Raw genomic sequence first — 56,056 nt, forward strand, 5'->3', positions numbered from 1 at the left:
GGGAAGTGTGTTCACATGGGTCAGTTCTCAGTGACAATTTATGGGGCTACCGGGTCAGTTCTCAGTGACAATCAACACCCCTTGCGGTCCCGGCGTTCGCATTCCTCGATCGAGGTCGCGACATGGATCTCTACGAAGGCGCCGAAGTTCTCCACATCCTCACGCACTGCGCGACGGGTGGTGGCATAGGGCGCGATCGGCGCGCAGATGGCGATGCCGCCATTCTTGGTGATCTCTGACGCGACATAGCCGATGCGGCGGATGTTCAAATCGCGGTGTTCTTTGGAGAAGCCCAACTCAGAGGAAAGGTTTTTCCGCACGATATCGCCATCCAGCAGCGTCACAGGGCGACCGCCCATCTCCATCAGCTTGACCATCAGCGCGTTGGCGATGGTGGATTTGCCTGAGCCGGAGAACCCGGTGAAGAAGACGGTGAAACCCTGTTTCGAGCGCGGCGGGGAGGTGCGGCGCAGCTCCTTCACGACCTCGGGGAAGGAGAACCACTCAGGGATCTCCAGACCTTCACGCAGGCGGCGACGCAACTCAGTGCCCGAGATGTTCAGGATGGTAACGCTGTCTTTGTCCTCGATCTCATCCATGGCCTCATATTGAGCGCGTTCCTGCACCCAGACCATATGTTTGAAATCGACCATTTCGATGCCCATTTCCTCCTGATGCGCGCGGAACAGGTCCTGCGCGTCATAGGGGCCATAGAAATCCTCACCGGCGGAGTTCTTGCCGGGGCCAGCGTGGTCGCGGCCGACGATGAAATGGGTGCAGCCGTGGTTCTTGCGGATCAGCCCGTGCCAGACGGCCTCACGCGGGCCAGCCATGCGCATGGCGAGGTTCAAGAGCGACATGGAGGTGGTGGCGGCAGGGTATTTGTCGAGCACCGCCTCGTAGCAGCGCACGCGGGTGAAGTGATCCACGTCGCCGGGTTTGGTCATGCCTACGACCGGGTGGATCAGCAGGTTGGCCTGCGCCTCACGGGCGGCACGGAAGGTGAGTTCCTGGTGCGCACGGTGCAGCGGGTTGCGGGTTTGGAAAGCCACAACCCGGCGCCAGCCCAGCTTGCGGAAATAGGCGCGCAATTCGTTGGGCGTGTCGCGGCGGGCGCGGAAATCATAGTGCACCGGCTGCTGGATGCCGGTCACCGGACCGCCAAGATAGACGTTGCCCGCTTGGTTGTGCAGATAGTTCACCGCCGGATGCGCGTCGTCATCCGCGCCAAAGACCTTCTCGGCCTCGCGTGCCTTGTTCGGGGTCCAACGGTCGGTGATGGTCATGGTCGCAAGGATCACGCCCTCTTGGTCGCGCAGGGCAATGTCCTGACCCAGTTCCAGCTTTTCGGCGAAGGCTTCGCTGACGTCGAGGTTGATCGGCATGGGCCAGAGGCTGCCATCGGCCAGCCGCATGTTCTCGACCACGCCGTCATAATCTTCCTCGGACAGGAAACCTTTGAGCGGATTGAAACCGCCGTTCATCAAAAGCTCCAGATCGCAGATCTGACGCGGGGTGAGATCAAGGCTCACCAGATTGCCGGCTTCGATCTTCAGTTTCTGCGAAGACTCGTAAGAGACATAGAGTTCGGGGATCGGCGCGAGGTTGCTGGGCATCATAACTATCACTTTTTCTAAACTTGGCAGGTGGCTTTGAATGGGGCCGCCATAGCTGCAATGCGCGTGATATGTCTATAGAATTAGTGCTCTGAGCCTGAAACTTCCTACCTGTTGCCCATTCAAATTCCCGAAGGCTGGGGTGACGGGGTCACAATTTTTCCACCTCACGCCAGCGCCCAAATCGCGCTCCCGCAACTGGACTATCCAATAGATTTAGTCCTCTGACGCCCTGCAGGGCGCGCGCTCACATGCGTTGGAATGGGCAATCCCTCTTACCCATCGGGATTTGACCCTGCTGCCTTCCCGCCTCAAAGCCACACGGGCCGTCCCCATCCGACATTCCGCTTCTACCGCAAAACAGCGCGCACCCCATACGCCAGGTGCCCAAAATTTCACAGTTCGGCTGTCAACTGCCCAATCATACAGCACCCTTTCTGCGGTGCAGAAACTTCCTCGGGGTCAGGGCTTGCTGGCTCGGCCCTCTGAACTGAGGCTGTAGAGGCTCCGTTACGGGGCGTCGCGAACGGAGCTGTCCGGTAAGGGGGCCATCCGCGCGTAACTATAATAAACGCTGTGTGGAAATGCATTTGGCCTTTGGCATGCTTGCGTCTCCGCTCTTCCGCACACCAAACGGGGATACCGAAATGAGACTTTCCACCAAACGCACACTTACTGCGACCGCTGCCCTATTGATCGCAGGTTCAGCCGCCAGCGCGGAATGCGAGGGCCCGATCAAGGTTGGCGTGCTGCACTCTCTGTCCGGCACGATGGCCATTTCCGAGACGACGTTGAAAGACACGATGGAGCTTTTGATCACGCAACAAAACGCTGCGGGCGGTCTGTTGGATTGCGAAATCGAAGCCGTTGTAGTGGATCCCGCCTCGGACTGGCCTTTGTTCGCCGAAAAGGCGCGTGAGCTTCTGACCGTGTCCGAGGTGGATGTCATCTTCGGCTCTTGGACATCTGTTTCGCGCAAATCTGCATTGCCTGTTCTGGAAGAGTTGAACGGTCTGATGTTCTACCCGGTTCAGTATGAGGGCGAAGAAAGCTCGCGCAACGTGTTCTATACGGGCGCGGCCCCGAATCAGCAGGCGATCCCTGCGACCGATTATTTCCTGGAGGAACTGGGCGTCGAGAAATTTGCTCTGCTCGGCACAGACTATGTCTATCCCAGAACCACCAACAATATCCTTGAACAGTACCTTTTGGACAAGGGCATCCCCAAGGAAAACATCTTCGTCAACTATACACCTTTCGGGCATTCGGACTGGTCCACCATTGTGGCGGATGTGGTCGAACTGGGGGCGGATGGCTCTCAGGTGGGCGTGATCTCGACCATCAACGGCGACGCGAATATCGGCTTTTACAAGGAGTTGGCAGCTGCCGGTATCTCGGCTGACGACATCCCGGTCGTGGCATTTTCGGTCGGGGAAGAAGAGCTTTCGGGTCTCGATACCGCTGATCTTGTCGGCCACCTCGCTGCGTGGAACTACTTTCAATCCGCAGAATCCGATGCGAACGACGAATGGGTCGCCGCTTGGAAAGAGGCGATGGGCGAAGACCGCGTGACCAATGACCCGATGGAAGCCCATTATATTGGTTTCAACATGTGGGTGAATGCGGTCACCGAGGCGGGCACCACGGATGTGGATGCGGTTCGTGCGGCGATGTATGGGCAGGAATTCCCGAACCTCACCGGCGGGACGGCTGTCATGCTGCCCAATCACCACCTCGCCAAGCCTGTCTTGATTGGTGAAATCACCTCTGACGGCCAGTTCGACATCATCAGCCAGACCGAAGAGGTGCCCGGCGATGCATGGACGGACTTCCTGCCTGAATCGGCTGTTCTGGTCTCCGATTGGAAAGAACTTGAGTGCGGCATGTATAATACCGAAACCAAGACCTGCGTTCAGTTGACCTCGAACTACTAACGCCAAGCGTCGGGCGCGTCCTCAACCGCGCCCGACACTCTTTCTGAACACACTTTCCGTCCGAAAGCCCCATATCTCATGGTTCGAATACTGCTCAGCCTGATGTGCTTGCTGACATCCGTCAGTCTTGCATCCGCTCAGGAACTTCAGTCTGTCTTGCAGACCCACGCCGAAAAGGTGGCCAAGCCATCGCGCAATTCGGTCGGCGTTTTGTTGGACGATCTGGTGGCATCGGGCCTGCCGCAGGTTCCTGTTTTTCTTGAGCAATGGGCCGAGCGGAGCGTCTGGCAAGACGATGCAACGGGCCTGTTCTACTTTGCGAAGGAAGCCGGCGATACACTCACGCTGCGCGACGTTGATACGGGCGAAGAGACGACGGCTTCTTCAGGCAGTTTCAGCCAGCTGCGCCCCAATGGCGGTGTGCGGCGTGTCATCGGGACGGCATTGGTGCAGTTCCAACTGTCTGATCCCGACCCCGAACGCCGCAGCGCCGCCCTTGAAAGCATCGCGCGACGCAGCGATGCCAGCCAGCTTGACCCGCTCTTGGCCTCGCTTGAAGGGGAGAATGACCCCATCCTGCGCGCCCGCAAAGAGCAACTGAGCAATTTCTTGACCGCGCGCTTCGGAGCGGCCCCCGAGGCGCGCATTCGTGCGATCGAAAGCCTGTCTTCCGACACCTCTCTCGAAGCCCGCGCGGTGCTGAGCCAAATTCTATCTGTAACGACAGGCGTTGCGGCAGAGCAGCCCGAGGGTAACATCGCCCGCAATCTTGACCCCATGGTGGCCCCTTCGGCGAGCTATGAGACGCTGGTCGAAGCCGATCTTGCCCCTGCAATCGTGCCGCCCAGTGATATTCGCGCTGCCCTTGAAGCCAATATCGTCGATGGCCGCGTCGGCGACATCCCTCTGGCGCAATTGGACGACCCGGACAAGCGGATGGATGCGTATCGCGCGCTTGCCGAGGCGGGGGCCGTCCCGCCATTGGTAACGCCGGATGATATCGACACCGCCCTGCGGAATGCCGTCTTCTATGAACGCTACGAAGAGGATGACAGGGCGATCACCGACGCTGCCCGCACCACGCTCGACGCGGTTGAGACGCGGGTCGGCTGGGCGCAGACCTTTGATTTGACGTTGGACGGTTTGTCGCTGGCCTCAATTTATTTTCTCGCAGCGATTGGGTTGGCGATCACCTTTGGGCAGATGGGGGTCATCAACATGGCCCATGGCGAGTTTATCATGATGGGCGCCTATACCGGCTATGTCGTGCAGCTCATCGTCCCTGACTACACGGTCTCGCTGCTCATCGCGCTGCCGCTAGCCTTTGCCGTTACCTTTGGGGCGGGTGTCGCAATGGAGCGGTTGGTGATCCGGCATCTCTATCACCGCCCGCTTGAAACCTTGTTGGCGACCTTCGGCATCTCGATCGCCTTGCAGCAAATCGCCAAGAATATTTTTGGCACGCAGGCCCGCCCGCTGACATCGCCTGAGTGGCTTCGGGGCGCGCTCGTGATCTCAGATGTGGTTCAAATCAGTTACATCCGCATCGCCATATTCGTGCTGGCGCTGATCTTTCTGTTTTTGCTGCTGTATATCCTCAAGCGCACGCGCCTTGGCTTGGAGGTGCGCGCGGTGACGCAAAACCCCGGCATGGCGGCCTCAATGGGCATCAACCCCGATCGCATCAACATGATGACCTTCGGGCTGGGGTCCGGCATCGCCGGGGTCGCGGGCGTCGGCATCGGCCTTTATGCGCAGGTCACCTCTGAGATGGGCGCGAACTATATCGTGCAAAGCTTCATGACCGTCGTAGTGGGCGGTGTTGGATCGGTATTCGGCACGCTGGCCGGAGCAGGGCTGATTGGCTTCCTGCAAAAGGGGATCGAGTGGCTGAACCCGTCCAACACGCTGGCGGCACAGACCTACATGATCCTTTTCATCATCCTGTTCATTCAATTCCGGCCCAAGGGCATCGTCGCCCCCAAAGGCCGGGCAGCGGCGGATTGAGCCATGACCCAGACGCACAGCCAACGACGGTCTTTCATCGGGCGCAATCCTTCGGTCCTCTACTTCCTTGCCGCGCTCGGCCTCTTTACAGTCCTTGTGACGGTAATGTCCGAAGCCGCCGGTACCGGTCTTGTCTCAACCTCCTTCGTCAAGACATTGGGCAAAGCCCTGTGTCTTTGCCTCGTGGCCATCGCGATGGATGTGGTTTGGGGGTATTGCGGCATCCTTAGCCTCGGACATTTCGCCTTTTTCGGGATCGGCGGCTACGCCATCGGGATGTGGCTCATGTATGCGCGCACCGAAATCATCGTGGCCGACAGCCTCGCCGGTCAGGTCATCCCGCCAACCCCGCAAGAGATTTCAGACGCCATCGGAAACCAGATTTTCGGGGTCGTCGGCTCATCGGAATTCCCGTTAATCTGGGCCTTCGCGGACAACCTTTTTATCCAATTGGCCTTCGTCGTGCTGATCCCCGGCGCCTTTGCGCTGGTCTTTGGCTGGCTTGCATTCCGCAGCCGCGTTAATGGGGTTTACCTGTCGATCCTGACCCAAGCCATGACCCTGGCGCTCGCGCTCTACCTGTTTCAGAACGACAGCGGTTTGCGTGGCAACAACGGTCTGTCGGGCCTGCAAAACATCCCCGGCTTCGCGGAAAGCGGCCAAGACGTGGTCTCCATCGTCTTTTTCCTCGCCTCTGCCTTGGCGCTTGCTCTGGGCTATCTGTTTTTCGCGTGGATCACCGACAGCAAGCTGGGCAATGTCATCCAAGCCATCCGTGACGATGAATCGCGCGTTCGTTTTCTGGGCTACCATGTAGAGAGCTATAAACTCTTCGTCTTCACCATCACCGCCATCGTCGCAGGCATCGCCGGTGCGCTTTATTACCCGCAAGCGGGCATCATCAACCCTGCTGAAATCGCCCCCATCGCGTCGATCTATCTCGCGGTATGGGTCGCCATCGGCGGGCGTGGCCGGCTTTACGGGGCGGTGATCGGTGCGGCAGTGGTCTCGCTTTTGTCCAGTTGGTTTACGGGCGGTGGCGCACCCAGCATCAATCTGGGGGTCTATACGATCCACTGGGTCGATTGGTGGCTGGTGCTGCTCGGTCTGAGCTTTGTACTTATCACGCTGTTTGCGCCCAAGGGCATCGGCGGCCTCTTTGATAAACTGGTGCGCAAGCCATGAGTTCTCTTTTGGAAATGTCCGGAATTTCGAAATCTTTTGACGGGTTTCAGGCGATCAAGAACCTTAGTCTACAGATCGGTGAACCGGAATTGCGCGCGGTGATCGGCCCCAATGGCGCGGGCAAGACGACCTTTATGGACATCATCACCGGCAAGACAAAGCCGGATGAGGGCTATATTCTGTTTGGTGATGACAGCCGCTCACTTATTGGCATGTCGGAAAGCCAGATCGCGATGCTTGGGATTGGGCGCAAGTTTCAAAAGCCGACCGTGTTTGAGGCGCAAACCGTGCGCGAAAACCTTGCCATGGCGCTAAAGAACCCGCGTGGCACATTCTCGGTGCTGTTCCACCGCAAGACCTCGGAAGGGGCGGCGCGGCTTGAAAAGATCGCCGATGAGATCAACCTGACCGCCCATCTCTCCCGCCCCGCCGGAGAGTTAAGCCACGGGCAAAAGCAGTGGCTGGAGATCGGGATGCTGCTTGCGCAATCACCCCGCTTGCTGCTGGTGGATGAGCCCGCCGCAGGCATGACGGCGCATGAACGCGAACACACTACAGACATCCTGAAAAAAGCCGCCGAGACCCGCGCCGTTATCGTGGTGGAGCACGACATGGAGTTCGTGCGGCGGCTGAATTGCAAGGTGACCGTTTTGCACGAAGGATCGGTGCTGGCCGAAGGGTCGCTGGATCATGTCACCAGCAACCAGACTGTTATTGACGTTTATTTGGGGCGCAGCGATGCTGGAGATTGAGAACTTAAACCTGAAATACGGGCAATCTCAGATACTTCATGAGGTCACGTTGAACGCGCCCGTGGGGCAGGTGACCTGTGTGACGGGCACCAATGGGGTCGGCAAAACCAGCTTGCTGAAAGCCATCGCCGGGCGGCATCCTTTTTCGGGCGGGCGGATCAGCCTTGATGGTGAAGAATTGCAACCGGGCCGTGCGGCCCTGTCAGCCAAAGCGGGCGTCGGATATGTGCCACAGGGGCGCGAGATATTTCCGCTCATGACCGTTCAAGAGAACCTTGAAACGGGCTTTGCCTGTCTTCCCAAATCCGAGCACAAGATCCCGGATGACATTTTTGAGCTTTTCCCGGTCCTTGCTGAGATGAAGGCCCGGCGCGGGGGGGACTTGTCTGGTGGGCAACAACAGCAGCTTTCCATCGCCCGGGCGCTTATTGCCCGCCCCAAGGTGCTGCTGTTGGACGAACCGACCGAAGGAATTCAGCCCAATATCATCCAGATGATTGGCCACACCATTCGCCTTCTGCGGGATCGGGGGGAATTGGCCATCGTGTTGGTGGAGCAGAATTTCGAATTTGCCTACCTCAATGCCGATCATTTCCACGTCATGCAGCGCGGACAAATCACCCAATCGATCCCAAAATCCGAAGCCCAACGCGCGCAACTCTTGGACGCGCTTGCGCTATAAGTGATTGCTGTTGCCCGTCTTGCGCGCAGGCCCGGCTTGCCCACAAGGCACAAAACCCTTCTATTATTGTGGCGCGGCGGGGCAGCAAAGTCTTGACTTCCCGACCGTCAAACGGTGTACCTGCGCGAAACCTGAAATAGCCCTAGGAAGGGACCATCATGCACGCCTATCGCAGCCATACCTGTGCCGATCTGAGCCTTGAGAACAAGGGTGACACTGTGCGCCTGTCCGGCTGGGTGCACCGGGTGCGCGATCACGGCGGTGTGCTGTTTCTGGACCTGCGCGACCATTACGGGATCACTCAGGTCATCTGCGACCCTGACAGCCCGGCCTTCGCCGAGATGGAAAAGGTCCGCGCGGAATGGTGCGTGCGCATTGATGGCACCGTAAAGGCGCGGGACGAAAGCCTTGTGAACCCCAAGCTGCCCACGGGCGAGATTGAGGTCTATGCGCGCGACATCGAAGTGCTGGGTTCCGCCGCTGAACTGCCGCTTCAGGTCTTCGGCGAGCAGGAATACCCCGAAGAGACGCGCCTGCGCTATCGTTACCTCGACCTGCGTCGCGAGAAGATGCAAAAGAACATGGCGCTGCGCTCCGACGTTGTGACGTCCATCCGCAAGCGCATGTGGGATCAGAACTTCCGCGAGTTCCAGACGCCGATCATCACCGCGTCTTCCCCCGAAGGCGCGCGCGACTTCCTCGTGCCGTCGCGCCTGCACCCCGGCAAGTTCTACGCCCTGCCGCAGGCGCCGCAGCAGTTCAAACAGCTTTTGATGGTCTCGGGCTTTGATAAGTATTTCCAGATCGCGCCCTGCTTCCGCGATGAAGACCCGCGCGCCGACCGCTCGCCCACCGATTTCTACCAGCTCGACATGGAGATGTCCTTTGTCACCCAGCAGGACGTTTTCGACACGATCCAGCCGGTGATCGCAGGCATCTTCCAAGAGTTCGGCGGCGGTAAGAAGGTCGACGAGACCTGGGAACAGATTTCCTACAAGGATGCCGCGCTGTGGTATGGCTCGGACAAGCCTGACCTGCGCAACCCTATCAAGATGCAGGTCGTGTCCGACCATTTCCGCGATTCCGGTTTTGCGATCTTCGCCAAGCTGCTGGAGCAGGATGGCACCGAAATCCGCGCGATCCCCGCACCCAAGGGCGGCAGCCGCAAGTTCTGCGACCGCATGAACGCCTTTGCTCAAAAAGAAGGTCTGCCCGGCATGGGGTATATCTTCTGGCGCGATCAGGGCAACGGCATGGAAGCGGCTGGTCCACTGGCCAAAAACATTGGTCCCGAGCGCACCGAGGCGATCCGCCAGCAGTTGGATCTGGGCGTCGGCGACGCGGCCTTCTTCCTCGGTGGCAAGCCGAAGTCATTTGAAGCAGTCGCAGGCCGCGCGCGGAACGTGATCGGCGAGGAGTTGAACCTCACCGACAAGGACCGTTTCGCCTTTGCATGGATTGTGGATTTCCCGATCTACGAGCGTGACGAAGAGACCGGCAAGATCGACTTTGAGCACAACCCCTTTTCCATGCCGCAGGGCGGGATGGAGGCGCTGCAGGGCGATCCACTCAAGGTGTTGGGCTATCAATATGACCTCGCTTGCAACGGCTACGAACTGGTCTCGGGCGCGATCCGAAACCACAAGCCGGAGATCATGTTCAAGGCGTTTGAGATCGCAGGCTATGGCGAAGACGAGGTGCGCAAGCGCTTTGGCGGCATGGTTAATGCCTTCCAATACGGCGCCCCGCCCCACGGCGGCTGTGCCGCCGGTATCGACCGGATCGTCATGCTGCTGGCCGAAGAGCAGAACATCCGCGAAGTCATTCTCTTCCCGATGAACCAGCGTGCCGAAGACCTGATGATGAACGCGCCTTCTGAACCCACCAGCGATCAGCTGATGGAACTGGGCTTGCGGGTCATCCCGCAGGAGTGATCCTGTCTGAATGAAGTGTCATCCCCGGCTCAGTCGGGGGTGATATTGCCCGGTAGGATGCCCAGCACCAGAACCGGGCAGCCGCCGCTGCGCCCGGCGGCGATGCGGCTGATGAGCTTATGGGTGCCGGTTGTGCTGGCTCCGAATTTCGCGCTCACGGTCTTGTCGGTCTCATTCCCGAATTTGTCCAAGCAATTGCCGAGCGATTTGAAAAACCCGTTCGACAGTTCGCGCGTCACGATGACGCCGACATCGATCACCCCCGCTTCGAAAAAGCTACGAAAGGCATAGAGGTCACGGTCGTAGGTCTGGTCTTTGCTGTTCCACTCATAATCGAAAGCAACGCGGCTGCGCCAAAAGTCGACCATATGGTTGTGGATGAAGTCTTCGCGGATGATGCGGTCGACCTCGGGGGCATTGTCGCCCTTGCCCGCGGTGAGCTGCACCAACAGATCGGCTTTGATGCGCACTTCCTCGTGGAAATTCTCGGCCGCCGCATATTGCGCGAAACGGGTGGTGGCCGACATGCGGTTGCCCCCCGGCGCGCGAATTTCATTGCGGCTGATCGTGAACTGCCGCAGCACGCGGATGATCGCGGCCAGTTCCTCGGGCGCGCGCTGTTGCAGCACGGCGGCGGCGCTGCGGTAGCTGGTGACGGAGTAGCGATCGCGCAGATCGACGGGCAGCAGGTCTTCGACGAGCCTTTCATCGTCGAACACCGCGTCGTCGATGCGCCGCGCCAGATTACTCAGCCGCGACACTGGAATTGTAGCTGTAGGTCTTCCAATCGGGCTTGTAATCCGCCTCGGCCTGATTGCCCCAAACGGTCCAGCCCTCGCGGACACCGCGCCCGAACAGTTCGAGGTAGGGGCCCCAAGAGCAGCTTTCGATCAGGTCATATTGCTCATCCGGTTTGCGCGAATGCTCCCGCTTGCGGGTCTGCATCATGTTTACCTGACGCCGCCCGGCATCCAAGGTGCGCACGTTCTTGCCGCGCACGCCGAACAGCAAAATTTCGGTCACATTGCGGAAATAGAACCCCACGCCGCGCCCGTCACTGCCACCGTCTTTGCGGATTTTGTGCCAAATGATGTTGGATTTATACTCAAATCCCCAGGCCTTGAGCACCTGCAACCCTTCGGGCAGCAGCGCATTTGGCACCCACATGTAGCAATGCGCGCGGTCTTCGAGGTGATCGGCCACGGGCAGGGCGCAGATGTCATCAACCGTCATCGTGGGATAACGGGCCAAGCGCTTATGCTCTGGCGCGACCTTGCCAGTACGATTGGTGAAGCGCCACGGCGGGTCCGCCATGACGCAGCCAAACCGGTCTTTGCCCAGAAAGTCGCGTAGGTCTTGTGATGGATTATCGCTCATATCCAATATATTGCGTTTCCTCGGGCTTTCTTGCAACCGCTACCTGCCCAGAGGGGCTGGATATCCACAAGAACGTTAAGAGAACACGTTTATCAGGTAAGAGCGTGTCCGGTCAATCCTCAAGACTGTCTTCGCGCTTTTCCTCGATGAGCTTGGCTTCCTTTTCCTTACGCTTCAGGAACTTGTCGCCGAAGGCGTCGTTATGTTCCTCGCCAATGACCTTCTTGGCGCGGGTGAAAAGCTCGTCTTCTTCCTCGTCCATATGATGTTCATAGTCATGCTTGAGTTGCTTGAAACGAGTCAGCCAAGCAGAAGACGACATATCGGTTTCGCGCAGTTCTTCCATAAGATCGTCAAGCTGCTGGTGTTCGTGAACCGAATGGCGCGCGTGATCTTGGCCCCATGTTTCGGACATCAGCGTGGAATAAAAGGTCTCTTCCTCGGCGGCGGCGTGGGACTTCACGTCATGGTAAAAACGGTCCCAAGCCTTGCGGCGCTCGGCGCTGTCGCCTTCGGTGTCGGCAATGGTATTGAGCAGGGCGCGGTGTTCATCATGATCTTCTTTGATCGCGTCATAGATGGAGGGCATGGGAAAAATCCTTTGGTGTTACCTGTGGGTAACGCCGAAGCCACCGGCAGGTTCCCGCCCTAGAAGACCGCGCCCTTCGCCGCTTGGCTGGCGACCTGTTGGAACAGCCCGCCTGTTTGGGCGTGAAATGCCGCCAAAGTAACGACCACCAGCCCCAGAACATTCGCGCCCACGACAATCCAATCGACCGGTTTTGCGGGTTTGGCGCTGTCCTTGGCATGGTGCTGGGTCATTTCACCCTCCGGGGGTCGCGTGCGTTTAGCATAATGCTGCAGGCTGAATGTGGCATGAATGTGTAGCTTGGAGGCCAAGACTGGGGTCTGGTGGGATTATTTCAAGTTTATTCATCTTGGCGGCCTGTAAAGCGCGGTGCATAACTTTGCTATGAACAGCAGATTAGACCCGCGCCCTGTCGGGCCCACGATAGAGAATTGGGCCGAGCCCCAACGGCCCGCCGGTGAGGTGCTCTCCGGGCGCCATGTCGTGTTGGAGCCGCTTTCGGCAGAGAAACACGCCGCGCTGCTCTACCCCGCCTATGTGGGGGAGGACCACGTTTGGGATTATCTGCCCTATGGGCCATTCTCTTCGGCGGCGCAGTATCACCGCTGGGTGCGCGATAGTGCAGCGCAGGTCGATCCGTATTTCATGGCGGTGAAAGACCGCGCGCGGGATCAATGGGTGGGCGTGGCAAGCTTTCTGCGGATCAAGCCCGAGGCAGGCAGTATCGAGGTGGGCCACATCAACTTCAGCCCCGCCCTACAGCGCACCCCCGCGGCGACCGAGGCGATATTCTTGATGATGCAATGGGCCTTTGAGGCGGGCTACCGAAGGTTCGAGTGGAAGTGCGACGCGCTCAACCGTCCGTCCCGCCGCGCCGCGCAGCGGCTGGGACTAAGCTATGAGGGTGTCTTTCGGCAAGCGACCATCGTTAAGGGGCGCAACCGCGACACGGCTTGGTTCGCCGCGATCGACACGGAATGGCCCGCGCTGAAAGAGGCGTTTGAAGCTTGGCTGTCCCCCAGTAATTTTGACGGGCAGGGGCAACAGAAGGAACGGCTCGGCGATCTGACCCGCCTTGTTCGTGTAACGAGCGATCCGATGCTTTAAGTGGCCTGCCTGCCGGATGGGTTAAATCGCAATTTTTTCGGTCAATCGGATCTGGATCATCCCGGCTATGGTCGCGGCCTCTGGCCCCGCGGGTTGGCCTAGGGCGCGTTTGTGGGCCAAAGCCCTTGCCGCCTCTTCCAGCCTAAGGTCATTCGCGGAGCGGGCAACGCCGCAGAGAAACTGCGCCACATAATCAAGCGTGGGCTCATCCGGTTCGCCGCCGAGCACGCCAGCGATATGGGCAATGTCATCTTGAAAGCCGATTCGGTCCGGGGAGACATCTTCATCCGGGAGGGCGCGCAGGCCCACGGGACGACGCTCTTCTGGGAGGGTTTTCAGAATGGCCTGCTGAAAGGATGACAGCGATGTAATCGGCTTCGCGATAAACCCATCGACCCCGGCCGCGCGGGCATCAGGCTCCATATGGCTGTCGCCAGAGATGGCGATGATCGTTTCCACCCGCGGCGTGCTTTGTGTGAGTTCGGCGATCAGGTCCAGACCGCTGCCGTCGGGCAGGCCAAGGTCGACCAACGCCACAGCGGGGCGATAGACCTGTAGGTGGCGCCGGGCAGAGCGCAAACTATCTGCCCGCCTGATCCGCGCGCCAGAGCGTAGACAGAGCAGGCGCATCGCCTCGCAAGCGAAACGGCTGTCTTCCACCACTAAAACGGTGAGACCCAGCAGCGGTCGCTCCGCCGTGGGGGTGGGGGTGGTTCTTTCGAAAGGGTCGGTGTCGTCCATGATCGCCTCCAACAACATCTGCTACGCTATCGTTACGCCGCGTTGGCTAACGACGCGTTAACGTGACGCATTGTTGTTCAGCGGACAGGCGGGCATAAAGCTGGGCAAATCACGAGGAGCACCCAAGATGATCGGACGTCTTAACCATGTGGCCATCGCCGTGCCGGATCTCGATGCGGCGGCGGATCAGTATCGCCACGCGCTTGGCGCTAAGGTCGGCGCGCCGCAGGCCGAACCGGATCACGGGGTGACCGTGATCTTTATCGAACTGCCCAACACCAAGATCGAATTGCTGCACCCGCTGGGTGACGACAGCCCGATCAACGGCTTTCTGGAAAAGAACCCGGCGGGTGGCATCCACCACATCTGCTATGAGGTCGATGACATCATCGCGGCGCGCGACCATCTGAAATCCACCGGCGCGCGCGTGCTGGGCTCGGGCGAGCCCAAAATCGGCGCCCATGGCAAGCCGGTGCTGTTCCTGCATCCCAAGGATTTCAACGGCGCGCTCGTCGAGCTTGAGGAGGTCTGAGCATGGGGATCGTTTCGGGCATTGTGCTGTTCGCCGTCATTTGGTCGATGACCTTTATGGTTGCTCTGCCGATTCGGGTGCAAACTCAAGGGGACGCAGGCGAGGTCGTGCCCGGCACCCATGCGGGCGCGCCGGCGCAGCATCATCTGGGGCGCAAGGCGCTGTGGACCACGCTGGTGGCCGCAATCATCTGGGCGATCTGCGCCACGGTCATCCTGTCGGGCTGGATCAGCGTGGCGGATATCGAAGGCTGGCTGCATCCGAATGCGGCACCAACGCATGGTACAGGTGGGTAAAGGTCGCCGCTCCTAGGATCGGGATCAGCAGGTTCAGCAGCGGCACCGACAGAGGCACCGCCATCAGCACCCCGGCCATCCAGATCGTGCCCGCATGACGGCGGCGCAGGCGCTTGGCCTCGTCCCGGCCATGGCGGCGCAGCGCGGCGAGGGTGAAATATTCGCGCCCCAGCAAGAACCCGTTCAGCCCCCAAAAAATGAACAGCGCCGCCGGGGCGAAGAGCAGGTAGAGCACCAGCGCCAGCAGGTTTGCCCCCACCAGCACGCCCATGAAGTTGACAGTATCGCGGATCGCATCGCCGATGCCGACACGGTGCGCCGGGGGCAGATGGGGGTAGTGCACCTCTTCCACCGCATCGGCGACCTCATCGAGAAACATCGAGGTGATCGCCGAGGCGACAGGCACCATTAGGAAGACCGAAAGGACCATCAGCAGGATCAGCGCGCTCCAACTCAGCAGATCGTCGAGCCAGTTGACCTCACCCAGCACCGGCAGCCATGCGTCTTCGGGCGTGACCCAATCCACCAGATAGGCAAAGCCCGCCGTGGCCACAATCAGCAGTGCCAGCGACAGGCCGACGCCGAGCAGGACCACCTTGCGAAAGCGCGCATCGCCCAGTTGACCAAGTGCGCGGGTAAAGGACCGCAGTATCGCGCTTACAGCCATGTGGTGATCTCGTCGATGTCAGGGCGCGGGCGTTCTGGTGGGGCGGCTGTTTCGGTGCCGATATGGATGATCCCCGCGATACGCTCATGCGGGGCGAGGGCAAAGCCTTCCTCCATGAAGCCGCGGTCATGGGAAGGCCAACCGCTGAGCCAGTTTGCACCCCAGCCCGCGGCGAGGGCGGCGTTGAGCAGCGCAAGGCAGACGGCCCCTGCGGAATAGGTCTGCTCTAGTGGTGGGATCTTGGGCGAGGGCTTTTGCACTTCGATCACCGCCACGGCGAGGTTGCCTTGATCGAATTGGCCACGCCCCTTGGCGGTGTCCTCTGGCCCGAGGCCAAGGGCCGCGCCGCGTTTCTCAGCCACTTCAGCCAATCGCGCCATCGCCGCGCGGTCGATGATGACAAAGCGCCACGGCTCCAGCTTCCCATGATCCGGCGTGCGCGCGGCGGCGGTCAGAAGCGGGCGCAGCGCCTCGGCATTGGGCACCGGAAGGCCGAGCGTCTTGGCCGGGCGCGAGCGCCGGTTTTGCAAAAAGGCGAGGGCGGAAGGGTCAGCTACGGGCATTGCGGTCTCTTACAGGTCCAGTTGCCGCGCCATATCGTCAATCGACTGGCGCAGGAAGGCATCAAAGGCAGGCGAAGGTTGGCGGGCGTGCAGGGCGCGGGCCATTGGATCGGGGGCATCGATTTTGCTACCGCTGAGCGCGGCGATCGTGGCATGACCGCAGAAGGGGACATAGGCCTCGGAATAGCCGCCCTCATGCACCAGCACCAACTTGCCATCGGAGACCCTATCGGCAGTATCGCGGATGCGTTTGGTCATTTCGGCAAAGGTGGCGGCGGTCGCCTGCATTCGCGCCAGCGGATCGACGATTGCCGCGTCATAGCCGCAGGCGACGATAATCATGTCGGGGGCGAAGGCGTCAATCACGGGGATCACCACGCGGTCCATCGCGTGTAAGTAGGCGGTGTGGCCCGAGCCCGCGTGCATCGGCAGGTTGATGTTATAGCCTTCGCCAGCACCCCGCCCGCGATCTGCGAGGCCGCCGGTGTCGATCGGGTAATTCCCCTCTTGGTGCAGAGAGATCGTCAGCACGTCATCGCGGTCATAATAGATCGCCTCGGTCCCATTGCCGTGGTGCACGTCCCAATCCAGCACGACGACACGCTTTGCCAAGCCCTTGGCCTGTGCGGCCTCGATGGCGATGGCGACATTGGCCAGCAGGCAGAACCCATTGGGCAGATCGGGCAGGCAGTGATGCCCCGGTGGGCGGCTGAGGGCATAGGCATTGTCGAGATCGCCGCGTGCCACGGCGTCGACCGCGGCGATGGCCAGCCCGGCAGACAACGCGGCCAGCTCATAGCCGCCACGGGCGAAGGGGACCGCATGGCCCAATTCCCCACCCCCCGCGTCAGAGAGCCGCTTGAATTCATCGAGGTAGCTTGCGGGATGCACCCGTGCCAGCGCTTCGCGGCTGGCCGGGACGGCGCTGCGGGTATCGAGTTCGTCGAAGAGCCCCGTTACCTCCATGAGGTTTTTCATGCGGCGCTTGGTCTCGGGGTTTTCCGGCAGGCCGCCGGCGGCGAGGGGCTGCACCAGCCCGCCGACCGGCATGGTAAAGGCATAGTTCCCGCCTGCGTGCCAGAAGCAGCGTTCGTCCCAAAAGAAACCTGTGGTCATGGTCGTGTCCCCTTCATCCTTGCGGGGAAGGTGGCGCAGGGCAGCGGGATTGTCCATGGCGGGAAGGGTCCACACGGGCGGTGGTGCGTGGGGTGGGTGCGGGATTCGGTATTTGTAAAAGGATGAAGGGGGAAGGGGGGGCTCTTTGAGCGGCGTTGCGGTCAGTTTGCCTCGGCCAGTAGGGCAGCGACATCGAGGGGGGAGTTGACCATTTTTAGGTCGCCTTGTGCATCGCGGGGCCAGTCGGCTTGGGGCCGGTCCCGGTACAACTCGACACCGTTGTTGTCGGGATCGCGCAGGTAGACTGCTTCGCTGACACCGTGATCGGCGGCGCCGTCCAATGTGATGCCATCTTCAAGCACCCGGCGCAGGGCGCGCGCCAATTGCTGCCGGTCGGGGTAGAGAAAAGCGCTGTGATAGAGGCCGGTATGGCCCGGCGGCGGCGGGGTGGCGCCCGCGCTTTCCCATGTGTTCAGCCCGATGTGGTGATGATAGCCGCCTGCGCCCAGAAAAGCCGCCTGATTGCCGTAGCGTTGGGTCACGGCAAAGCCCAGCAAGTCGCTGTAAAAATGAATGGCGCGGTCAAGGTCGGCGACCTTGAGGTGCACATGGCCGATGGTGGGGTGGGTCATCGCTTGGTCCTTTCGCTCTCCATTTAAGATGGCAGCGAGAGGGGGCAGGCGCAATTGCGTAGGAGAGCAGGGGGGCTGTGCGGCATTGCGGACAGCCCCGGTCTGTCAGCCGACCATGCCGACGATCTCATAGGTGCGTTTGAGGATCGGGGCGGTGATTTCGCGGGCCTGTTCCGCGCCCCGGGCGAGGATGCGGTCAATCTCGGTCTCATCGGCCATCAGGCGCTGCATTTCGGCGGTGATCGGGCCCAGTTTGGAGACAGCCAGTTCTGCCAGCGCGGGTTTGAAAGTGCCGAACTGCTGGCCGCCGACTTCGGCCAAGACTTGATCAATGGTCTGGTCGCTGAGGGCGGCGTAGATGTTCACGAGGTTGCGCGCTTCGGGGCGGTCCTTCAGGCCCTCGGCCTCGGACGGCAGAGCGTCGGGGTCGGTCTTGGCTTTGCGGAACTTCTTGGCGATCGTGTCGGCATCGTCGGTCAGGTTAATGCGGCTGGCGGGCGATGGGTCGGACTTCGACATTTTCTTGGACCCGTCGCGCAGGGACATGACGCGGGTGGCCGCGCCTTCGATGACCGGTTCGGTCAGCGGGAAGAAGTCGATGCCGTAGTCGTGGTTGAATTTGGCCGCGATGTCGCGGGTCAGTTCAAGGTGCTGTTTCTGGTCCTCGCCCACCGGCACATGGGTGGCGTGGTAGATCAGGATGTCGGCAGCCATCAGCGCGGGGTATGCGAAAAGGCCGAGCGATGCGGCCTCGGCATTCTTACCGGCCTTGTCCTTCCATTGGGTCATGCGGCCCATCCAGCCCATGCGGGCGACGCAGTTGAAAATCCAAGCCAGTTGCGCGTGTTCTGGCACTTGGCTTTGGTTGATCAGGATTGATTTCTCGGGGTCGATGCCAGAGGCGATGAAGCCCGCGCAAAGTTCGCGGGTGCTGCGTTTGAGGTCTTCGGGCTTTTGCGGAACCGTGATCGCGTGCAGGTCGACCATGCAATAGATCGACTGAACGCCCTGTTCCTGTGCATCGGCGAAGCGTTTGAGCGCGCCCAAGTAGTTGCCCAGATGCAGGTCGCCCGAGGGCTGAATACCGGAAAACACGCGCGGGGTGAATTGGGTCTCGGACATCGGGCGGCACCTCTGGGCTGGAAAGTCTTGCGCGGCAGGCTTACTTCTGGCCGCGAACCCCGTCAAGGAGCGCCCATGCAAGACCCTGATTTCCAACCCCCTGTGAACCCGCTGCCGCCAGCGGTTATCGTGCTGTTTTTGGCCATCGCCGGGGTTGAGGTGGTGCTATCGCTCGCCGAAGCCGGGTTGGTTGGCGGCCCCGCCGCCGTCGGCTGGCGGCTTGGGCTGGTGCGCGACTTTGGCTTTTCGGGGCTGATTTTTGACGCGATGATCGGCGCTGGCCAGTACCCGATTGAGCATATCTGGCGCGTGGTGACCTATCCATTCATCCATCTGGGCTTTACCCATGCGATCTTTGCCGTGGTGCTGCTTTTGGCCTTGGGCAAGTTGGTGGCTGAGGCGATGGGGCAGGTGGCTTTTTTGGTGATCTTCGTGCTGTCGGGCATTGGCGGAGCGCTTGTCTATGGGGCGCTGCTCAACGATCCGGTCTGGTTGGCGGGCGCCTATCCCAATGTTTATGGGCTGATCGGGGGCTATAGTTTCGTAATGTGGCGGCGGCTGCTTGGCTCAGGCGGGCCGCAGTATCAGGCGTTCACCCTGATTGCCCTGCTGATGGGGCTTCAGCTTTTCTGGGGCATTTTCTTTGAGACTGGATTCTTGTGGGTTGCGGAACTTGCCGGGTTCTTTTGTGGCTTTGGCCTGAGCTTTTTGGTCGCGCCCGGTGAATGGGCGCGACTGAGGGCGCGGTTGCAGCAGCGTTAACCGCGCCGAACCGCGCGTTTGAACTCGGACAGGCGGAAAGCGCCGATCAACTGGCCGATGCCAAAGTAGCTGATCGCGCCGATGGCGATCAGCAGCACCAGCGCCAGACCACGCAACCATGGCAGGCCCAGCATCGGTTGCAGGGCTGCATTGCCCAGCCAAAGGGCGACGCCCATCGTGGCGGAGGCCATGAGAATGCGCCAGATACGCTTGTGGAACCGTGCGTCGAACTTGGCCGCAGCGCCGAAACGCCGCGCGCCGATGGCGAGGCAGGCAAACATCGTCCAGCCCGCCAGCGTCGTGGCGACCGCCGGGGCAATCCAGCCGATAAAGGGCGCAAGGCCCACCGCGAGCGCTGCGTTCACCACCATGGCGACGACGGCGAAATGGAAGGGGCGGCGGGTGTCTTCGCGCGCGAAATAGACCGGTTGCAGGATCTTTTGCAGCACGAAGGATGGCAGGCCGAGGCCATAGATCATCACCGCCGTTGCAATCGCTGCGGTGTCATCGACGCCAGAGGCACCGCGTTCGAACAGCACCGTTACCAGTGCGAAGGGCACCACCATCAGCGCCACCGCCGACGGGATCGTCAGCGCGAGCGAAATCTCGGCGGCGCGGCTGAGCGCAGTTTGCGCGCCGTCGTTGTCCCCGGCGCGCAGGCGGCGCGACAGGTCGGGCAGTAAGACGATGCCAACGGCGATGCCCACGACGCCCAAGGGCAATTGGTACAGACGGTCTGCGGCAAAGAGCCATGAGACGGCTTTGTCATATTGACTGGCGACCAGCTGCCCGACCACAAGGTTGATCTGCATGACGCCGGAGGCCAGCGCGGCGGGCAGGGCGATGACGATCATCGCGCGCATGTCGGGGGTCCAGCGGGGCCGCGAGGGGCGCAGGGGGAAGCCCGCTTGGGCCGCGGCGCGCCATGTCAGGGCAAGCTGCGCCACGCCAGCCACCGGGATCGACCAGATCAGCCAGAGCGCGATTTCGCCCCCGGTGAGGGCGGCAAAGGTCATGGCGGCGATGACGAAGATGTTCAGCAGCACCGGCGCGGCGGCGGCCACGGCAAAGCGTCCGGTGGCGTTCAGGATGCCGGATAACAGCGCCGAGAGTGACATGCACAGGATATAGGGAAAGGCGATACGGCCAAAGACGACCGTCATGTCGAACCGCGGGTCTCCGACGAAGCCTTCGGCTGTCAGCCAGACCAACCCGGGCATAAAGATCATGCCCAAAGCGGTCAGCGCCAGCACCACCAGCGACAAGCCGTTGAAGGCATCGCGGGCGAATTTGCCAGCGCCTTCCTCGCCCTCCAGCTTTTTGGCGAACATCGGCACGAAGGCGGCGTTGAACGCGCCCTCGGCAAAGAAGCGGCGGAACATATTCGGCAGGCGGAAGGCGGCGACGAAGGCGTCCATCACCGGACCGGGGCCAATGAGCGACAGCAACAGCACCTCACGCAGGAAGCCGAGCACACGGCTGAGCAAGGTCCAGACACCGACAGTGAAAAAGCCGGACATAAGACGGATAGGTTTCATCAAAAGGTGCCTTAAATTGCGCTGAGGTGATCCCTAGCGCGGGCGCTTACCCTGTGCAATCGCGGTGAGCGGTGCCGGAAGGCTGGCCCCTCAGCTTTGGCAAGGTGGCGCTTATCCCCCGGTGGGGTAGATGAACCCATTGATCGGATAGGTGCTGCCAAAGGCGCCGGGCTGGCTTTCGACCTGCACGGCAGACCAGTCGTTGGCCTTGGATACATCGATCACCGCCATCTTGAGCGAGACCTGATTGCGTTTCCAATTGGCGTGATCCACCCGAATTTCGCGCGGTGAGACGACATCGGAAACCACAGCGATATGCCCCATGGGCAACGAGCTGGTCCCGCTAAAGGCCATGACGGCGCCGACGACCGGCTCATTGCCGCGTGGATAAAGCCCCTTGGCCTTGTCCCACCATGTCTCTGCATTGCCGCGAATCTGGATGCCGCTGACATTGCGGGCAAAGGGCACGCACCAAACGCGCTGACCCTTGGCCCGCATGTCTTGGGCTGTTTGCACGGCCATGAAATGGCGCTGCGGATCTATCCCAGAGAAATCATAGGACTGCGGGATGTCAGGCGCTTTGGCGCAGGCTGCCGTCAAAAGAAGTGTGGCGCAAAGGGCCATCAGGCCCCGGTTCGGCAGTGCTGCGCGTGTGACGCTCATATGTCCCTCATTCATGGAATCCCGCGCTTCTGCCGGGTTGAAAGGGATTTTGTGGATCCGATGTCAAAAGCAAAGCGCGGAAATAGAGGGTGGCGGGATTTTGCCGGTCAAAGCGTGCCGAAGGAACCCTAGCCCTCGGCCCGCTCAACCCCTGCGGCAATCGCTTCGCGCAGGCGCTTTTCCAAGGTGCGCTGCTTGGCCTCGGTGTAATATTTCAGGCCGAACATGTCTTTGACGTAGAAGGTATCGACCACCTGCTCGCCAAAGGTCGCGATCACGGCATTGGCAATATAGACGTTTGAGCCAGCCAAGGTGCGGGTCAGATCATAAAGAAGGCCGGGCCGGTCACGGGTGTCGACCTCAATGATCGTATAGATTTCCGAGCCTTCATTGTCGAAAGTGATATGGGTCGGCACCTTGAACGCGCGTTCACGTTTCTTGACCTTGTCGCGGGATTTCAACGCATCGCGGGCGACGATCTCACCGCGCAGGGTCTTTTCGATCGTGTCGCGCAGGCGCGGCAGGCGCGAAGCTTCATAGGCGTTGCCTTCGCTGTCCTGAATCCAAAAGGCATCGGTCACAAAGCCGTCTTTGGTGGTATAGCTGCGCGCGTCGACGACATTGGCCCCGACCAGCGCCAATGCGCCTGCGAGCCGGGCAAAGATGCCGGGGTGATCGGCCATGACAAAGCTGGCGCGCGTGGCGCCGCGATCTTCGTCTGGGTGCAAATCGATGCGGATGTCGTCATTGCCGATGTCGCGCAGCAGTTCTGCAAAGGCGACGTGAGCGGTGACATGCAGACCCTGCCAATAGGGCGGGTAATGGCGGGCTGTCTCTTGCTGCAAAAGCTTGCGCGGCCAGTCGGAAAGCGCGGCGCGCAGGGCTTTCTTGGCCTCCGCCCCCCGGTTCTCACGGTTGAGGTCTTCAAGCCCGGTTTCAAGTGCCCGCTCGGTCTGGCGATATAACGCCCGGATCAGCACCGCTTTCCAGTTGTTCCACGTGTTCGGCCCCACGCCGCGAATGTCGCAGACCGTGAGCACACAGAGCAGGTCGAGCCGTTTGACCGTCTGCACCGCCTTGGCAAAATCACGCACCGTACGTGGATCGGCGATATCGCGTTTCTGGGCCATGTCAGACATCAGCAGGTGATAGCGCACCAGCCATTCGACGGTATCGACCTCATCACGTTTCAGCCCCAAGCGAGGGCCAATGCGACGCGCCAGTTTCGCGCCGATGATTGAATGATCCTCGGGTCGCCCTTTGCCGATGTCATGCAGCAGCAGTGCCACATACAGCACCTTGCGGTTCACCCCGCGCTTCAAGATCGAAGAGGCGACGGGCAGTTCCTCTTCCAACTCGCCCTTTTCGATCCGGGCGAGGTTGGCAATGCACTGGATGGTATGTTCGTCCACCGTGTAGGAGTGGTACATGTTGAACTGCATCATCGCGACGATCGGCTCGAACTCGGGGATGAAGGCGCCCAAGACGCCCAATTCGTTCATCCGCCGCAGGGAGCGTTCAGGATTGCCGTGTTTCAACAGCAGATCAAGGAAGATGCGCCGCGCCTCTGGCGTGCGGCGCATGTCATCGTCGATCAGCGCGAGGTTGGCTTTGATCAGCCGCATCGCGTCAGGGTGGATCAACATACCGGTGCGCAGGGCCTCTTCGAAGATGCGCAGCAGGTTCAGCTTGTCTTGTAGAAACTCTTGGTCGTCCTTTAGCGCGATGCGGTTGTGGACCACCTGAAACCCTTCGCGCATTTTCGGGCGGCGGCGAAAGATCCGCTCCAGCAGCGGCTCGGCCTTCATGTGTGACGCTTCAAGCCCGCTGACAAAGATACGGGTCAGATCCCCCACCGCCGTTGCGTGGCGGAAATAGGCCTGCATGAAGATCTCGACGCCCCGCCGGCCCCCGATATCCTGATAGCCCATCGCTTGGGCAACCTGCACCTGCATGTCAAAGGTCAACTGTTCCGTCGCGCGACCTGCAATCAGGTGAAGATGCCCGCGCACGGCCCAGAGAAAGGCCTCGGCCTCGCGGAAGGTGTCGTATTCATCGGCGCGAAAGACACCGAGATCGACCAGATCGGCGACCCGGTCCACGTCATGGATGAACTTGGCAATCCAAAAGAGCGAATGCAGATCGCGTAGCCCGCCTTTGCCTTCCTTGACGTTGGGCTCGACCATATAGCGCTCACCCTGTTTCAGGTGGCGGTTGTCGCGCTCCTCCAGCTTGGCTTCGATGAAATCCTTTCCGGCGCCCGAAAAAAGGTCGTTCTTAAGGCGTTCGGAAAGCTCTTGGGCAAGAGTGAGATCGCCATCGATAAACCGGTTTTCCAGCAGAGCGGTTTGGATTGTGTAGTCATCGGCCCCAAGCCGCAGGCAATCTTCGATGGTGCGGGTGGCGTGACCTACCTTCAGCTTCAAATCCCACAGGATATAGAGCATCGATTCAATCACGCTCTCCGACCAAGCGGTGGCCTTGTAGGGGATGAGGAAAAGCAGATCGACATCGGAAAAGGGTGCCATCTCTCCCCGGCCATAGCCCCCCACGCCGATCATGGCGAGCCGTTCACCCTCGGTCGGGTTCGGATTGGGGTGCAAAACCTGCGTGGCGATCTGCGAGACGCAGCGCAGCAGTTGGTCGGTAAGATAGGTGTAGGAAGAGGTCATCGCCCGTGCATCAAAGGGCGATTCCGCAAAGCCCGCGGCGATTGCCTTGCGGCCTGCCTGTTGGGCTTCTTGGATGAGGGGGACGATCTCGGCCCGCAGCGCGGCACCTTCCAACGTGCTGTCGCGTTGCGAAAGGGCCTGCCAGACGGCCGTATCGTCGAAGATTTGTTCGGGCGCGCAAATCAGGCGCGGGTGTCGACGCGCGCCTGATGTTGTTGTCGGTTTCGCGAGGTCCAATTCAGAAACCAGCCCCGCCAAAGCCGCGCGGCGCCGGGTCTAGCACGACAACCCGATTGTTGCGGATCGTGGCCACGGCCAGCGCACGTTCATTGGTGCCATCGCGGCGCAGACGGAAGATGCCGCTGGCCCCTTGGAAGCCGGCCCCTTGGGTGAGGGCCGCACCGGAAAGCGCGTTGGATTTGCCACCCTTTACCAAGGACCCAATCGCCGCGATCCCGTCAAAGGCCAGCCCGGCCAAAGGATGGGGGTCGCTGCCATAGGCCGCTTTGTAGCGGTTAGAGAAGGCACCGCTTGCCGCTGTGTCGGGCAGGGCAAACCAGCCGCCCTGCACGCCGGGCAGGGCCAGCGTTTGCTGCGGGATGTCCCAACGGGTCAGGCCGATGTATTGTGTGGTCGCCGATTGGATCCCAGCTTCGGGCAGCAGTTCTGCGAAAAGCGGCAGGGCACTGGCCGAGGACGTGGTGAGGAACAGTGCATTCGCGCCACTGCCTTCGATCGTCGCCTTGACCCGCGGCACGGCAGCCACGACAGACTCTTGGCTCAGCGCGTAATCCACGGTGCCCGCCAGTGTCGCGCCATTGGCGCTGATCGCCTGAACAATCGCATCACGGCCCAGTTGACCGGCAAGGTCTTGACCATGCAGCACAACCATTTTGTCTTTGCCATTGCGCTTGGCAAAGCTCACCAAACGGTTGGCGGTATTGGCAAAGGTCGGCCCAAGCACGAAGACATTGCCGCCCGCGATGGTCGGGTTGTTCGAGAAAGAGATCACATTGACCCCGGAAGAGGCCACCGCCACGCCGGCCGCATTGGCCGCCTCGCCGTAAACCGGCCCGAGGATGATTTTGGCCCCTTCATTCACCGCCTGAGAGGCAGCGGCAGCGGCTTTGCTGGCATTGCCCGCGGTGCCATAGACGCGCAGGTCAATTTCGACGCCGCCAAGGTCCCGCATCGCAAGGCGCGCGGCGTTCTCAAGGTTTTTGGCCAGCAACTCGTCGCTAGCAGAGCCGCCGCGCGGCACCAAAAGCGCGACTGGAACGGGGGCAGAAGGGTCAATGCGCGGGCCGCCGGAATTGGCGCCGCCGATGGCGACGGGCTGACAGGCCGCGAGCAGGACCGCGAATAGAGGCAATAAGAGCAGGTGCATCTTCTTGCGGAAGGCTCGGAAACAGGCAATCATTTGTATTCACTCCCCGGTGGTGGCAAGACGACGACGGTCGCCGGAACATGGCCGCGATCATAGTCACTGCGAAAGGCGGGTCCAGCGTTGAAATTCCTCAAGACAGATCTAGCCCCAGGACTTTATTTCGTGGGCGTCCCAATCGGCACCGCACGCGATATCACGCTGCGCGCACTGGACACGCTCGCCGCGGCGGATCTATTGGCGGCAGAAGACACGCGCAGCCTGCGCAGGCTTATGGAAATCCACGGGGTGCCACTCAATGGACGCAAGGTAATCGCCCTGCACGACCACAGCGGCACATCCGTGCAAGAGCGGCTTATCGCGGCGGTCCGTGAGGGCAAATCGGTTGCCTATGCGTCAGAGGCGGGCATGCCCCTGATCGCCGATCCGGGCTTCGAGCTTAGCCGTGCCGCCGCCGAGGCGGGGGTGATGCAGACCTGCGCACCGGGGCCCTCGGCGGTGCTGACCGCGCTGGCGCTGGGCGGCCTGCCGACGGACGCGTTTTTCTTCGCGGGCTTCCTGCCCAATAGTAAATCCGCACGGATCGCGGCACTGGAAAAGCTGCGCGACGTGCCGGGAACCTTGGTGTTTTACGAATCACCCAAACGGCTTGGGGCCATGCTGCGCGATGCGGCAACCGCGCTGGGCGCGGGGCGTAAAGCAGCCATGTGCCGAGAGTTGACCAAGAAGTTCGAAGAAATTCAAAGCGATACGCTTGAAAACCTTGCGGAGACCTATCAGGCCCAAACGCCAAAAGGCGAAGTGGTCGTTCTTATTGATCGAAGCCGTTCAGAGTCTGTTAATCACCTTGACCTAGAAACAGATTTGCAACGGGCGCTTAAAGAGATGTCGATGCGTGACGCTGTCGATGTGGTGGCGCAGGCCCATGGCCTGCCTCGGCGGCAAGTCTATCAGGCGGCATTGGCGTTGGGTAAAGGTTAGGACAACGGTCGGAGTAACGAACATGGCGCAGGGTGACACAGGAATGATGCGAACTGCGGCCAAACGCCAACGGGGCCGCATGGCCTATCATGCCGGGATCGCAGCCGAAAATAGGATCGCGCAAGACTACGAAAGACGCGGCTTTGCCATCGCGCGCCGCCGCTGGCGTGGCCGCGCCGGAGAGATTGACCTGATCCTGCGCGATGGGGCTGCCCTGATCTTTGTCGAAGTGAAGCAAAGCCGAAGTTTTGCGCGTGCCGCTGAAAGCCTCTCTGCCCGACAGATGCAGCGCATCTACCGCTCTGCCGAAGAATTCCTTGCCGGTGAACCTGCTGGCAGCCTGACCGAAGTGCGCTTTGACGTGGCGCTTGTCGATGGGCAGGGAGCCACGGAAATCATTGAAAACGCTTTTGGGCACGGCTGACCCATTGCGTATAGGCCCCTGCTGCGCCATCTAAGAAGCGATCCCAAACGCCTGCACCGTCGGTCCGGGTCGGATCACGACAGGTAAGCAGCGGGGGACGCCGATGAAAATCGCCTTTCAAATGGACCCGATCGGGGACGTGAACATCAACGCCGACAGCAGCTTTCGGCTGGCTGAAGAAGCGCAGGCGCGGGGGCATGAACTGTTCTTTTACACACCCGATCATCTGGCATACCAAGAGGGGCGGATCACCGCGCGGGGCTATGATTTTACCGTACAGCGCGTGCAGGGCGATCATGCCCAGTTCGGAGATGAACGTGAGGTCGATCTGGCCGATTTCGACGTGGTTTGGCTGCGCCAAGACCCGCCCTTCGACATGCATTACATCACCTCGACCCATTTGCTGGACCGGCTGAAAGACACCACATTGGTGGTCAACGATCCCTTCTGGGTGCGCAACTATCCCGAGAAACTATTGGTTCTCGATTTTCCCGACCTGACGCCGCCCACCACCATTGCGCGGGATCTATCGACCATCAAAGCCTTTAAGGCGAAGCACGGCGATGTGATCTTAAAACCGCTCTATGGCAATGGCGGCGCCGGGGTGTTCCGGCTGGACGCCAATGACCGCAACCTCACCTCGTTGCATGAATTGTTCACCGGCTTCTCTCGGGAGCCGCTGATCGTTCAGAAATTCCTGCCCGCCGTGTCGAAAGGCGACAAGCGCGTCATCCTTGTGGACGGGGAGCCCGTTGGCGCGATCAACCGCGTACCGGCGGAAGGCGAAACGCGGTCGAATATGCATGTCGGCGGGCGGCCGGAAAAGGTCGGGCTGACCGAGCGCGATCTGGAGATTTGCGCCGCCATTGGCCCATTGCTGAAAGAAAAGGGTCAGGTCTTCGTCGGTATCGATGTCATCGGCGACTATTTGACCGAGATCAACGTGACCTCTCCCACCGGCATTCAGGAATTGGAACGGTTCGACGGCGAGAATATCGCCGGCAAAATCTGGGAGGCGATCGAGGCCCGCCGCGGGTGAGCCTGCGCCAACATCTTTTGAACCGCTGCCTGCGTCTGACAGAGAAGCCTTTGTTGGCCCGCGCAAACCCTCAAATGCTGCGGGCCACGATGGAGATGCAGGCGCGGCTCTTTTTCAAAGGGCCGCGCGATGTCTTCGCCGAATGGCGGGGCTTGCCGGGGGCGGGTTCGGCGCTTTGGCTTACGCCGCAGGGCCCTTCGAATAGTCGCGTGATCCTCTACATCCATGGCGGCGGATTTGTCTTCGGCAGCCCGGAAACCCACCGTGCCATGGTCGCGCGTTTGGCGCTGCTGACGGGCGCGCAGGCGGTGCTGCCGCGCTATGCGCGGGTGCCGGAGGCGGCCTTTCCCAAACCTGCGGAAGACATCCGCGCGGCTTGGGACGCGCTGTGTCGGACAGGCATCGCCGCGCGTGACATCGTGATTGGCGGCGACAGCGCAGGCGGTGCTTTGGTCTTTGACCTTTTGGCGGAGCTTTGTCGCGAAGGCGCGGCGCTGCCTGCGGGGGCCTTTGGGCTTTCCCCTTTGTTGGACATGACCTTTTCCGGCGCGAGCTTCACGCAGAATGCCGAAAGGGACGTGCTGTTGCCCGCCGCCCGCGCGGCAGAGATGGCGCGGCTATATCTTCGGGGGCAGAGCGCAGAGAGCCCGCGGGCAAGTCCGATCCTCGCGGATTTCAAAGGGGCGCCGCCGGTCTGGCTTACCGTGAGTGACAGCGAAATCCTACGTGACGACAGCCGCCGCCTTGCGGCCCGTTTGCGCGACGCGCGGGTGCCGGTCACCTTTCAACAGGTCCATGATCTGCCGCATGTCTGGCCGCTGTTCCAAAACCACCTGCCGGAGGCGCGCGAGACCCTTGCGACCCTCGCCGAGTGGATCAGCGCCTTGCCGCCGGATCGGGCAGGCGAAAGCTGATCGCTTCGGCCATATGGGGGCGACGCACCTCGGCCGCGCCCTCGAGATCGGCGATGGTGCGGGCCACGCGCATGACCCGGTGATACCCACGCGCGGAGAGGCAAAACCGTTCAGCCGCACGCAGCAGCAGGTCGCGCGCTTCCGCATCCGGGCTGCCGACGGTTTCAAGCAATTCCCCCGACGCGTCGGCATTGGCCGATATGCCGTCATGCTGGGCGTAGCGGGTTGATTGGAGCGTCCGCGCGGCAGCGACCCTTGCCGCAACCTCGGCAGAGGTGTCGCCGTTGGCGGGCAGGTTGAGGTCACTGTAGCTGACGGGGGGCACGTCGACGCGCAGGTCGAAACGATCCATCAGCGGGCCCGAAATGCGGCCTAGGTAGTCTTCGCCGCAGGCCGGGACTCGGGCGCAGGCGCGAGCCGGATCGGGCAGATAACCGCATTTACACGGGTTTGCGGCGGCCACCAGCATGAAGCGGCAGGGGTATTTCACATGGGCGTTGGCGCGCGCGATCATGACCTCGCCAGTCTCGATCGGCTGGCGCAGGGTTTCGAGGACCGTGCGATTGAACTCTGGAAACTCATCCATGAACAGCACGCCATTATGCGCGAGGGATGCCTCACCCGGTCGCGCTTGGCGTCCGCCGCCGATGATCGCGGCCATCGAGGCCGTGTGATGCGGCTCGCGAAAGGGGCGGCTGCGGGAAATGCCCCCCTCATCCAGAAGCCCGGCGAGGGAGTGGATCATCGAGGTCTCCAGCGCCTCTGTCGCGGTGAGCGGCGGCAGGATGCCCGGCAGCCGTGCGGCCAGCATGGATTTGCCCGAACCCGGCGTGCCGACCAACATCAGGTGGTGCCGTCCGGCGGCGGCGATTTCCAGCGCGCGTTTGGCGCGTTCCTGACCTTTGACTTCGCGCAGATCGCGGCCTGCTGCGGTCAATGGCACCTCCCCCGGCTCTGCGGGGGTGATCGGCACTTGGCCTGTGTAATGGCGAACAACGTCGCCTAGATTGGCCGCGGCGATGACCTGTGTGTTGCCGACCCAAGCGGCCTCTGCTCCCGATCCTGCGGGGCATAGGAGGCTGCGGTCGTGGGTGGCGGCAGCCATCGCCGCGGGTAGGGCACCGACCACCGGCATCAGCGTACCGTCAAGCGAAAGCTCTCCCAAGGCGACCACATTCTGGGTGATGTCTTCTGGCAGGATGTCGAGCGCTGACAGAAGTGCCAGCGCGATGGGCAGGTCGAAGTGACTGCCCTCCTTGAGCAGGTCTGCCGGGGAAAGGTTCACGGTGATGCGTTTTGACGGCAAGGCGATGGCCATGGCGCTGAGCGCGGTGCGCACCCGGTCGCGCGCTTCTGACACGGCCTTGTCCGCCAGTCCGACGATGGAGAAACCGGGCAGGCCAGCAGTGACCGCGCATTGCACCTCGACAATGCGCGCCTCAACCCCCTGAAATGCGACCGTATAGGCCCGCGATACCATTGCGCGTTCTCCCGCCTTGCTATGGTTAATCGGTAGGCAAGACGGGTTTAGGAATGGTTAATGCAGGTCTTAGGCCGCCTTGGCGACGGGCCAGTCCCGTTTGGGCAAACCAAGCTCATAGGGGAACGGCTCATACGCGGTTTCCAACCCGGCAGCGCGCCATGTTTTGAAGGCCGGATCATGGATCGTGGTGTCGCAATAGGCCTGCGCATCAGCCGAGACTGGCAGGTCATAGCCGACGATCCGCGCGGCAACCGGGGCATAGAATACGTCAGCGAGCGAGTAGGCCCCGAAAAGCCATGGCCCTGCGCTGCGCGCCTGGCTGCGGGCATGTCGCCACAGGTCTTCGATGCGCTCTAGGTCCTGCCGAGTATCAGCATCCGGGTCAAACCCCTCCCACACATGTTGCAATTGCATCGGGCAGGCTCCGCGCAGCGCGCCGAAGCCGGAAGCCATCGCAGCACATAGCCAGCGCGCCGTGGCCCGGGCGGCTGGATCAGCGGGCCAGAGCCCGGCATCGGGATGCCGTTCGGCCAGCGTTTCGGCCATGGCCAGCGTCTCTCCCACCACGGTGCCGTCGGGCAGGCGCAAAGCAGGCACCAACCGCGCCGGGGCGAGGGGGGCAAGGTCTTGGGCCATGGTCCCGCTGTAGAGGCCGACCAGATGCGCGCGGTAGGGCAGACCGAATTTCTCAAGCATCAGCCATCCCCTGAGGGACCAACTGGAGAAGGTGCGATCGCCGATATAAAGATCATATGTCATAGGCGAAATTAGGCAGAAGCGGGCTGCCAAGCAAAGCCCTTTGTGCGGCGGTGCAGGCTAGGGCGTGTGATTAATGCCGTTGATCCGCCAAGTGCCGCTTTCATGTACCAAATGTGTGACTGAGAGGTTGTCGATCTTATGGGCCATCGCCTCAAGCGGGCCGCCGCCTTGGGCCTGTTGCACCTGCGTGAGGATCACCCCGAAATGCGCCACGGCGATCACATGGGCGTTGGGGTGGGCCGCGTTGATCCGTGCCACCACCCGGTCGACGCGGGCCTTGGTCTGGTTCCAGCTTTCCCCTTCGGGGGCCGCGACATCGCCGGGCGTCTCCCAATAGGCGCGGCTGAGGTCGGGGTCGCGCGCGGCAACCTCGGAAAAATGCAGCCCGTCCCAAGCGCCGAAATGCAGTTCGCGCAGCCCGTGTTCATGGGGCAAGCGGCGACGAGAGGGCAGGGCCAGCGCATCCGCCGTATCCACCGCGCGCATCAGGTCCGATGACACAAGCAGCGCGTCGTCAGGCAGGTGCAGGTTCAAACGTGCTAGACGGGGGGCATCGGAAAGGTCGGCCGGGACATCGCGCCAGCCGACAAAGTTTTTCTCATGGGTCGGGCCGTGTCGCACCCAATGCCAAATGGTCACGGCATCTCCCCTTTCAGCAGTTGCGGCAGGCCCACGACAACCTGCACCACGGTATCCGCCTCGGCGGCCAAGGCGATGTTGAGCCGCCCCTGCGCCTCGCGGAATTGCCGCGCCATGGCGTTTTCGGGCACGATGCCTTGGCCGACCTCGTTCGAGACGATGACCCAATGCGCGGCGCAGGCGCGCAGAGCCGTCAAAAGCTGTGCCTGCGCGGCTATTAGATCGCTGTTTTCCATCAGGTGATTGCTAAGCCACATGGTCGCGCAGTCGATCAGCACGATTTCGCCTGCGGGCAGTTTCGCCAGCGGTTCGGTCAGATCAAGCGGGCATTCAACGGTGCGCCATCCTGCATCACGTCTTGCTTGATGTTTGTTCACGCGTTCTTGAACTTCGTCGTCCCAAATGCGTCCGGTGGCAAGGTAAGTCTTTGGCAGGCCGCTGGAATTTACAAGGCCCTCTGCCCATTCCGACTTGCCCGAGGCCGCCCCGCCTAGGGCAAAGGTAGTTCTAGGCAACATCTTCTCACCAAATATTTGAACCAAATGGCATGTCTCTGCGTATCTCCACCAACGGCCCATCACAAGGTGCGCCACGCATTTCTCAAGGGGGATACCAAATGTCATTGCAGACCGCTCGCGAATTTTCACTCACCCGCACCGCAATGAAGGCCGAATTGCTCGACGCCGAGACAGAGTTGGAACTGGCTTATGCGTGGCGTGATCAGCGGGATGAGGCCGCTCTGCATCGTTTGATCACCGCCTACATGCGTTTGGCGATCTCAATGGCGGGCAAGTTCAAACGCTACGGCGCGCCGATGAACGATTTGATCCAAGAGGCCGGTCTGGGTCTGATGAAAGCGGCCGACAAATTCGACCCCGACCGCGGCGTGCGGTTCTCGACCTATGCGGTCTGGTGGATCAAGGCGAGCATTCAGGACCATGTGATGCGCAACTGGTCGATGGTACGGACCGGTTCGACCTCCTCCCAGAAATCTCTATTTTTCAACATGCGCCGCGTGCAAGCCCGGCTGGAGCGCGAAGCCACGGCAATGGGCGAGACATTGGACAAGCACCAGCTGCGCCAGATGATCTCGACCGAGATCGGCGTGCCGTTGCATGATGTCGAGATGATGGAAGGGCGTCTGTCGGGCTCTGACTATTCGCTGAACGCTACGCAATCGGCTGAGGACGAGGGCCGCGAGTGGATTGAAGCGCTGGCTGACGAAAGCGCGCAGGCGGCGGAACGTGTCGAGGAGAGCCATGACACCGCGCAACTGCGCAACTGGCTGCTGACGGCGATGCAGGGGCTGTCGGAACGGGAGCAGTTCATCGTGCGCGAGCGTAAACTGCGCGACCCTGCACGCACCTTGGAAAGCCTCGGGGATGAGCTGAGCCTCAGCAAAGAGCGGGTGCGCCAGCTTGAGGCCGCGGCCTTTGGCAAGATGCGCAAGTCGCTTGAACTGCAATCGCGCGAGGTTTTTGCCTTTCTCGCCTGACCCCCTACAGCGATGCCCACCGGGGCTGGCAGATTTCGCCGCCCCGGATTAAGGTCTCCCGAACGCAAACGGGGGGCCTTTATGCTGTCGGGCAAACATATTCTGCTGATCATCGGCGGTGGCATTGCCGCCTATAAATCCCTTGATCTGATCCGCCGCCTGCGCGAACGCGGGGCCAAGGTGACCCCGGTTTTGACCCGCGCAGGCGAAGAGTTCGTGACCCCGCTTTCCGTCTCTGCCCTGACCGGGGTGAAGGTGTTTCGCGATCTTTTCGATCTGGGGGATGAGGCCGAGATGGGCCACATCCAACTCAGCCGCGCGGCAGACCTGCTGGTGGTCGCCCCCGCCACGGCTGATCTGATGTCCAAGATGGCGCAGGGTTCGGCGAATGATCTGGCCTCGACCCTGCTGTTGGCCACTGACAAGCCCGTATTGCTGGCGCCTGCGATGAATGTGCGCATGTGGCAGCACCCCGCGACACAGCGCAACATCGCCACGTTGCGCGGCGATGGCATCACCATGGTGGGCCCGAATGACGGTGACATGGCCTGCGGTGAATTCGGCCCGGGCCGTATGGCCGAACCGCTTGAGATCGTCGCCGCTGTTGAGGCGCAGCTTGGCAACGGACCCCTCAAGGGCAAACGCATCCTCGTTACCTCCGGCCCGACCCATGAGCCGATCGACCCGGTGCGCTACATCGCCAACCGCTCTTCCGGTGCGCAGGGCACGGCCATCGCGCGCGCGCTGAGGGCTTTGGGGGCAAAGGTGACCTTTGTCACCGGCCCGGCAGAGGTCGCGCCGCCCGAGGGGGTCAAGGTGGTGCGCGTGCAAACGGCGCAAGAGATGATGCAGGCGGTAGACGCCGCACTGCCCGCCGATGCCGCCGTCTTTGCCGCTGCGGTGGCCGATTGGCACGTGCAGGGGGCAGGAGACCGTAAGCTGAAGAAATCCAAAGACGGGCTGCCCAGTCTTACATTCGCGGAAAATCCCGACATCCTGAAAACCATAAGCCAGCGCAGCGAAGGCCGCCCCGCGCTCGTCGTGGGATTTGCGGCAGAGACCGACGATGTGCTGGCCCATGCCACCGCGAAACGCGCGCGCAAGGGCTGTGACTGGATCGTTGCCAACGACGTTTCCCCCGCCACCGGCATTATGGGCGGCCGCGAGAATGCCGTGACGCTGATCACCGACGAGGGCGCAGAGGACTGGCCGCGCATGGGCAAGGATGCCGTGGCCGCCCGTCTGGCCGAACGCATCGCCGCAGCACTTGCCTAAGGGGACGCTATGAGCACGATCACACTCTGCTGGGCCGATGGCGCGGACCGCAGCCTGCCACTGCCCGCCTATGAAAGCGCAGGCGCGGCGGGCGCGGACCTGCGGGCTAACCTGCCCGATGGTCCGGTCACGCTGGTCCCCGGCGCGCGGGCGCTGATCTCGACTGGATTGCATATGGCGATCCCGCAGGAATTCGAGGTGCAGGTCCGCCCGCGCTCGGGCCTTGCGCTGAAACATGGGATCACCTTGATCAACAGCCCCGGCACCATCGACAGCGATTATCGCGGTATCGTGGGGGTGATCTTGGGCAATATGGGGCACGAGGCTTTCACCGTCGAACACGGCATGCGCATCGCGCAGATGGTCGTGGCTCCGGTGATGCAGGCGGGGTTCGATCTGGCCGACAGCCTTGATGAAACCTCGCGCGGCGCGGGCGGTTTCGGCTCGACGGGGGCGCACTGATGCTGGCTGTTTTGATCATCGCTGCCGCTCTGTGGTTTGGCGGCGGGTTTCTTGGCCTGCCGCGCGGGCTGCGTGCGGGGCTCGTTGCGGTTATGTATCTGGCTTTGGTGGGGCTACATCTGGCCTTTCCGGCCACGCACCCGCTGCGGCTGGCCACCGGAGGCAGCGCCGCGCCTTGGCTGCTGCTGGGCGGCTTCGTTGCGCTGGTGATGCTCTACCGGCAGGGGCTGGAAACCCTGCGCGCCCGCGCCCGGCCGCGCGAACCGACGGCGCCCCAGACCTCGGGCCGTTTTTCGGACAGTGAACTTAACCGTTATGCCCGCCATATCGTGCTACGCGAGGTCGGCGGGGCCGGGCAAAAGGCGTTGAAAAACGCCAAAGTGCTTGTCGTGGGGGCGGGTGGCCTCGGCGCGCCGGCGCTGCAATATCTCGCGGCGGCGGGCGTTGGCACCATCGGGGTGATCGACGACGACACGGTCGAGAACGCGAACCTGCAACGGCAGGTAATCCACAAAGACGCGGCCATCGGCACGCCCAAGGTCTTTTCGGCCCAAGCCGAGATGCTGGCGCAAAACCCCCATATCACCGTGCGCCCCTACCACCGTCGCCTCAGCGACGAGATCGCCGCCGAGCTGGTGGCCGACTATGACCTCGTGCTCGACGGGACCGATAATTTCGACACCCGTTACCGGGTCAATGCCGCCTGTGTCGGGGCTGGTAAGCCACTGATTTCAGGCGCGCTCAGCCAGTGGGAGGGGCAGCTCAGCATCTTTGATCCCGCGCGCGGTGCGCCCTGCTATCGCTGTATTTTTCCGCAAGCGCCTGCCGCGGGGCTGGCTCCCTCCTGTGCCGAGGCCGGGGTGATCGGGCCGCTGCCCGGCGTGATCGGCACTATGATGGCGCTTGAGGCGGTGAAGCTGATCACCGGCGCGGGCAACGTGCTGCGCGGCGAGATGATGATCTACGACGGGCTTTACGGTGAGACCCGCAAGATCGGGCTCAAGCGGCGGGCGGACTGCGAAACCTGCAGCGGGTGATTGCAAGTCTCCGCCCCGCGCCCCATCTAGAGCGCAAAGGAGATTTATATGACAAATCCGCTGCTCGCTGACTGGAACACGCCTTTCGGCATCGCCCCCTTTGACCGCATTTCAGACGATGATTTCGCCCCCGCGCTTGAGGAGGCATTGACCGCCCACCGGGCCGAGATCGACGCCATCGCCGAGAACCCCGAGGCGCCCAGCTTTGCCAATACGATCGAGGCGCTCGAAGCGTCCGGCGACGCGCTCGACAAGGTGTTGAGCGTGTTTTTCACCGTCGCGGGGGCCGACAGCAACGGCGCGCGCGAGGCGTTGCAGCGCGATTTCTCGCCCAAGCTTGCTGCGCATCAATCGGCGATCTCGGGTAATGCTAAGCTCTTTGCCCGCATCGCTGCCATCTGGGAGGCCCGCGACACGCTCGCGCTGACCGAGGAGCAGGCCCGCGTGCTGATGCTGACGCATCGCGGCTTCGTCCGCGCTGGCGCGGCGTTGACCGGGGCGGCCGCCGCGCGGATGAAAGAGATCAAGGCGCGGCTGGCGGTGCTGGGCACGCAGTTCACGCAAAACCTGCTGGCCGATGAGCGGGATTGGTTCATGCCGCTGTCGGAGGGCGATCTGACCGGCTTGCCGGATTTCGCGCTCGACGCCGCCCGCGCGGCGGGCAAGGAGAAGGGTGCGGATGGCCCGGTGGTCACGCTCTCGCGGTCGCTGATCACACCCTTCCTGCAATTCTCAGACCGTCGCGACCTGCGCGAAAAGGCGTTTCGTGCATGGGAAGCACGCGGTGCCAATGGCGGGGAAACCGACAACCGCGACATCGCTGCCGAAACGCTGGCCCTGCGCAAGGAGCGCGCGGAACTTCTGGGCTATGAAAATTTCGCCGCCTACAAGCTGGAAACCGAAATGGCAAAGACGCCGGACGCCGTGCGCGACTTGCTGATGTCGGTCTGGAAACCGGCCAAGGCGCAGGCCGATGCCGATGCCGAGGTACTGACCGCGCTGATGCGCGAGGACGGCGTGAACGGGGCGATGGAGCCATGGGATTGGCGCTACTACGCCGAAAAGCGCCGTGCGGCAAAGCATGACCTCGATGAGGCGGCGCTAAAGCCCTATTTCCAGCTCGATCGGATGATCGACGCGGCCTTCGACTGTGCCAACCGGTTGTTCGGGCTGGCGTTCGCGCCGCTCGAAGTGCCACTGTACCATCCCGATTGCCGGGCGTGGGAGGTGACGCGGAACGGCCAGCATGTGGCGGTCTTTATCGGCGACTATTTCGCGCGCGGCTCGAAGCGTTCGGGCGCATGGTGCTCGGCGATGCGGAGCCAAGCGAAGTTCCCCCGCGCGCAGGCGCCGGTGGTGATCAACGTCTGCAATTTCGCCAAGGGCGACCCGGCGCTGTTGTCCTATGACGACGCGCGCACGCTGTTTCACGAGTTCGGCCATGCGTTGCACCAAATGCTGTCGGACGTGACCTATGAAAGCGTCAGCGGCACCTCGGTGGCGCGGGACTTTGTGGAATTGCCCAGCCAGCTTTATGAACATTGGCTGGACCAGCCCGAGGTCTTGCAGAAATTCGCGACCCACGCGCGCACGGGCGAGCCGATGCCGCGTGAGATGCTGGACAAGGTACTGGCGGCGTCGACCTTCGACATGGGGTTCCAGACGGTGGAATATATCGCCTCGGCCCTCGTCGATCTGGAGTTCCACGACGGTGCCCCGCCTGCCGATCCGATGGCGAAACAGGCCGAGGTGCTCAGCAGCATCGGCATGCCGCAGGCGATCCGGATGCGCCACGCCACGCCGCAATTCGCGCATGTCTTCTCGGGCGACGGATATTCCAGCGCCTACTACAGCTACATGTGGTCCGAGGTGATGGACGCCGACGCTTTCGCCGCCTTCGAAGAAGCGGGCGGCGCCTTTGACGCGGAGCGCGCCGAGGCGTTGGAGACCCACATCCTGTCGACCGGCGGCAGCCGCGATCCGGCAGAGCTTTATACCGCGTTCCGGGGGCGCCTGCCGGGGGTCGAGGCGCTGCTCAAAGGGCGCGGGCTGGCGGCCTGAGCCTTGACGCGGCCGGGGGTTAGTACCCCCGGTCGCGGTCTACCAGATGCAGCAGAGCCTCTCCGGCCTCGCTGCGGCGGATGTTCTCGGCAATGACTTCCGAGGCGGTCTCATTGCGCGTGGCCGCCGCGATATGCGGGGTTACGGTGACGCGCGGATGCGCCCAATAGGGGTGATCTTCGGGCAACGGTTCCACGCGGAAGACATCCAGCGTCGCATGGGCGATCTGCCCGCTGTCGAGCGCCGCCAGTAGGGCGTCATCATCGATCAGTGGGCCACGTCCGGGGTTGATGATAAACGCGCCTTTGGGCATCTGCGCTAGCGTTTCGGCATTCAGCACATCTCGCGTGGCGGGGGTGTCGGGCATCAGCAGGACGGCGATCTCGGCCCGTTTCAGCGTCTCTGTCAGGCCGTCGTCCCCATGCAGGCAGCGCACGCCCTCGATCTGCTTTTCGCTCCGCGACCAGCCGGTCACATCGAAGCCCAGACCCACCAACGCTGCGGCCACCGCTTGGCCGAGCGCACCGATGCCCAGCACCGCCACGCCCCGCTCGCGTGCCAGTGGCGGGGTGCGCGGCTCCCATTTAGCGTCTTCGCGCAGAATGTCCGCATCCATCCCCAGATGATGGCGCAGCACATGGCCCGTGACCCATTCGACCATGCCGTGGGTCAGGCCGAAATCGACCATCCGTGTCAGCGGGATTTTTAAGGTTTCGTTGCCGGTGATCGCCTCCACCCCGGCCCAGAGGTTCAGCACCGCTTTGGCGCGGGTGTAGGGGGTGAAATCCTGCAAGTCGCTGTTGGGGGCATAGACGATATAATCGACCTCTTCGGGCGGCAGGTCGGTGGCGAGTGTGAAATCCCGCCCCGGCAGGGCCTTGCGCAGCGCGTCGTTCAACGGCTTTTCGTAGCCGTCCCAGCGTTCGGCTTTGGCGGCGAAGAGAATATTGATCGTCATGAATTACCTCGGTCTATGAACATGCGCCGATTGCACCAGCCCAAAGGCCAGCAGCAGCACCAGCATGGCCGAGCCGCCATAGCTCACCATCGGCAGCGGCACGCCAACCACGGGGGCCAGCCCCATGACCATCGACATGTTAACGGCGAAAAAGAGAAAGAAGTTGAGCGCGATGCCCAGTGTCAGCAGGCTTGAGAACCGGTCTTTGTTCTTCACCGCCGAGGCCACGCAGAACAGGATGATCAGCGCATAAAGCCCAAGTAGTGAGACGCCGCCGACGAAACCGAACTCTTCGGCCAACGTGGTAAAGATAAAGTCGGTGTGTTTTTCGGGCAGGAAGTTCAGCCGCGATTGGGTGCCCTGCATATAGCCACGCCCAGACCAGCCGCCCGAGCCGAGCGCGATCTTGGATTGGGTAATGTGATAGCCCGCGCCAAGCGGGTCTTGGCTGGGGTCGAGAAAGGTGTCGATACGGCGGTATTGGTAATCTTTCAGCAGTTGCCACGGGGTGCCGCGCGATTGGAAGACGGCAGTGACCAGCCCGATGGCGGCGGTGATGACGGCGGCGAAATAGGCCCAATGCACACCAGCAAGGAACATCAGCCCGCCGCCCGCGGTCAAAAGCAGGATCGAGGTGCCCAAGTCGGGCTGTTTCAGGACCAAAGCGGTTGGGACCACGATGATCAGGATCGGCAGCAGCACCCAAAAGGGGCGCGACACCTTTTTGACCGGCAGCCAGTCGTAATAGGCGGCCAGAAACAACACCAGCGTGATCTTCATCAGTTCCGACGGTTGCAGCCGCATAAAGCCGATGTCGATCCAACGCTGCGCGCCCATGCCGACAGAGCCAAAGAGTTCGACCGCGACCAGCAGCACCAAGGTCGCCCCATAGGCCACGCCCGACAGGTTGCGCCAGAGCCAGATCGGCACCATCGCCACAGTGAACATGATCGCAATGCCCATGCCAAAACGCTTCATCTGCGGTTCGGCCCAAGGAGAGAATGACCCGCCCGCGACCGAGTAGAGCATCAAGAACCCCACGCCCGCGACACTGGTCAACAGGATCGCCAGCGGCCAGTTCATGAAAAGGATCTTGCGCAGCCCCGTGGGGACGGATTTGACCGTATGCTCAAGATAGCTCATGCCTGATCGTCTCCCGCTACGCTGGCCGAGGTCTCCGGCGCGGTGTCGCGCAGCTCTTCTTGTTGGGTGGCGATGCGGCCCCGATCAGACTTGGGGTAGGCTTCGAGCGGCGGCTCGCCGCCCGCCATGGCCTGCAACATCACGTCGCGCGCAATTGGGGCGGCGGCGGTTGACCCGCCCCCCCCGTGTTCCACCAGCACGCAGGCCGCGTATTTGGGTTTGTCATAGGGCGCAAAGCACACAAAAAGCGCGTGATCGCGGCGCTCCCACGGCAGGTCGGCGTTACTGGTTACACCACGGGCGCGTTCGGCGGCGGTGATGTTGCGCACCTGACTGGTGCCGGTCTTGCCTGCCATGCGCATCGTGTCGTCGATGATGCGGCTGCGATAGCCGGTGCCGCGGCGGTCGTTGACCACGTCGTACATCGCCTTGCGCAATTGGCGCAGGTTGTTTTCGTTCAGGCCCATCGGCTCGCCCGCGCCGCTGGGTTGCTCCACCCCATCGATGGATTTAATCAGCCGCGGCGTGACTGCGCGCCCCGTGGCGATCCGCGCGCTCATCACTGCAAGTTGCAGGGGGGAGGAGAGGGTGAAACCCTGCCCGATGGAGGCGTTGACCGTGTCACCGACGACCCACTCTTCGCCGCGGGCCGAGCGTTTCCATTGCTTCGTCGGTGCCAGCCCTCCCGCCACCGAAGAGAGCGCCAGATCATGTTTGATTCCAAGGCCAAAGCGGTTGGACATGGCAGTGATCTTCTCGATCCCCACCTTCACAGCCAGATCGTAGTAATAGACGTCGCAAGATTGCTTGAGCGAATCCTGAAGGTTGACCCAGCCATGGCCTGCGCGTTTCCAACAGTGGAACCGCCGTCCCGCGACCTCCAGATGGCCGGGGCAATAGACGGTCTCATCGGGGGCGACGATGCCCTCTTCGATGGCGGCCAGCGCCACGATCATCTTGAAGGTCGAACCGGGCGGGTAGGTGCCCTGTACGGGTTTGTTCACCAGCGGGCGGTATTTGGAGTTTAGCAGCGGGTTATAGTCCGCCGAAGAGATGCCGCCGATAAAGAGGTTCGGGTCATAGCTGGGCGACGAGGCGAGTGCGGCCAGATCGCCATTCTCGCAATCGATGATGACCACGGCGGCGCTCTCTTCGCCCAGACGGGCCTGCACATAGCGTTGCAGATTGGCGTCCACGGTTAATTGCAGGTCGGCCCCGGCCTGACCTTCGCGCCGCTCCAATTCGCGCATCACGCGGCCTGTGGCGTTCACCTCTACATGTTTGGTGCCCGCCGCGCCGCGCAGCAGGTTCTCGGCGCGGGCTTCGACGTTGATTTTGCCGATTTGAAAGCGCGGGATGCGCAGCACCTGATCGGGGTTTTCCAGCGCGTCGAGGTCGGCTTGGCTCACCCGGCCTACGCGGCCCACCACATGGGCGAAATCCGCGCCGCGCGGGTAGACGCGGGTCAGGCCCACTTCGGGGGTGACGCCGGGCAGGGCAGGGGCGTTGACACTGACCTTGCTCACGACCTCCCAACTGACGTCATCGACGATGGTAACGGGCAGGAAGGGCGCTGAGCGGGCCATCTCGGTCATGGCGCGTTCGCGGGTCTCGTCATCAATTTCGATAACTTGGGCCAAACGCTCCATCACCGCCGCCACGTCGCCTGCATCTTCGCGCACCATGACGATCCGGTAGGAGGGGACGTTATCGGCAAGCTGTACGCCGTTGCGGTCGAAAATCTCACCGCGGGAGGGTGGGATCAGGCGGATGTTGATGCGGTTCTCTTCGGCGAGCAGGCGAAATTGGTCGGCCTGATCGACCTGCAGATAGCGCATCCGCGCGGCCAGACCGCCCATGAACAGCAGTTGCGCCCCGCCCAAAAGGGCAGCGCGCCGGGTCAGGCGCGTGTGGTTTGCATCATTGTCGGCGCGGCTACGTCTCATCTCATCGCTCCCCGATCACACCCGTTTGCCAAGCGCGTCCAGATCGCCCGGCGCGGTCTTGCGCACGCCCATGATACCATGGGTCACCGCCACGATCAGCGGATAAGCGAGCGTCGTCAGTGCCAATTCCGTGAGGTTCAGCGTCATGGCGGGCGTGGGCACCAGCGCAAGGCTTAGCAAAATACGGTTGGCAAAGATCACCATGGTCAGGATCACAGCCACGGTCAGCCATTCGGCGGCAAAGCTTGCATCCCGCAGGTGCCGCCCCCGCGATTTCAGGTTCTCGACCCCCATCAAGGCCAGCACCGCCCAAAGGCCGGGCGGGCGTTGCAGCAAGAGATCCGCCAGCAAAAAGACCAAGGCCAGAAACAGCGCGGGCACATATTCAGGCCGCCGCAGCGCCCAAGCGCAGGCAAAGCCCAAAAGCAGGTCCGGCCCCGCCCAGCTGCGCGGAATCGTCTCAAGCGGGAGGAGGTGGAAAAACAGGATCACCAGCGCCAGCGCCACAAAGCTCAGGCGCATGACCCAAAGCCGGCTGCGCGACAGATCGGTCATTGCTCCACCCCTAGGGGCGCTGCCGGTTCGGCCAATGGGCCATCGGAGGTAATGACATGGGCGGTGTCAGGCACTTTCTCATTGCCGTGGTGGCGCAGCACTCGCAGGAACTCAAGCCGCTCGTAATCCGCAGCCAGCCTTACGCGTAGCCGTCCACCCGGATCGGCGGCGACTTGGCCAATCAGGATGCCCGCGGGGAACACCCCGCCATCGCCCGAGCTGATCACCCGGTCACCGGGGCGCACCAACTCGCGGTTTTCAATGAAGTCGAGCGGTGGAGCCGCGCTGTTGTCGCCCGCCACGATGGCCCGCTGGCCAGAAGGCTGGATCGTCGCCGGAATGCGGCTGGAAGCGTCGGTCAGCAGGATCACGCGCGCGGTGTTCTTGCCCACGCCCGCGATGCGGCCCACGAGGCCGATGCCGTCCATCGTCGCCCAGCCTTCAACCAGCCCATCCCGCGCGCCGACGTTCAGCAGCACAGATTGGCGATAGGGCGAGCCGCTGTCGGCCAGCACGGTGCCGGTGATGAAGGTAAGCCGCGGGTCAAGCCGCACGTTGTTAAGGTCCAGCAGGCGCGCGTTCTCTTGCTCAAGCTGCAAGGCCGCCTCTTTCCACGCCTGCATCTGCCGCAGTTCCGAACGCAGCTCGCGGTTTTGTTCGCTCAGACGTTGGTAGCTTTGAAAATCGCGTAGCAGGTTGATCGTGCCGGTAACAGGGGCCATGGCCCAATCGAGGTTGGGCACGAAACGATCCGTCACCTGCGCGCGGAAGCGTTCAACGCGGGGGCTGTCGATCCGCCAAAGCAGGAAAATCCCGACCAGCGCCAACACCAGCACAGCCAGCAGCAACCGGCGCAGGGGGCCGGTGAAATCGCTGGAACTGGAACGGTCCTTGGCCATCTGTGCCGAAACTCCCACCCGGACAGGCGGGGCGGTGTCGCCGCGTGCCGGGTCTGGCTAATCTGCCAGTGTTAACTGTCGTAGTCGATCGCGTGGCGCAGTTGTTTCTCGTATTCCAGCGCCTTGCCGGTGCCGAGAGCCACACAGTTCAGCGGCTCATCCGCGACCGATATCGCAAGGCCCGTCTGTTCACGCAGCGCCAGATCAAGATCACCCAGCAGCGCACCGCCGCCCGTCAGCATCACGCCCCGGTCGACGATGTCGGCGGCCAAATCCGGCGGGGTGGTTTCCAGCGCGGTCATCACCGCTTCGCAGATTTGCTGCACTGGCTCGGCCAGCGCCTCGGCGATCTGGGCCTGCGTCACCTCGATCTCTTTAGGCACACCATTCAGCAGGTCACGGCCCCGGATCTGCATCGAGGTGCCGCGCCCGTCGTCGGGCATCCGCGCGGTGCCGATGGAGGTTTTCACCCGCTCGGCAGTCGTCTCACCGATCAGCAGGTTCTGCTGGCGGCGCAGGTAGCTGATGATGCCTTCGTCCATCCGGTCGCCGCCGACACGGACAGAGCGTGCGTAAACGATGTCGCCCAGAGAAAGCACCGCCACCTCAGTTGTACCGCCGCCGATGTCGACGACCATGTTACCGGTTGGGTCGGTGATCGGCATGCCCGCACCGATGGCAGCGGCGATGGGCTCCGCAATCAGCCCGGCGCGGCGCGCGCCAGCGCTCAGAACCGACTGGCGGATCGCACGTTTCTCAACCGGGGTAGCGCCATGGGGGACGCAGACGATGATCTTGGGCTTGGAGAAGGTCGAGCGCTTGTGCACCTTGCGGATGAAGTGCTTGATCATCTCCTCGGCGGTGTCGAAGTCGGCGATGACCCCTTCACGCATCGGGCGGATCGCCTCGATGCTGCCCGGGGTCCGGCCCAGCATCAGCTTGGCGTCTTCGCCCACGGCGAGCACTTTCTTGACACCATCCTTGACGTGATAGGCGACAACCGAAGGTTCGCTCAGCACGATGCCCTTACCCTTGACGTAAACCAGCGTATTCGCGGTGCCGAGGTCGATCGCCATATCGGAGGAGAACAGGCCGCGGAATTGATCGAGGATGGACATAACAGTAGCGGAGCCTTGCAAATATTCGGACAGGCCCGCCAGCATGGGACCACGCGCGGGCTATTGGCTCTTATAGGGCGCACAGGGTCAGGGTGAAAGGGGCAAGACCGCAAAGGTGGCGCGATATTGCCGCCGCGCTATCATAGAGCGGTATATTTAGGGCGCAGCGCGGGCGGAGGGCAGCAATACCATGCGAAAGATACAGACACTTGGGGTGCATCACATCACTCTTTCCGGGGCCGACCGGCAAAGCTCGATCGACTTTTGGGAAGGGGTTTTGGGGATGCCTTTCATCTTTGACCAGCCCAATCTGGATGACCCGGATGAAGGGCATTTGTATTTCGATCCCGGCGATGGGCGGCTGATCACGATCTTTACTAATGAGACCCGCAAGCGGGTGCACAACCGCACGCCGATGGATCCGGGCTGCGTGCATCATTTGGCTTTTGAAGTGGACCGCGCGATATTCGATCAGGTGCCAGCGCGGTTGGAGGCGCGGGGCATCGGGCATTCGGGGGTCAAGGATCGCGGCTTCATGCATTCGATCTATTTCAAGGATCCGTTGGGGCTGTTGATCGAACTGGCCTGCTACACCTTTATCCCGCCGCGTGGGTCGAGCCATGCCGAGGTGATGCTGGAGGCGCACAAGTTGCGCGTGGCGGCGGGGGAGGATCATATTCAGCGGCAGCATCTGGCGGATGCGGTCGTGAAGATCGTGGAGCGGGGGCAGGCGTCGCTGAGCACGGATCGCGGGGCGAAGAACCCTTATTGAAGTGACACCGGGCCCGGAATCAAGCCGCAGGCGCCGGGCCATCGCCTGCCCGCCCGGACGGGTAGGCGATTTGGTAAGGCTGGGTGTGACCTAGAGGACGCACATCACGGCTGCACCATAAAGTGGCACCAACGTAGCGTTGGATCGCCGACCCGCGGGCAGGCGCTGGCCCTCGATCTACAGCTTTAGCCGTTCAATGAGGCGAAGGTTTGGGGTAATACCCCTCCGCAAATAAAAAGGGCGGGGTTTCCCCCGCCCTCCGCATCAACTCACATCTTTATAATTGATCTCGCGCTTGTCCGTGCCGCCCTTCTCACGCCGCACCAACAGACGGTTCAACGCATGGATATACGCCCGCACACTCGCCACCACGGTATCGGTATCCGCCGACTGACCGGTCACGATCCGGCCCTCTTCCTCCATCCGCACGGAAACCGTCGCCTGCGCGTCGGTACCCTCGGTCACCGCATGCACCTGATAAAGCTGCAAGCGCGCGGAATGCGGCACCAGCGCCTTGATGCAGTTGAACGCCGCATCGACGGGGCCATCGCCCGTTTGGTTGGTGGTCTGCTCCGCACCATCGATCTCCAGCACCATATCGGCGGTCTGTGGGCCATCGGTGCCGCAAACGACCTTGAGGGATTTCAGGCGAATGCGGTCTTCTTCAGGGTCGGTCGCGGTGCGCATCAGCGCGATCAGGTCATCCTCGTAGATTTCCTTTTTACGGTCGGCCAATTCCTTGAACCGCACGAAAACGTCCTTGAGCTGGTTATCGCCTAATTCAAACCCGAGGTCTTCGAGCTTGGAACGCAGCGCGGCGCGGCCCGAATGCTTGCCCATGACGATATTGGTCTCGGTGAGACCCACGTCCTCGGGGCGCATGATCTCGAAGGTCTCGGCGTTCTTCAGCATGCCGTCTTGGTGGATGCCGCTCTCATGGGCAAAGGCGTTCTTGCCGACGATGGCCTTGTTGAACTGTACCGCGAAGCCTGAAACAGCAGCGACCCGGCGCGAGATGTTCATGATCTTGCGGCTGTCGATGCGCGTCTCGTAAGGCATGATGTCATTGCGCACTTTCAGCGCCATGACGACCTCTTCGAGCGCCGTGTTGCCCGCGCGTTCGCCCAGACCGTTGATGGTGCATTCGATCTGCCGCGCGCCTGCTTCAACGGCGGCGAGCGAGTTCGCTGTCGCCATGCCGAGGTCGTTGTGGCAGTGGGTGGCAAAGATGATCTCATCCGCGCCGGGCACGTTCTCCAAGAGCTTCGCGATCAAATCGGCGCTTTCGCGCGGGGCGGTATAGCCCACGGTGTCGGGGATGTTGATCGTGGTGGCCCCGGCTTTGATGGCGATCTCGACAACGCGGTAGAGGTAATCAAGCTCGGTCCGTGTCGCGTCCATCGGCGACCATTGCACGTTGTCACAGAGGTTGCGCGCGTGGGTCACGGTCTCATGGATGCGGTCGGCCATCTCATCCTGTGTCAGGTTCGGAATCGCGCGGTGCAGGGGCGAGGTGCCGATGAAGGTGTGGATGCGCGGCTGGCGGGCGTGTTTCACCGCTTCCCAGCATCGGTCGATGTCGCCCAGTTGCGCGCGGGCAAGGCCACAGATCACGGCGTTCTGGCTTTGGCGGGCGATCTCGCTCACCGCGTTAAAGTCGCCTTCAGAGGCGATGGGAAAACCCGCTTCGATGATGTCGACGCCCATCTCATCCAAAAGCTGCGCGATCTCCAGCTTTTCGGCATGGGTCATCGTCGCCCCGGGGGACTGTTCGCCATCCCGCAAGGTGGTGTCAAAAATCAGCACACGGTCCTGTTTCGTCATATCTGTCATCCTGGGTTCTTTCTTTGCTGGTATCCTTGGCGCGCGACACATCCCTCTGAGCGGGCGCGCCGAAGGGCACGCTCAGAGGCGAATTAGTAGCAGCAAGGTGGCGCGCAGCAGGCCCGCGCGGTCGCGCGGCAGGGTCGGGATATGGACGGCCTGTGTCATAGGCGTAGTTATACGCCCGTCTTTTCAAATGAAAAGGGGGTGTTGCGGCTTTTGTTTGCCCCTGCGCCAGCGCCACCTATCTGCCTATAAGCAAGGGAGATCAGGATGCGGCGACAAGCGATACCATGGACGGCGGCATGAGCGCGCGGGTGCTGGTGATCGGAGCCAGCGGCGGGATCGGCGCGGCGCTGAGCGAGGCGTTGCGCGCGCGCGGCGATACGGTGACGGCGCTCTCTCGCGCCAGCGATGGGCTGGACCTAATGGATGAGGCATCGGTCAATGCTGCGCTGGAGGGGCTTACCGGCTCCTTCGACGCGGTGATCGTCGCCACAGGTGCTTTGGAGATCGACGGGGCAGCCCCGGAAAAGTCGCTGCGGGCCATCACGCAAAAGGCGATGCTGGATCAATTCGCGCTCAACGCGGTCGGCCCGGCGCTGATCCTGCGACACGCGGGGCGGCTCTTGCCCCGCGACAGGCGGGCGGTTTTCGCCGTGCTTTCGGCGCGGGTCGGCTCCATCGGGGACAACCGTCTGGGCGGTTGGATCAGCTACCGCAGCGCCAAGGCGGCGGTGAACCAAATCGTGCACACCGCCGCGATCGAGCTCAGCCGCAGCCATCCGCAAAGCATCTGCGTGGCGCTGCATCCCGGCACCGTGGAAACCCCCTTTACCGAAAAATATCTGGGCCGCCATCCGGCGGTGCCGCCGGCGGAGGCTGCGGACAATCTGCTGCGGGTGATCGACGGGCTGACCCCGGAGGAGAGCGGCGGGTTCTTCGACTGGGCCGGAAAGGCGGTGCCGTGGTGAGCCGTTTGATCTTGGTGTTGGGCGATCAACTCTCCCTCAACCTGTCATCGCTGCGCGAGGCCGACAAGGCGCGCGATGTGGTGGTCATGGCCGAAGTCGCGCAGGAGGCGGAATATGTCCGTCACCACCCCAAGAAAATCGCACTGGTCTTTGCCGCGATGCGCAAATTTGCCCGCAAGTTGGAGGATGACGGTTGGAGCTTGCGCTATACCCGGCTGGATGATCCCGAAAACGCGGGCTCTCTCGTCGGCGAGCTGCTCCGCCGGGCGGAGGAGACCGGCGCGGGCGAGATAATCGCGACCGAGCCAGGGGAATGGCGTCTGATCAACACGCTGACCGATGCGCCGATCCCCACCCGCCTTTTGCCAGACGACCGTTTCATCGCCAGCCGCAAACGGTTCGAAGATTGGGCCGAGGGACGCAAGGCGCTGCGCATGGAGTATTTCTACCGCGAAATGCGCCGCGAGACCGGCCTGTTGATGGAGGGCGCGGACCCCGCAGGCGGTAAGTGGAACTTTGACCACGACAACCGCAAACCCCCTAAGGAGGGGCTAGAGTTCCCCGAGCCGATCAGCTTTGCGCCTGATGCTGAGACCCAAGCGGTGCTTGACCTTGTGGAGACGCGCTATGGGGACAACTTCGGTGATCTGCACCCCTTTGACTTTGCCACCACGCGCGCGGAGGCCCTGCAGGTCTTGGCGCATTTCATCACCCACGCCCTGCCGCGATTTGGCGATTATCAGGACGCGATGCTGGAAGGGCAGCCCTATCTCTTTCACGCGCTGATCTCCCCGTACCTTAACCTCGGCCTGTTAGACCCGTTGGAGGTGTGCCGGGCCGCCGAAAAGGCGTGGCAGGAGGGCGCTGTGCCTATCAACGCCGCCGAAGGGTTCATCCGCCAAATCCTCGGTTGGCGCGAATATGTGCGGGGCATCTATTTCCTTGAAGGGCCGGAGTATGTGACGCGCAACGTGCTGCGACACGACCGCGACTTGCCTGCCTTTTACTGGGGTGCCGACACGCAGATGAATTGCCTGCGTCAGGCCATCGGGCAGACCCAGAAATACGCCTATGCCCACCATATTCAGCGATTGATGGTGACAGGCAATTTCGCCTTGCTGGCGGGGATCGATCCGCATCAGGTGCATGAATGGTATCTGGAGGTCTACGCCGACGCCTATGAGTGGGTCGAAGCGCCCAACACGGTGGGTATGAGCCAATTCGCAGATGGCGGGGTCATCGCCTCGAAACCCTATGTCTCGTCCGGGGCTTACATCAATCGCATGTCGGACTACTGCAAAGGGTGCAGCTATAGTGTCAGCGCGAAGGCGGGCAAGAAAGCCTGCCCGTTCAACCTGCTTTACTGGCACTTCCTAGACCGGCACCGAGAGCGGTTTCAGAGCAATGCGCGGATGAGAAACATGTATGCCACGTGGGACCGCATGGATGCCGACCGCCGTGAGGCGGTCTTGCGCGATGCGGGCAACTGGTTGCGGCGGTTGGAGGCGGGGGAGACGGTCTAGGCCCGCTCAGCCCTCGGCTACAGGCCGTGGCGGATGGATATCCTGACTGTCCTGTGGTGCCTCTGCGCGGTCGAACATGCCATAGTCACGGATCACATGGGCGATGCGCAGGTGATAGTCGGTAAAGATCCCCTCGCGCCCCGCGGCCTGCGCGCCGCGATGCGCGGTCAGCTTGCGCCAGTTCTGCACCGCCTCTTCATCGCGGAAAAAAGAGAGCGACAGCAGCTTTTCGGGGTTGGTCAGGCTTTGAAACCGTTCGACAGAGATAAAGCCATCCACCTCATCCAACAGAGGCCGCATCTTGGCCGCGATGTCGAGATATTCCGCGCGGCGGTCGGGGTGGGGGAAGACTTCGAAGATGACGGCGATCATGGTGGCTCCCTCAGATTGCTGCAACCATGCTAGCCCTAAATTTCGGATAAAGAAAAGGCCCGGAGATCGCTCTCCGAGCCCTCTTTAACCAAGCCTGTTGCGACTTAGCGCACAACGTCGACGATCAGGTTCGTCTCGTTGTCAACGATCACGGTCGCGCCGTTGATGTTCACATAGCGGTATGTGGTCTCCGGCACTTCATATGTGGTCACGGTCGTAGGGATGCCTGCGCCGACAACGACTTCGCCGTCGAGGTACACGGTCTCAACCGGGTTTTCACGCACATAGGTAATGGTGGATTCTTCGGGCTCAGCCGCGGCAGAACCTGCAGCACCCCCTGCAATGCCACCAGCGATGATGCCACCAATCGGGCCACCAACGGCATATGCGGTCAGCGCGCCAAGGGTTGCACCGGCAGCAGCGCCTTCGGTCTCATTCTCGGCGGTGCCTTCGGGGTCTTCATAGGTTACGGTGCCGACTTCGACGGTCGCAGGGCGGGTGGTTAGTGCCACGGCCTGCTCTTCGACTTCAACGGCGAGGTAATCAGAATAGGACCAGCCCATCGCGTCGCCAAATTTGACTTGGCACCAGGATTGGCCGTCAAGGCAGCCTTCCACCATAGTGGCTTCGCCACCGGGGATGACACCGACGATGTCGTACTGCGGGCCGGGGCCCGAACGGATGTTGAGATCGGTTGCGGCATAGGCTTCGGCAGACTGTGCGTAGACAGGTGCAGCGGCACCCAAAGCGATGGCAGATACCATTCCAAGTTTAACGATATTCATCTCTTAACCCTTTCTGTTCGGCGGGAGTGCCCTGCGGGAAATCCAGCGCCGTTGTTGGTCGTGTTTGGACAACTGTGGAGGAAAGGGTTCGTTCCCCATGGAGATCGGAGCGCCCGGTTTTTGGCTCCTGGCGCTTGATAATTGGGCGGTAACCTGCTGGCAGGTGGCGGCAAATCGCTTGCCTCTCGCGCTCAGGGAAAGATGAGAAACCAAAGGTGTGATCTGGGCGTTATGAGCCGTCGCGCCACTGGGCGGGGTAGGGGTGCTTGGGCTGCGATGCCGTGACGCGCGGGCCGGGGGCAAAGCGATTTTTCCCCGGCGAATTGCTGAGAAGGCGCGCCGCGACTTCTTGGGCGGTCTGCTGGTCAAAGCCCGCCGCTACGCAGTCCCCCACGCTGCCGTTCTTGTCCTGCAAGATGCGCAGGATGTCGTCCACTGCGCTATCTTCTCGAGAATGTTCCCGCTGCGGAAACGCCACAGAGGCTGGGCCTCGCATCCAAACGCGGTGGGTGGTGTTGCGCCATTGGCAAAGGGCCAGCACCTCAGTCTGGTACAGATCTTTGACCGGATTGAAATCGCCCGGCACCGCGCTCTGCCCCATGGCGGCCGCAGATTTGTTCTGTGCCGTGAGCAGCATCTTCCCCGCATCCTCCGCCAAAGCGCGGAGCATCAGGCCGCGCAGGGGGAGGGCGAGGCGATCGGCGCCGACCGTCGCGCCAATCCCTGCGAGGCGGCCGTGCAGTGTGGACTGTAAATCACCCCCCACCGGGACCGCGAGTTGGCGCACATTTTCGGGCCCCAAAGCATCGCCTGCGATCGTCGCGGCCAGCGCGGCATCACACCCCTCGGTCTGTTCGATCAGCACCTTGGAGGCTCCGGCTTTGGCGACATAGTCCCGCAGGCCCACAACCAAAGCGCGGTAATCCCGCTCCAGCGCGCTTGGCTGCGGTGCGAGGTCTCCGGCCAAGATCTGCCAACCCTCCGGTGCCCGTTCCAGATCGACATGGGCAATGGCGCTGTCGAAGGCAGGCAGGTGCAGCGCCAGCTTGCCACCGGGGTTCAGCGCGAAGGACGCGCCATCAAAGACCGCCTCATTCTGCCCTCCGACCATATTAAGGCTGATCAGCGGCAACTCCGTCTCGGTCACCCGCGCGACCATATGATTTAGCCGCCGGTCCATCGCGCCGCGCTGATGTGGGGCCGCATTAGGGATCAAAAGGAACTCGGCCCCCGTTTCGGCCTGCGTCTCAGCCACATCGCCAGTCCAGCCATCCACCCCGATGGGGGAGCCGATGCGCAGCCCCTCAACCGCATAGGGGCCACTGATCGGGCCTGCATCAAAGCGAGAGTGCCGCGCGGGGCTGTGTTGAAGCACCCGCTGGGCGATCTTGCCACCCTGTAGGATGAGGTAGGCGTTATGAAGCTTCGCCCCCTCGACCCAAGGCGCGCCGAGCGCCAAGGCAGGGCCATCGGCGCAATGGGCGGCGAGCGCCTCAAGATGGGTCACGACATCGCGTTGAAAGGCCGGGTTGTGCAGCAGCGCTTTCGCATCATGCCCGGTCAGGAACAGTTCGGGCAGGGCGACCAGTTGCGCGCCCGCGTCGCGCCCGGACTGCCATGCCTCGCGCGCCAGTGCCGCGTTCCCCGGCAGGTCGCCGACGGTCGGGTTCAATTGCCCGAGGGTGAGGCGAAAACGGTCTGACATGCAAAGGCTCCGGGCTGGCTGGTGTGGGTTGGATGTAGCAGATCGGGCCGAGGGCGAAACCCCTGCGCGCAGGCTGGCCCGCCGCGCCGGGTGCGCGGGATCCGCCGAAACCGGCGCGCCTGTCCTGCAAACACGTTGCCTCTGCTGCCTATCACCCGTAACCTCAGGGCAAATGATACCTAACGAGATCGGGAAATTCCGCCCATGTTGCACCGCAGCTTGCCCCTCTGTCTGATCGCTCTTCTGGCCACGCCGCTTGCGGCGCAGGACGGGCAGGTGCTGACCAAGGAATATGACGACGGCGGCATCTATGAAGGCACCTTTCAAGGCGGTCTTCAGCATGGCAGCGGCACCTATAAGCTGCCTAATGGCTATGAATATTCCGGCGAATGGGTCGAGGGTGAGATCAAGGGCGAAGGCGTCGCGCGTTTCCCCAATGGCTCGGTCTATGAGGGTAATTTTGCCAAGGGCAAACCGGACGGATTGGGCAAGATCACCTTTGCCGATGGCGGCACCTATGAGGGCGAATGGGAAGCGGGCGCGATCATGGGCCAAGGCGTGGCGATCTATGCCAATGGCGTGCGCTATGAGGGTGAGTTCCGCAATGCCAAGCACCACGGCAAGGGCGTGATGCAAAGCCCCGGCGGCTATGAATACAAAGGCGACTGGATTGATGGCGTCAAACAGGGCGTTGGCACGATCACCTACCCCGATGGCGCGGTCTATGAAGGCGAGATCGAAGGCGGCAAACGCAGTGGCGAGGGCACGCTGACCATGCCCGACGGTCTGATTTATGTCGGCCTGTGGAAAGACGGCCAGATTGACGGCACCGGCACGCTGACCCAGCCCAATGGCGATATCTACGAAGGCACGCTGGTCGCGGGCCGCCGTGAAGGCAAGGGCAAGGTCACCTATGAAAACGGCGACACCTATGAAGGCGACTTCAAGGATGACCGCCGCGACGGTCAGGGCACGTTTACCGGTACCGATGGCTATGTCTACACCGGCTCTTGGGTCGCCGGGCAGATCGAAGGCGAGGGGCAGGTGACCTATCCCGACGGGTCGGTCTATGTCGGCACCTTCCGCAATGATCTGGCCGATGGTACGGGCAAGATCACCTATCCCGATGGCTCCACCTATGAAGGCGAATGGGTCGCCGGCGTGATCGAAGGCGAAGGCATCGCCACCTATACCAATGGCGTGGTCTATGAGGGCGAATTCAAAGACGCCCGCAACCACGGCCAAGGGGTGATGACCTATGCCGATGGCTACCGCTATGAGGGCGGCTGGCAGGATGGTCAGCGCCATGGGCAGGGCAAGGCGACTTATCCCGACGGCACGGTCTATGAAGGTGCGTTCAGAAATGGGCAGCGTCACGGTCAGGGCAAGATCACCATGGCCAGCGGTTTCGTCTACGAAGGCGAGTGGACCGAGGGAGAGATCGAAGGACAGGGCGTGGCGACCTATGCCAATGGCGATGTCTATGAGGGCACGTTCAAGGCGGGCAAGCGGCAGGGCAGCGGCACCATGCGCTATGCCAGCGGCGAAGAAGCCTCGGGCGATTGGGAGAACGGCGCGTTGAGTGATGGGGCTGCTGAGGCAGCGCCGGAAGCCGAGGCAGAAGCACCCGAGGAAGAGACGCCGCCCGCGGATGCGACCCCGGCGGAAACTGCCGGTGAAGAAGGAGCCGCCGCAGAGGAGGCCCCTGAGCAAAGCGCCGAGGAAGACACCTCCGAGGTTGTGCCCGCGCCGACCGGCACCCCGGCAGACGGCGGCTGACCCCCGCCTTTGCTGGACAACGCCCGCGCCCTGTGGCAAGCCCGCGCGCAACAGGAGTACGCCAGATGTCCAACCCAACGATCACCCGTTTCGCCCCGTCCCCCACTGGCTATATCCACGTGGGCAACCTGCGCACCGCGCTGATGAACTACCTCATCGCGCGCAAGGCGGGCGGCACTTTCATCCTGCGCATCGACGACACCGATCCCGAGCGCAGCCGCGAAGAATATGTCGACGGCATCAAGCAAGACCTTGAATGGTTGGGGCTGGAATGGGACCGGGTCGAGCGTCAGTCGGAACGCCTGGACCGCTATCATGCCGCCGCCGAAGACCTGCGCGAAAAGGGCCGTTTCTATGAGGCTTTCGAGACGCCGACAGAGCTGGACCTCAAGCGCAAGAAACAGCTCAACATGGGCAAGCCGCCGGTCTATGACCGCGCCGCGCTGAACCTCTCCGACGAAGAGAAAGCCGCGCTGCGCGCCGAGCGCGGTGATGGTGTCTGGCGGTTCAAGCTCGATCACCAGCGGATCGAATGGGATGACGGTATCTTGGGCGATATCTCAATCGACGCGGCCTCGGTTAGTGACCCCGTACTCATTCGTGGCGATGGGCAGATCCTTTATACCTTGGCGAGCGTCGTGGACGACACCGAGATGGGCGTGACCCATGTGGTGCGCGGGTCGGACCATGTGACCAACACCGCGACCCAGATCCAGATCATGCAGGCGCTTGGCAATGGGGCGGTGCCCTCCTTCGCGCACCACTCGCTGCTCACCGGCCCGCAGGGCGAGGCGCTGAGCAAGCGCCTTGGCACGCTGGCCCTGCGTGATCTGCGCGAGCAGGGGGTTCAGCCCTTCGCGCTGCTGAGCCTGATGGCGCGGTTGGGGTCCTCTGATCCGGTGGAGCTGCGCACGGATATGGCGGAGTTGATCGAGGGTTTCGACATCAACCGCTTCGGCTCGGCGCCGACCAAGTTCGACGTACAGGATCTGTTCCCGCTGACCGGGCGCTACCTGCAGCAACTGCCGCTTGAGGCCGTGAAAGACGACATCACCGCCCTTGGCGTGCCGGAGGACAAAGCCGCGCAGTTCTGGGCGGTTACCCGCGAGAATATCTCGACGCTGAAGGATTTGGGACCATGGTGGGCCATGTTCCGCGACGGGGCCGAGCCGGTGATTGCCGAGGAAGACCGCGAATTCGTGGCTCAGGCCATGCTGCTGCTCCCGGAGATGCCCTTTGATGAAACTACGTGGTCAAGCTGGA

The 56,056-nt window shown here is 62.1% G+C and carries 53 protein-coding genes (1 of these 53 cut by a window edge); 24 read left to right on the plus strand and 29 right to left on the minus strand.

Going from position 1 to position 56,056, the window contains the following annotated elements; genetic code table 11:
- Nucleotides 1-71 precede the first annotated feature (71 nt).
- Nucleotides 72-1,619 carry a bifunctional sulfate adenylyltransferase/adenylylsulfate kinase gene (locus O4H31_RS16915; protein WP_269347682.1) on the minus strand — a complete coding sequence of 516 codons (1,548 nt, stop codon included), beginning with the start codon at nucleotides 1,617-1,619 and terminating at the stop codon, nucleotides 72-74.
- Between the two features lie 644 nt (nucleotides 1,620-2,263).
- Between O4H31_RS16915 and urtA the strand changes: the two genes are divergently transcribed.
- The 6 genes from urtA (at nucleotide 2,264) to aspS (ending at nucleotide 10,110) form a co-directional block, all read left to right on the plus strand.
- Nucleotides 2,264-3,550, plus strand: coding sequence for an urea ABC transporter substrate-binding protein (gene urtA, locus O4H31_RS16920; protein WP_269347683.1), 1,287 nt, complete (start codon nucleotides 2,264-2,266; stop codon nucleotides 3,548-3,550).
- Between the two features lie 78 nt (nucleotides 3,551-3,628).
- The gene (gene urtB, locus O4H31_RS16925; protein ID WP_269347684.1) at nucleotides 3,629-5,557 is read left to right on the plus strand and encodes an urea ABC transporter permease subunit UrtB; all 1,929 of its coding nucleotides are present in this window, start codon (nucleotides 3,629-3,631) and stop codon (nucleotides 5,555-5,557) included.
- Nucleotides 5,558-5,560: 3 nt separating this feature from the next.
- The gene (gene urtC / locus O4H31_RS16930; protein WP_269347686.1) at nucleotides 5,561-6,742 is read left to right on the plus strand and encodes an urea ABC transporter permease subunit UrtC; all 1,182 of its coding nucleotides are present in this window, start codon (nucleotides 5,561-5,563) and stop codon (nucleotides 6,740-6,742) included.
- A complete protein-coding gene (urtD, locus tag O4H31_RS16935) occupies nucleotides 6,739-7,494 on the plus strand; it encodes an urea ABC transporter ATP-binding protein UrtD (protein WP_067623736.1) in 756 nt (251 codons plus the stop codon). The genes urtC and urtD overlap by 4 nt, the downstream gene beginning before the upstream one ends.
- Nucleotides 7,481-8,176: an urea ABC transporter ATP-binding subunit UrtE gene (gene urtE / locus O4H31_RS16940; protein ID WP_269347689.1), complete on the plus strand. Its 696-nt coding sequence runs from the start codon at nucleotides 7,481-7,483 to the stop codon at nucleotides 8,174-8,176. Before urtD ends, urtE begins: the two co-directional genes overlap by 14 nt.
- Before the next feature lie 158 nt (nucleotides 8,177-8,334).
- Nucleotides 8,335-10,110: an aspartate--tRNA ligase gene (gene aspS, locus O4H31_RS16945; protein ID WP_067623742.1), complete on the plus strand. Its 1,776-nt coding sequence runs from the start codon at nucleotides 8,335-8,337 to the stop codon at nucleotides 10,108-10,110.
- 29 nt (nucleotides 10,111-10,139) lie between these two features.
- Here aspS and O4H31_RS16950 read toward each other — a convergent pair whose 3' ends face one another.
- From O4H31_RS16950 to O4H31_RS16965, 4 genes are all read right to left on the minus strand, one after another.
- Entirely contained in the window at nucleotides 10,140-10,871 is a 732-nt protein-coding gene (locus O4H31_RS16950; RefSeq protein ID WP_269347692.1) for a BglII/BstYI family type II restriction endonuclease, read from the minus strand.
- A complete protein-coding gene (locus tag O4H31_RS16955; RefSeq protein ID WP_067623744.1) occupies nucleotides 10,855-11,487 on the minus strand; it encodes an MT-A70 family methyltransferase in 633 nt (210 codons plus the stop codon). The genes O4H31_RS16950 and O4H31_RS16955 overlap by 17 nt, the downstream gene beginning before the upstream one ends.
- A 112-nt stretch (nucleotides 11,488-11,599) precedes the next feature.
- Nucleotides 11,600-12,076 (minus strand): hemerythrin domain-containing protein, encoded by a 477-nt coding sequence (locus O4H31_RS16960; protein WP_269347694.1) that lies wholly within the window; start codon nucleotides 12,074-12,076, stop codon nucleotides 11,600-11,602.
- A 59-nt stretch (nucleotides 12,077-12,135) separates the two neighbouring features.
- Nucleotides 12,136-12,309 (minus strand): hypothetical protein, encoded by a 174-nt coding sequence (locus O4H31_RS16965; protein WP_161487464.1) that lies wholly within the window; start codon nucleotides 12,307-12,309, stop codon nucleotides 12,136-12,138.
- A gap of 151 nt (nucleotides 12,310-12,460) precedes the next feature.
- Between O4H31_RS16965 and O4H31_RS16970 the strand changes: the two genes are divergently transcribed.
- A complete protein-coding gene (locus O4H31_RS16970; protein WP_269347697.1) occupies nucleotides 12,461-13,183 on the plus strand; it encodes a GNAT family N-acetyltransferase in 723 nt (240 codons plus the stop codon).
- Nucleotides 13,184-13,204: 21 nt separating this feature from the next.
- On the opposite strand, the gene O4H31_RS16975 is transcribed toward O4H31_RS16970, so the two are convergent.
- Nucleotides 13,205-13,924: a response regulator gene (locus O4H31_RS16975; protein WP_269347699.1), complete on the minus strand. Its 720-nt coding sequence runs from the start codon at nucleotides 13,922-13,924 to the stop codon at nucleotides 13,205-13,207.
- Nucleotides 13,925-14,051: 127 nt separating this feature from the next.
- On the opposite strand from O4H31_RS16975, the gene mce reads away from it, so the two are divergent.
- Both mce and O4H31_RS16985 read left to right on the plus strand, forming a co-directional pair.
- Nucleotides 14,052-14,456 carry a methylmalonyl-CoA epimerase gene (gene mce, locus O4H31_RS16980; RefSeq protein WP_067623753.1) on the plus strand — a complete coding sequence of 135 codons (405 nt, stop codon included), beginning with the start codon at nucleotides 14,052-14,054 and terminating at the stop codon, nucleotides 14,454-14,456.
- A gap of 2 nt (nucleotides 14,457-14,458) precedes the next feature.
- Complete coding sequence (locus tag O4H31_RS16985; RefSeq protein WP_269347702.1) at nucleotides 14,459-14,752, plus strand: DUF1467 family protein; 294 nt, start codon at nucleotides 14,459-14,461, stop codon at nucleotides 14,750-14,752.
- Here the strand turns inward: O4H31_RS16985 and O4H31_RS16990 are convergent.
- From O4H31_RS16990 to trpS, 5 genes are all read right to left on the minus strand, one after another.
- A complete protein-coding gene (locus tag O4H31_RS16990) occupies nucleotides 14,685-15,419 on the minus strand; it encodes an EI24 domain-containing protein (protein ID WP_269347704.1) in 735 nt (244 codons plus the stop codon). The two genes, O4H31_RS16985 and O4H31_RS16990, sit on opposite strands and share 68 nt — an antisense overlap.
- Nucleotides 15,410-15,982, minus strand: a complete 573-nt coding sequence (locus O4H31_RS16995; RefSeq protein ID WP_269347705.1) for a nitroreductase family protein — start codon at nucleotides 15,980-15,982, stop codon at nucleotides 15,410-15,412. The genes O4H31_RS16990 and O4H31_RS16995 overlap by 10 nt, the downstream gene beginning before the upstream one ends.
- A 9-nt stretch (nucleotides 15,983-15,991) precedes the next feature.
- A complete protein-coding gene (locus O4H31_RS17000) occupies nucleotides 15,992-17,098 on the minus strand; it encodes a class II histone deacetylase (protein WP_269347706.1) in 1,107 nt (368 codons plus the stop codon).
- Nucleotides 17,099-17,259: 161 nt separating this feature from the next.
- Nucleotides 17,260-17,730 (minus strand): VOC family protein, encoded by a 471-nt coding sequence (locus O4H31_RS17005; RefSeq protein WP_269347708.1) that lies wholly within the window; start codon nucleotides 17,728-17,730, stop codon nucleotides 17,260-17,262.
- Between the two features lie 105 nt (nucleotides 17,731-17,835).
- Nucleotides 17,836-18,852 (minus strand): tryptophan--tRNA ligase, encoded by a 1,017-nt coding sequence (gene trpS / locus O4H31_RS17010; protein ID WP_269347709.1) that lies wholly within the window; start codon nucleotides 18,850-18,852, stop codon nucleotides 17,836-17,838.
- 75 nt (nucleotides 18,853-18,927) lie between these two features.
- On the opposite strand from trpS, the gene O4H31_RS17015 reads away from it, so the two are divergent.
- A complete protein-coding gene (locus O4H31_RS17015; RefSeq protein ID WP_259982943.1) occupies nucleotides 18,928-19,614 on the plus strand; it encodes a rhomboid family intramembrane serine protease in 687 nt (228 codons plus the stop codon).
- Here the strand turns inward: O4H31_RS17015 and murJ are convergent.
- The 4 genes from murJ to O4H31_RS17035 form a co-directional block, all read right to left on the minus strand.
- The gene (gene murJ / locus O4H31_RS17020; RefSeq protein WP_269347712.1) at nucleotides 19,611-21,152 is read right to left on the minus strand and encodes a murein biosynthesis integral membrane protein MurJ; all 1,542 of its coding nucleotides are present in this window, start codon (nucleotides 21,150-21,152) and stop codon (nucleotides 19,611-19,613) included. The two genes, O4H31_RS17015 and murJ, sit on opposite strands and share 4 nt — an antisense overlap.
- A gap of 111 nt (nucleotides 21,153-21,263) precedes the next feature.
- Nucleotides 21,264-21,815, minus strand: coding sequence for a CHAP domain-containing protein (locus O4H31_RS17025; protein ID WP_269347714.1), 552 nt, complete (start codon nucleotides 21,813-21,815; stop codon nucleotides 21,264-21,266).
- 128 nt (nucleotides 21,816-21,943) lie between these two features.
- The gene (locus O4H31_RS17030) at nucleotides 21,944-24,724 is read right to left on the minus strand and encodes a [protein-PII] uridylyltransferase (protein ID WP_269347715.1); all 2,781 of its coding nucleotides are present in this window, start codon (nucleotides 24,722-24,724) and stop codon (nucleotides 21,944-21,946) included.
- Between the two features lies 1 nt (nucleotide 24,725).
- Entirely contained in the window at nucleotides 24,726-25,907 is a 1,182-nt protein-coding gene (locus O4H31_RS17035) for a penicillin-binding protein activator (protein WP_269347716.1), read from the minus strand.
- Between the two features lie 87 nt (nucleotides 25,908-25,994).
- Here O4H31_RS17035 and rsmI point away from each other — a divergent pair, with 87 nt between their 5' ends.
- The 4 genes from rsmI (at nucleotide 25,995) to O4H31_RS17055 (ending at nucleotide 29,229) form a co-directional block, all read left to right on the plus strand.
- Nucleotides 25,995-26,852 (plus strand): 16S rRNA (cytidine(1402)-2'-O)-methyltransferase, encoded by an 858-nt coding sequence (rsmI, locus tag O4H31_RS17040; RefSeq protein WP_269347718.1) that lies wholly within the window; start codon nucleotides 25,995-25,997, stop codon nucleotides 26,850-26,852.
- A 46-nt stretch (nucleotides 26,853-26,898) separates the two neighbouring features.
- On the plus strand, nucleotides 26,899-27,276 hold the full coding sequence (locus O4H31_RS17045; protein ID WP_162931891.1) for a YraN family protein: 378 nt from the start codon (nucleotides 26,899-26,901) through the stop codon (nucleotides 27,274-27,276).
- A gap of 103 nt (nucleotides 27,277-27,379) precedes the next feature.
- The gene (gshB, locus tag O4H31_RS17050; RefSeq protein ID WP_269347721.1) at nucleotides 27,380-28,315 is read left to right on the plus strand and encodes a glutathione synthase; all 936 of its coding nucleotides are present in this window, start codon (nucleotides 27,380-27,382) and stop codon (nucleotides 28,313-28,315) included.
- A 53-nt stretch (nucleotides 28,316-28,368) separates the two neighbouring features.
- Complete coding sequence (locus tag O4H31_RS17055; RefSeq protein WP_331283704.1) at nucleotides 28,369-29,229, plus strand: alpha/beta hydrolase; 861 nt, start codon at nucleotides 28,369-28,371, stop codon at nucleotides 29,227-29,229.
- Here the strand turns inward: O4H31_RS17055 and O4H31_RS17060 are convergent.
- From O4H31_RS17060 to cobU, 4 genes are all read right to left on the minus strand, one after another.
- Nucleotides 29,192-30,709 carry a YifB family Mg chelatase-like AAA ATPase gene (locus O4H31_RS17060; RefSeq protein ID WP_269347726.1) on the minus strand — a complete coding sequence of 506 codons (1,518 nt, stop codon included), beginning with the start codon at nucleotides 30,707-30,709 and terminating at the stop codon, nucleotides 29,192-29,194. The two genes, O4H31_RS17055 and O4H31_RS17060, sit on opposite strands and share 38 nt — an antisense overlap.
- A gap of 69 nt (nucleotides 30,710-30,778) precedes the next feature.
- Nucleotides 30,779-31,471, minus strand: a complete 693-nt coding sequence (locus O4H31_RS17065) for a glutathione S-transferase (RefSeq protein ID WP_269347727.1) — start codon at nucleotides 31,469-31,471, stop codon at nucleotides 30,779-30,781.
- 57 nt (nucleotides 31,472-31,528) lie between these two features.
- Nucleotides 31,529-32,110 (minus strand): histidine phosphatase family protein, encoded by a 582-nt coding sequence (locus O4H31_RS17070; RefSeq protein WP_269347729.1) that lies wholly within the window; start codon nucleotides 32,108-32,110, stop codon nucleotides 31,529-31,531.
- Nucleotides 32,107-32,628: a bifunctional adenosylcobinamide kinase/adenosylcobinamide-phosphate guanylyltransferase gene (gene cobU, locus O4H31_RS17075; protein WP_269347731.1), complete on the minus strand. Its 522-nt coding sequence runs from the start codon at nucleotides 32,626-32,628 to the stop codon at nucleotides 32,107-32,109. Before cobU ends, O4H31_RS17070 begins: the two co-directional genes overlap by 4 nt.
- Nucleotides 32,629-32,726: 98 nt before the next feature.
- Between cobU and O4H31_RS17080 the strand changes: the two genes are divergently transcribed.
- The 5 genes from O4H31_RS17080 (at nucleotide 32,727) to O4H31_RS17100 (ending at nucleotide 38,440) form a co-directional block, all read left to right on the plus strand.
- The gene (locus O4H31_RS17080) at nucleotides 32,727-33,605 is read left to right on the plus strand and encodes an RNA polymerase factor sigma-32 (RefSeq protein ID WP_067626281.1); all 879 of its coding nucleotides are present in this window, start codon (nucleotides 32,727-32,729) and stop codon (nucleotides 33,603-33,605) included.
- A gap of 81 nt (nucleotides 33,606-33,686) precedes the next feature.
- Nucleotides 33,687-34,880 (plus strand): bifunctional phosphopantothenoylcysteine decarboxylase/phosphopantothenate--cysteine ligase CoaBC, encoded by a 1,194-nt coding sequence (gene coaBC, locus O4H31_RS17085; RefSeq protein WP_269347735.1) that lies wholly within the window; start codon nucleotides 33,687-33,689, stop codon nucleotides 34,878-34,880.
- Nucleotides 34,881-34,889: 9 nt separating this feature from the next.
- Nucleotides 34,890-35,342, plus strand: a complete 453-nt coding sequence (gene dut, locus O4H31_RS17090) for a dUTP diphosphatase (RefSeq protein WP_269347737.1) — start codon at nucleotides 34,890-34,892, stop codon at nucleotides 35,340-35,342.
- Complete coding sequence (locus O4H31_RS17095; protein WP_269347739.1) at nucleotides 35,342-36,379, plus strand: HesA/MoeB/ThiF family protein; 1,038 nt, start codon at nucleotides 35,342-35,344, stop codon at nucleotides 36,377-36,379. Before dut ends, O4H31_RS17095 begins: the two co-directional genes overlap by 1 nt.
- A gap of 48 nt (nucleotides 36,380-36,427) precedes the next feature.
- Complete coding sequence (locus O4H31_RS17100) at nucleotides 36,428-38,440, plus strand: M3 family metallopeptidase (RefSeq protein WP_269347741.1); 2,013 nt, start codon at nucleotides 36,428-36,430, stop codon at nucleotides 38,438-38,440.
- Between the two features lie 19 nt (nucleotides 38,441-38,459).
- Here the strand turns inward: O4H31_RS17100 and O4H31_RS17105 are convergent, their stop codons facing one another.
- From O4H31_RS17105 to O4H31_RS17130, 6 genes are all read right to left on the minus strand, one after another.
- Nucleotides 38,460-39,398 carry a 2-hydroxyacid dehydrogenase gene (locus O4H31_RS17105; protein ID WP_269347743.1) on the minus strand — a complete coding sequence of 313 codons (939 nt, stop codon included), beginning with the start codon at nucleotides 39,396-39,398 and terminating at the stop codon, nucleotides 38,460-38,462.
- 3 nt (nucleotides 39,399-39,401) lie between these two features.
- Complete coding sequence (rodA, locus tag O4H31_RS17110; RefSeq protein WP_067916467.1) at nucleotides 39,402-40,541, minus strand: rod shape-determining protein RodA; 1,140 nt, start codon at nucleotides 40,539-40,541, stop codon at nucleotides 39,402-39,404.
- Nucleotides 40,538-42,487: a penicillin-binding protein 2 gene (gene mrdA / locus O4H31_RS17115; RefSeq protein ID WP_269347746.1), complete on the minus strand. Its 1,950-nt coding sequence runs from the start codon at nucleotides 42,485-42,487 to the stop codon at nucleotides 40,538-40,540. The genes rodA and mrdA overlap by 4 nt, the downstream gene beginning before the upstream one ends.
- 15 nt (nucleotides 42,488-42,502) lie before the next feature.
- Nucleotides 42,503-43,042, minus strand: a complete 540-nt coding sequence (locus O4H31_RS17120) for a rod shape-determining protein MreD (protein ID WP_269347748.1) — start codon at nucleotides 43,040-43,042, stop codon at nucleotides 42,503-42,505.
- Entirely contained in the window at nucleotides 43,039-43,941 is a 903-nt protein-coding gene (mreC, locus tag O4H31_RS17125; protein WP_269347750.1) for a rod shape-determining protein MreC, read from the minus strand. Before mreC ends, O4H31_RS17120 begins: the two co-directional genes overlap by 4 nt.
- 71 nt (nucleotides 43,942-44,012) lie before the next feature.
- Nucleotides 44,013-45,059 carry a rod shape-determining protein gene (locus O4H31_RS17130; protein WP_040700660.1) on the minus strand — a complete coding sequence of 349 codons (1,047 nt, stop codon included), beginning with the start codon at nucleotides 45,057-45,059 and terminating at the stop codon, nucleotides 44,013-44,015.
- Nucleotides 45,060-45,249: 190 nt separating this feature from the next.
- Here O4H31_RS17130 and O4H31_RS17135 point away from each other — a divergent pair, with 190 nt between their 5' ends.
- Nucleotides 45,250-45,831, plus strand: coding sequence for a VOC family protein (locus O4H31_RS17135; RefSeq protein ID WP_269347753.1), 582 nt, complete (start codon nucleotides 45,250-45,252; stop codon nucleotides 45,829-45,831).
- A 264-nt stretch (nucleotides 45,832-46,095) separates the two neighbouring features.
- Here the strand turns inward: O4H31_RS17135 and O4H31_RS17140 are convergent, their stop codons facing one another.
- Complete coding sequence (locus tag O4H31_RS17140; RefSeq protein ID WP_269347755.1) at nucleotides 46,096-47,664, minus strand: 2-isopropylmalate synthase; 1,569 nt, start codon at nucleotides 47,662-47,664, stop codon at nucleotides 46,096-46,098.
- Nucleotides 47,665-47,960: 296 nt separating this feature from the next.
- Between O4H31_RS17140 and O4H31_RS17145 the strand changes: the two genes are divergently transcribed.
- Both O4H31_RS17145 and O4H31_RS17150 read left to right on the plus strand, forming a co-directional pair.
- On the plus strand, nucleotides 47,961-48,629 hold the full coding sequence (locus tag O4H31_RS17145) for an SDR family NAD(P)-dependent oxidoreductase (protein WP_269347757.1): 669 nt from the start codon (nucleotides 47,961-47,963) through the stop codon (nucleotides 48,627-48,629).
- Nucleotides 48,626-50,152, plus strand: coding sequence for a cryptochrome/photolyase family protein (locus tag O4H31_RS17150; protein WP_269347759.1), 1,527 nt, complete (start codon nucleotides 48,626-48,628; stop codon nucleotides 50,150-50,152). Before O4H31_RS17145 ends, O4H31_RS17150 begins: the two co-directional genes overlap by 4 nt.
- A gap of 6 nt (nucleotides 50,153-50,158) precedes the next feature.
- Here the strand turns inward: O4H31_RS17150 and O4H31_RS17155 are convergent, their stop codons facing one another.
- The 3 genes from O4H31_RS17155 to O4H31_RS17165 form a co-directional block, all read right to left on the minus strand.
- Nucleotides 50,159-50,524 (minus strand): antibiotic biosynthesis monooxygenase family protein, encoded by a 366-nt coding sequence (locus O4H31_RS17155; protein WP_269347761.1) that lies wholly within the window; start codon nucleotides 50,522-50,524, stop codon nucleotides 50,159-50,161.
- 104 nt (nucleotides 50,525-50,628) lie between these two features.
- A complete protein-coding gene (locus O4H31_RS17160) occupies nucleotides 50,629-51,309 on the minus strand; it encodes a DUF1236 domain-containing protein (protein WP_269347763.1) in 681 nt (226 codons plus the stop codon).
- Between the two features lie 229 nt (nucleotides 51,310-51,538).
- Nucleotides 51,539-53,014: a nitrilase-related carbon-nitrogen hydrolase gene (locus O4H31_RS17165; protein WP_269347765.1), complete on the minus strand. Its 1,476-nt coding sequence runs from the start codon at nucleotides 53,012-53,014 to the stop codon at nucleotides 51,539-51,541.
- 204 nt (nucleotides 53,015-53,218) lie between these two features.
- Here O4H31_RS17165 and O4H31_RS17170 point away from each other — a divergent pair, with 204 nt between their 5' ends.
- Both O4H31_RS17170 and gltX read left to right on the plus strand, forming a co-directional pair.
- Complete coding sequence (locus O4H31_RS17170) at nucleotides 53,219-54,793, plus strand: MORN repeat-containing protein (RefSeq protein ID WP_269347767.1); 1,575 nt, start codon at nucleotides 53,219-53,221, stop codon at nucleotides 54,791-54,793.
- Between the two features lie 65 nt (nucleotides 54,794-54,858).
- On the plus strand, nucleotides 54,859-56,056 hold the 5' portion of the coding sequence (gltX, locus tag O4H31_RS17175) for a glutamate--tRNA ligase (protein ID WP_269347769.1). Its footprint extends 140 nt past the window's final position; the window shows 1,198 of its 1,338 coding nt (coding positions 1-1,198); its start codon is at nucleotides 54,859-54,861; its stop codon lies off the right edge, out of view.

Origin of the sequence: Sulfitobacter dubius (genome assembly GCF_027214245.1) — a bacterium.
Lineage (GTDB): Bacteria > Pseudomonadota > Alphaproteobacteria > Rhodobacterales > Rhodobacteraceae > Sulfitobacter > Sulfitobacter dubius_A.

Excerpts from the sequence above, each read along its gene's own strand:
- O4H31_RS16915 (WP_269347682.1), bottom strand. The coding sequence starts at position 1,619 with ATGATGCCCAGCAACCTCGCGCCGATCCCCGAACTCTATGTCTCTTAC.
- urtA (WP_269347683.1), top strand. The coding sequence starts at position 2,264 with ATGAGACTTTCCACCAAACGCACACTTACTGCGACCGCTGCCCTATTG.
- urtB (WP_269347684.1), top strand. The coding sequence starts at position 3,629 with ATGGTTCGAATACTGCTCAGCCTGATGTGCTTGCTGACATCCGTCAGT.
- urtC (WP_269347686.1), top strand. The coding sequence starts at position 5,561 with ATGACCCAGACGCACAGCCAACGACGGTCTTTCATCGGGCGCAATCCT.
- urtD (WP_067623736.1), top strand. The coding sequence starts at position 6,739 with ATGAGTTCTCTTTTGGAAATGTCCGGAATTTCGAAATCTTTTGACGGG.
- urtE (WP_269347689.1), top strand. The coding sequence starts at position 7,481 with ATGCTGGAGATTGAGAACTTAAACCTGAAATACGGGCAATCTCAGATA.
- aspS (WP_067623742.1), top strand. The coding sequence starts at position 8,335 with ATGCACGCCTATCGCAGCCATACCTGTGCCGATCTGAGCCTTGAGAAC.
- O4H31_RS16955 (WP_067623744.1), bottom strand. The coding sequence starts at position 11,487 with ATGAGCGATAATCCATCACAAGACCTACGCGACTTTCTGGGCAAAGAC.
- O4H31_RS16960 (WP_269347694.1), bottom strand. The coding sequence starts at position 12,076 with ATGCCCTCCATCTATGACGCGATCAAAGAAGATCATGATGAACACCGC.
- O4H31_RS16965 (WP_161487464.1), bottom strand. The coding sequence starts at position 12,309 with ATGACCCAGCACCATGCCAAGGACAGCGCCAAACCCGCAAAACCGGTC.
- O4H31_RS16970 (WP_269347697.1), top strand. The coding sequence starts at position 12,461 with ATGAACAGCAGATTAGACCCGCGCCCTGTCGGGCCCACGATAGAGAAT.
- O4H31_RS16975 (WP_269347699.1), bottom strand. The coding sequence starts at position 13,924 with ATGGACGACACCGACCCTTTCGAAAGAACCACCCCCACCCCCACGGCG.
- mce (WP_067623753.1), top strand. The coding sequence starts at position 14,052 with ATGATCGGACGTCTTAACCATGTGGCCATCGCCGTGCCGGATCTCGAT.
- O4H31_RS16985 (WP_269347702.1), top strand. The coding sequence starts at position 14,459 with ATGGGGATCGTTTCGGGCATTGTGCTGTTCGCCGTCATTTGGTCGATG.
- O4H31_RS16990 (WP_269347704.1), bottom strand. The coding sequence starts at position 15,419 with ATGGCTGTAAGCGCGATACTGCGGTCCTTTACCCGCGCACTTGGTCAA.
- O4H31_RS16995 (WP_269347705.1), bottom strand. The coding sequence starts at position 15,982 with ATGCCCGTAGCTGACCCTTCCGCCCTCGCCTTTTTGCAAAACCGGCGC.
- O4H31_RS17000 (WP_269347706.1), bottom strand. The coding sequence starts at position 17,098 with ATGACCACAGGTTTCTTTTGGGACGAACGCTGCTTCTGGCACGCAGGC.
- O4H31_RS17005 (WP_269347708.1), bottom strand. The coding sequence starts at position 17,730 with ATGACCCACCCCACCATCGGCCATGTGCACCTCAAGGTCGCCGACCTT.
- trpS (WP_269347709.1), bottom strand. The coding sequence starts at position 18,852 with ATGTCCGAGACCCAATTCACCCCGCGCGTGTTTTCCGGTATTCAGCCC.
- O4H31_RS17015 (WP_259982943.1), top strand. The coding sequence starts at position 18,928 with ATGCAAGACCCTGATTTCCAACCCCCTGTGAACCCGCTGCCGCCAGCG.
- murJ (WP_269347712.1), bottom strand. The coding sequence starts at position 21,152 with ATGAAACCTATCCGTCTTATGTCCGGCTTTTTCACTGTCGGTGTCTGG.
- O4H31_RS17025 (WP_269347714.1), bottom strand. The coding sequence starts at position 21,815 with ATGAGCGTCACACGCGCAGCACTGCCGAACCGGGGCCTGATGGCCCTT.
- O4H31_RS17035 (WP_269347716.1), bottom strand. The coding sequence starts at position 25,907 with ATGATTGCCTGTTTCCGAGCCTTCCGCAAGAAGATGCACCTGCTCTTA.
- O4H31_RS17045 (WP_162931891.1), top strand. The coding sequence starts at position 26,899 with ATGCGAACTGCGGCCAAACGCCAACGGGGCCGCATGGCCTATCATGCC.
- gshB (WP_269347721.1), top strand. The coding sequence starts at position 27,380 with ATGAAAATCGCCTTTCAAATGGACCCGATCGGGGACGTGAACATCAAC.
- O4H31_RS17060 (WP_269347726.1), bottom strand. The coding sequence starts at position 30,709 with ATGGTATCGCGGGCCTATACGGTCGCATTTCAGGGGGTTGAGGCGCGC.
- O4H31_RS17065 (WP_269347727.1), bottom strand. The coding sequence starts at position 31,471 with ATGACATATGATCTTTATATCGGCGATCGCACCTTCTCCAGTTGGTCC.
- cobU (WP_269347731.1), bottom strand. The coding sequence starts at position 32,628 with ATGTTGCCTAGAACTACCTTTGCCCTAGGCGGGGCGGCCTCGGGCAAG.
- O4H31_RS17080 (WP_067626281.1), top strand. The coding sequence starts at position 32,727 with ATGTCATTGCAGACCGCTCGCGAATTTTCACTCACCCGCACCGCAATG.
- coaBC (WP_269347735.1), top strand. The coding sequence starts at position 33,687 with ATGCTGTCGGGCAAACATATTCTGCTGATCATCGGCGGTGGCATTGCC.
- dut (WP_269347737.1), top strand. The coding sequence starts at position 34,890 with ATGAGCACGATCACACTCTGCTGGGCCGATGGCGCGGACCGCAGCCTG.
- O4H31_RS17095 (WP_269347739.1), top strand. The coding sequence starts at position 35,342 with ATGCTGGCTGTTTTGATCATCGCTGCCGCTCTGTGGTTTGGCGGCGGG.
- O4H31_RS17100 (WP_269347741.1), top strand. The coding sequence starts at position 36,428 with ATGACAAATCCGCTGCTCGCTGACTGGAACACGCCTTTCGGCATCGCC.
- O4H31_RS17105 (WP_269347743.1), bottom strand. The coding sequence starts at position 39,398 with ATGACGATCAATATTCTCTTCGCCGCCAAAGCCGAACGCTGGGACGGC.
- rodA (WP_067916467.1), bottom strand. The coding sequence starts at position 40,541 with ATGAGCTATCTTGAGCATACGGTCAAATCCGTCCCCACGGGGCTGCGC.
- mrdA (WP_269347746.1), bottom strand. The coding sequence starts at position 42,487 with ATGAGACGTAGCCGCGCCGACAATGATGCAAACCACACGCGCCTGACC.
- O4H31_RS17120 (WP_269347748.1), bottom strand. The coding sequence starts at position 43,042 with ATGACCGATCTGTCGCGCAGCCGGCTTTGGGTCATGCGCCTGAGCTTT.
- mreC (WP_269347750.1), bottom strand. The coding sequence starts at position 43,941 with ATGGCCAAGGACCGTTCCAGTTCCAGCGATTTCACCGGCCCCCTGCGC.
- O4H31_RS17130 (WP_040700660.1), bottom strand. The coding sequence starts at position 45,059 with ATGTCCATCCTCGATCAATTCCGCGGCCTGTTCTCCTCCGATATGGCG.
- O4H31_RS17135 (WP_269347753.1), top strand. The coding sequence starts at position 45,250 with ATGCGAAAGATACAGACACTTGGGGTGCATCACATCACTCTTTCCGGG.
- O4H31_RS17140 (WP_269347755.1), bottom strand. The coding sequence starts at position 47,664 with ATGACAGATATGACGAAACAGGACCGTGTGCTGATTTTTGACACCACC.
- O4H31_RS17145 (WP_269347757.1), top strand. The coding sequence starts at position 47,961 with ATGAGCGCGCGGGTGCTGGTGATCGGAGCCAGCGGCGGGATCGGCGCG.
- O4H31_RS17155 (WP_269347761.1), bottom strand. The coding sequence starts at position 50,524 with ATGATCGCCGTCATCTTCGAAGTCTTCCCCCACCCCGACCGCCGCGCG.
- O4H31_RS17160 (WP_269347763.1), bottom strand. The coding sequence starts at position 51,309 with ATGAATATCGTTAAACTTGGAATGGTATCTGCCATCGCTTTGGGTGCC.
- O4H31_RS17165 (WP_269347765.1), bottom strand. The coding sequence starts at position 53,014 with ATGTCAGACCGTTTTCGCCTCACCCTCGGGCAATTGAACCCGACCGTC.
- O4H31_RS17170 (WP_269347767.1), top strand. The coding sequence starts at position 53,219 with ATGTTGCACCGCAGCTTGCCCCTCTGTCTGATCGCTCTTCTGGCCACG.